Source organism: Cellulophaga baltica, from assembly GCF_018861125.1.
In the GTDB taxonomy this organism is placed as follows: Bacteria; Bacteroidota; Bacteroidia; order Flavobacteriales; family Flavobacteriaceae; genus Cellulophaga; species Cellulophaga baltica_A.
This window is the reverse complement of the sequence record NZ_JAHKQN010000013.1, coordinates 447,135-504,805: the sequence shown is the minus strand read 5'-3', so window position 1 is coordinate 504,805 and position 57,671 is coordinate 447,135. Positions and strand designations below refer to the sequence as shown.

The window sequence follows — 57,671 nt, the reverse complement described above, 5'->3', positions numbered from 1 at the left end:
TGCTGTAAGAAATAATGGTGGTGGTTTTTACAATCACTCTTTATTTTGGGAAGTAATGTCTCCAAATGGTGGGGGAACTCCTTCAGGAGAATTAGCTTCAGCAATTGATACTGCTTTTGGTTCTTTTGATGCTTTTAAAAATGCATTTACTACTGCTGCAGGTACTAGATTTGGTTCTGGTTGGGCATGGTTATGTGTTCATAAAGGTGGTAAGGTTGAAGTTTGTTCTACGCCTAACCAAGACAATCCATTAATGCCAGAAACTGGATGTGAAGGTTTTCCTATTTTAGGATTAGATGTATGGGAGCATGCATACTACTTAAACTACCAAAACAAAAGACCAGAATATATTAATGCTTTCTTTAGTGTTATAAACTGGGATAAAGTTTCTGAATTATATGCCGCTAACAAATAATTGTAGTAGTATTTAGATACTTATATAAATTTTAAAAAACCTCGTTAGTAAATTTACTAACGAGGTTTTTTGATTTTATTAAATAGAAAAGGGTAGAGAAATCTCTACCCTTTTCATCCCAAATCTTACCATAAACTTAACCTACTTATGCTATGGCAATGCTAAATTACTGGTATTGTGAGAAATATACAAGGTAAAAGACTCTTTTTATGAACTGTATAGAAAATAAAAGTGATGCAGTTTATCGATAATATTGTTTATTTAACGATAAAGTGTTGATTATCAGAAATGAAAAAGGCAGAGTACTACTCTGCCTTTTTCCCCCAAATCTTACCATGAACTTAACCTACTTATGCTATGGTCCTCCAAAAGTAGTATTCTTTAGTACTTTTTGGACAATGTTTTAGATAAAAGCGGATTTTAATAAGTTGAAATGCGCTATTTAATGTTTATAGATGATCTTGATATACTTAAAAATAAAAAGGCGGAGCATAAACTCCGCCTTTTTCCCCAAATCTTTACCATGAACTTAACCTACTTATGCTATGGTTTTTCAAAAGTAATATATGTACTTGTTCCGTAAACAAAGTTTTAGATGTACTATGTAATAAATAAGATTAATTGTATTGTGGTACTCCGTAAACTTTTCTGCTTTAAATACTTATAAAGAAAATCTATTTAATGTCAGAAAATAAAAAAGGCAGAGTAAAACTCTACCTTTTTCCCCAAATCTTACCATGAACTTAACCTACTTATGCTATGGCAGTACTAAAAGTACCTTGACTATCGGTGAAGCACTTATATAATCGGTATAGAACACATATTATCGATGAAATACATTAATTAATGTATTTCATCGAATGTAAATCTTAATAAGCTCTCTCGTTTTTACCTTCATAGAAATTAATAAAGGCACGGTTTACCACTCGGTTACCCCCAGCAGTTGGGTATTCACCAGTAAAATACCAATCACCTAAATTATGAGGACAAGCTTGGTGTAAGTTAGATATTGTTTGATAGATTATATCTACTTCAGCATTTAATTCAGGTGGACTTAAAAGTTCGCCAATTTTTTTAGAAATCTCAATTGCTGTGAATGGAGCGTAGAATTCTTTAACGTAATTTATAACGTCTTTGTCAATCGAGTTTACTTGTTTTAAACACTTTTGATAAATAGCCTCAACTAGGTGCATAGTATCATTGTCTTTGTGTAACGCTAATGCAGCTCTAAAAGCAATAAAATCTTCTAGTTTTGCCATGTCAATACCATAACAATCAGGGTACCTAATTTGTGGCGCCGATGATACTACTACAATTTTCTTAGGCGAGAGCCTATCAAGCATTTTAAGAATACTTTTCTTAAGTGTAGTTCCGCGTACAATACTATCATCAATAATAACAAGATTATCACCTTTTTTTACTGAACCGTAAGAGATATCATAAACGTGGGCAACTAAATCATCTCTACCACTATCTTGAGCAATAAACGTTCTGAGTTTTGCATCTTTAATAGCTACTTTTTCAATTCTAGGGCGTACCTCTAAAATTTCATGAAGCTCTTCTTTAGTAATTTTGGTACCTATAGATAGAATTTGCTCTTCTTTCTTTTTGTTCAAATAATTCTGAGCTTCTTTTACCATACCAAAAAATGAAGTTTCTGCGGTATTAGGAATGTATGAGAAGACTGAATTTTTTATATCATCATTAATAGACTCAAGAATTTGAGGGAATATTAATTTTCCTAGTTCTTTACGTTCTTGATATATTTCTTTGTCACTTCCTCTTGAAAAATAAATTCTTTCAAAAGAACAAGCTTTACGAACCGTAGGCTCAAGTATTTGTTTTATAGATGCTTTACCACTTTTTTTAACTAGAATTGCATGACCAGGGTCTAATTCTTTAACAGCATCAAAAGGTACATTAAATACTGTTTGTATAGCTGGCCTTTCTGAAGCTACAACTACAACTTCATCATCTTGATAATAGTATGTTGGGCGAATACCTGCAGGGTCACGCAAAACAAATGCATCACCATGACCTAATAAACCTGCCATAGCATAACCACCATCCCAGTTTTTAGCTGCTCTACGCAATATCTTCGCAACATTTAAACGGTCGGCAATTAAAGCTGAAGCTTCTTGCTTATTGAAGCCTTCTTTTTTTATCTGCTTGTATAATTTAGAAACTGCGTCATCTAAAAAGTGGCCAATTTTTTCCATTACCGTTACGGTATCAGCCATTTCTTTAGGGTGCTGCCCAATCTGTATTAAATTGTCAAATAACTCATCAACATTTGTCATGTTAAAGTTACCAGCAACAATAAGGTTACGGTGCATCCAGTTATTCTGTCTTAGAAAAGGGTGAACACTCTCAATGCTATTTTTACCAAAAGTTCCGTAACGTACGTGACCTAATAAAACCTCTCCTATATAAGGTATATGCCTTTTTTGTAGGGCAACATCGTTTTCATATTCTGGGTGCTCTTTAAGTGAAGTGCTAATACGATCATTAATTTGAGCAAAAATGTCTTGAATTGGCTGTTGTTGAATAGAGCGTACTCTACTCATGTACCTTTCGCCAGGATTCATGTCTAATTTGATACTTGCAAAACCAGCACCATCTTGTCCGCGGTTATGCTGTTTTTCCATTAAAAGGTACATTTTGTTTACACCATAAAATGCTGTACCATATTTTTTTTGATAATACTCTAACGGTTTTAGTAATCTTACTAAAGAGATACCGCACTCATGTTTAATTGCATCACTCATTGTTCGTGTCTTGCAGAAATTAAAAAAGCCCTGAAAATTTCAGGGCATAATGGGTTATTGTAATTCTATATCAAATTGGCTCAACTCTTTAAATTGAAGTAGCCTTTTATTTGTTTCGTCTTTATTAAGGTTTTCCATTCGCTCGGTCCCAAATTTCTCAACAGAGAACGAGGCTAAATTTGAACCATGAATAATTGCATTTTTCAAATTGTCAAACGATATATTTTCAGTTTCTGCTAAATACCCTGCAAAACCTCCTGCGAAAGTATCGCCAGCTCCTGTTGGATCAAAAACTTCTTCTAATGGTAATGCTGGTGCAAAAAAGATTTTAGTTTGGTGAAATAATAATGCACCATGCTCTCCTTTTTTAATAACAACATATTTAGGACCCATTTTTTCAATCTTAGCAGCGGCCTTTACTAAAGAGTATTCTCCCGTTAGTTGTCTTGCCTCTTCATCATTAATAGTAATAACATCAATGTGCTTTATTACTTCTAATAATTCAGGTAAACTATTGTCCATCCAAAAATTCATAGTATCAAGTACTATTAACTTAGGTTTTTTTGTCATCTGGTTAATAACGCTAAGTTGTACACTTGGGTGTAAGTTACCTAGCATTACCACATCAGCTTCTTTGTAATTTTCAGGAACTATAGGGTTGAAATCTGCAAGCGTATTTAGTTCAGTAACTAAAGTATCTCTTGAGTTGAGATCATTGTGGTATTTTCCTTTCCAGTAAAAAGTTTTTCCTCCTTTAACAATTTCTAATCCTGATAAATCTATTTTTCTGCTAGAAAGTAAATCTAAATACTTTTGTGGCATGTCTTCACCTACAACAGATACAATTGCACTTTCTACATTAAATTGAGATGCGGCTAAACCAATAAAAGTTGCCGCTCCTCCTAAAATTTTGTCGGTTTTTCCAAAAGGGGTTTCAATTTCATCAAAAGCAACCGTACCAACTATTAGTAACTTACTCATTATAGCTATAATTTTATGCAAATATAAGGGTAACTTTTGAGCTTTGTAAAGTACTTGTAAAAAAGTATGAACAACTATTTATTCTCTAACAAAGCCAGCGTCAGGTTTTAAATTACTTTCTTTTGATGCGGCAACAGCCAATGCATCACAACGTTCATTTTGTGGGTGGTTATTGTGGCCTTTAATCCATTTAAGTGAAACATGATGTTTTCGGTACTCAATTAAAAAAAGTTTCCATAAATCCGGATTCTTTTTTCCTTTAAAATTAGTTTTCTCCCACTTTACATACCATTTCTTTTCAATAGTATCAACTACATATTTAGAATCGGTAAAAACGGTAACATAAATACCTTCCTTTTTTAATTTTTTTAGTGCTTCAATTACTGCCAAAAGCTCCATCCTATTATTAGTGGTGTGTTTAAAGCCTTCTGAAAATTCTTTTCTATATGGTTTTCCTACCCATTCCATAACAATACCATAACCACCTGGGCCAGGATTACCACGTGCAGCGCCATCAGTGTATACGTGTACTTGTGAATTATCCATGTAGTAAACTGTCTATAACTTTAGGAAAATGTTTATACTCTAACTCATGAACTTTGTGAGCGATATCATCTGTTGTGTCAGTTGCTGAAACTGGAGTTTTTGCTTGTTTTATAATGGCACCTTCATCATAATTTTCGTTTACATAATGAATTGTAATGCCAGTTTCTTGTTCATTGTTGGTTTTTACAGCATTATGTACGTTCATTCCATACATTCCTTTTCCACCATACTTTGGTAGTAATGCAGGGTGAATATTTATAATCTTATTTGGAAAATTTTTAACTAACTTTTCAGGCACTTTTAATAAAAACCCAGCCAAGACAATTAAATCTGGGTTTATATTTTTTAAAATATCTAAAACACAATCAGAGGTGTAAAAAGCATGTCTGTTAAAGTATAATGCACTAATATTTAATTGGTTGCATCTTTCGATTACTTTAGCATTGTTTTTATTTGTTAAAACAGCAGCAATTGTAACTTCTGAATTATTTGAAAAATAATTTGAGATATTTTCAACATTAGATCCGGAACCAGAAGCAAAGAGAACAATACGTTTCATAAGGAGTTTTAGGGTTATTGAAGCGTCTAATTTTGGGCTAAATTACCACTCTAGAATTAATTTTGTTTAAAAAAATGATACATTTTGACGACAAATAGTGTTATTAAACCAAAGTTTTTTACTTTTGCCCCAGTTAAATTTTTAAAACAAGAATAATTATGTCAGATATTGCATCAAGAGTAAAAGCTATCATCGTTGATAAATTGGGTGTTGATGAGAATGAGGTTGTAACTGAAGCAAGCTTTACTAACGACCTAGGAGCAGATTCATTAGATACTGTTGAATTAATAATGGAATTCGAAAAAGAATTTGATATTCAAATTCCAGATGATCAAGCAGAAAACATTGCTACTGTTGGTCAGGCTATAAGTTATATAGAAGAAGCAAAATAATTTGCATGATATCTTCTTAAGATTATAAAATATCCATGCGGTAATTACTCCGCATGGATTTTTTTTTTTAATTTACACCCTACATAATAAGTTTACATACTTTAATAAATTAAATTCAATGCAATTAAAGCGAGTTGTGGTTACTGGAATAGGTGCTTTAACGCCCATAGGTAACACTGTTGAGGAATATTGGAATGGATTAGTTAACGGGAAAAGCGGTTCTGCACCTGTTACCTATTACGATAGTGAGAAGTTTAAAACAAAATTTGCTTGCGAGCTTAAAAATTTTAACGCTGCAGATTTTTTCGATAGAAAAGAAGCAAGAAAACTAGATAGATTTGCACAATATGCACTTGTGTCGTCAGATGAAGCTATAAAAGATTGCGGTATTGATTTTGATACTGTTGATAAATTTAGAGTTGGCGTTATATGGGGAGCAGGAATTGGTGGTTTAGAAACTTTCCAAAATGAGGTTTTAAATTATGCAGCTGGTGATGGTACCCCAAGATTTAATCCTTTTTTCATACCTAAAATGATAGCAGATATTGCTCCTGGTAATATTTCTATTAAGCATGGTTTCATGGGACCTAATTATACTACAGTATCTGCATGTGCATCTTCTGCAAATGCAATTTTTGATGCATTAAACTCTATACGTTTAGGGCATTGTGATGTTGTTGTTACTGGTGGTAGTGAAGCTGCAGTTACAATAGCAGGTATGGGAGGTTTTGGTGCAATGCATGCATTATCTACTAGAAATGACGAAATGGAATCTGCTTCAAGACCTTTTGATGCAACTAGAGATGGTTTTGTATTAGGGGAAGGTGCAGGAGCATTAATTCTTGAAGAATATGAACACGCAAAAGCAAGAGGAGCAAAAATATATGCTGAAGTTGCAGGTGGTGGTTTATCAAGTGATGCACACCATATGACAGCGCCACATCCTGAAGGTATTGGTGTAGTTAGAGTAATGGAAAATTGCTTAAATGATGCTGGTTTAAAACCTGAGGATGTTGATGCAATTAATACACATGGTACCTCTACACCCCTAGGTGATGTTGCAGAGTTAAAAGCAATTACCAAAGTGTTTGGTGATCATGCGCCAAGTATTAATATCAATTCAACAAAATCAATGACTGGGCACTTATTGGGTGCTGCTGGTGCTATTGAGGCTATTGCATCTATATTATCTATAGAGCATGGTATTGTGCCGCCAACGATAAATCATAAAGTTGTTGATGAAAATATTGACCCAAGTTTAAATTTAACTTTAAATAAAGCTCAAAAGAGAGATGTAAAAGTTGCTTTAAGTAACACCTTTGGTTTTGGTGGTCATAATGCTTGTATTATATTTAAAAAATTAGACGAATAATAAGAATGAATTTTCCCTCAAATATATTTAATTCCCATCCTAAAGAGGATGGGGATTTTTTTGCGGGAATGAGTAATATTCTTGGTTTTAAACCAAAAAAATTACCCATTTATAAAAAAGCCTTTTTACATAGATCTGCAAATGTAAAAGATGCTAAAGGCATGCCTATGAACTATGAACGCTTAGAGTTTTTAGGTGATTCTATGCTAGGCACAATTATTTCAAAATACTTATATACTGAAGTTCCAACAGGTGATGAGGGTTACTTAACTAAAATGCGATCTAAAATTGTGAGTAGAGAGCATTTAAATGAGTTGGGTAAAGATTTAGACCTTATTAAATATGTTGAAAGTAGAATCCCGAAGTCTAATTTCGGAGATAATATACATGGTAATGTGTTTGAAGCATTAGTTGGTGCTATATATTTAGATAGAGGCTATAAATACTGCGAGAAATTTATTAGTCAAAAAGTAATTGAACCTTATGTTGATATAGAACAACTTGAAGGTAAGGTTATTAGTTATAAAAGCTTGGTAATAGAGTGGTGCCAAAAGCAAAAAAAATCTTTCAAATATAATATCTACGAAGATTCAGGAAACGAAACTGTAAAACATTTTGCAGTAAAACTTCTTATTGATCATAAAGTAATAGCCAAAGCTCGTGCAACTTCCAAAAAAAAGGCAGAAGAAACAGCTTCAAAGAGGGCGTACTACGCACTACAAAATGAAATTGATAAGTAATAAGTTATTTTTTGTTAACCTATAACGTTTTCGCTATAAATCGTAGTTTAAAAAAATGTTATGTACTAGTTTTAGATTAGCAGAAACCATATATTTACAACTTGCTTTTACTTATTAACTCATGGTAGCACTGCATAAAATGTCATTGGATTTTTGCGAAGATTCTTTTGCATTAATTGCCATACACTGCAGTTTAGAAGACTATACCTTGGCTTATACAATTAATAAGCATTTAAAATGTGGCTTTAAAAGAAGAAAAAGTGATTTAATTTTTTCTGATACAATATCGCTTCCTGTTTTTGAATGGAAGGATGGTATTAATGATAGGTATTGGACTATTATTAATAATAGTATAGCATCAGAAGAAAATAGTACGGTTACAGGTCTATTTAAAGATGAACCATCTTTTACAAAGCAACATTTAGTACCGGAGTATAAAAATGTAGATTATTTTATGAAGCTAGAACAAGAAGATTTAGATTCAGAAGACGATATTCTAAAATCTATTTTAGCGATGCCTAAAATAATTACAGCTTATACGATTAATATAGATACCTTAAAATCAAAAAATAATTTAATATTTTAAACAATGTCAAGTAAAAAAAAGACAAAAGTTGTTGCTACGTTAGGACCGGCTACAAGTAAGAAAGAAGTACTAAAAAGTATGATTGAGGCCGGAGCAGATGTCTTTAGGATTAATTTTTCTCATGCCGATTATGCTGATGTTACAGAGAGAATAGAAATGATCCGTGAGCTTAACGCTGAAATGGGAACTAATGTATCTATCTTAGGAGATTTACAAGGGCCTAAACTAAGAGTTGGTGTAATGACAGATGAAGTTGTTGTTGAGCCAGGTGATGAAATTACTTTTGTTACTGGTGAGCCTTTTGAGGGTAACGCTGAACGTGTTTATATGAATTACGCTTCTTTTCCTAGAGATGTAAAAGCTGGTGAAAATATATTGTTAGATGACGGAAAACTTATGTTTGAAGTAATATCATCTAACGGTGAAAGTGAAGTTAAAGCAAAAGTTATACAAGGTGGTCCTTTACGTTCTAAAAAAGGGGTAAACTTACCTAACACAAACATTTCTTTACCTGCATTAACTGAGAAAGATATTAAAGATGCAATTTTTGCTATTTCGCAAAAAGTAGATTGGATTGCTTTATCGTTTGTACGTTTTAGTCAAGATTTGATTGATCTTCAGAACTTAATTAAAGAACACACAGATGAGAAAATTCCAATTATCGCTAAAATTGAAAAACCAGAAGCAGTAGAAAATATTGATAAAATTGTTGCGTATTGTGATGGTCTTATGGTTGCTCGTGGTGATTTAGGTGTTGAAGTTCCTGCACAAGAAGTTCCGTTAATTCAAAAGCAATTAGTATTACGTGCTAAAAAAGCAAGAATACCCGTTATTATTGCAACACAAATGATGGAAACAATGATCACAAGCCTTACGCCAACAAGAGCTGAGGTAAATGATGTTGCTAACTCTGTTATGGATGGTGCTGATGCAGTTATGTTATCAGGTGAAACATCAGTAGGTAATTATCCAGTACAAGTAATTGAGAAAATGGCTAGTATTTTAGGTACTGTAGAGAACTCTACATTAATTAAAGTACCACATGAACCACCACATGTAAGAACAAAAAGATTTATTACAAAATCTGTTTGTTATCATGCGGCAATTATGGCTAATGATATTCAAGCAAAAGCAATTTCTACGCTAACAAATAGTGGTTATACAGCTTTCCAAATTTCAGCTTGGAGACCAAGTTCTCATATTTTAGTTTTTACGTCTAATAGAAGAATATTAACACAATTAAACCTTTTATGGGGTGTTAAAGCTTTCTTTTATAATAAAGATGTTTCTACTGATGAAACTATCGAAGATGTAAACAAAATAGCTTGTGAAAAGGGTTATTTAGAGTTAGGTGATATGCTAATTAGTTTAGCGGCTATGCCAATGAAAGATAAAGGTATGGTAAACACTTTACGTGTATCTGAAATTGAAGCAAAGCACATGAGCTAAATTTAGTTTTTGTATTATATATAAAGTCTCAAAACTTATTTATAAGTTTTGAGACTTTTTTAGTTAAAATACCCGTAAGGATAATATAAATATTTGGACTAAATAATGACACTAAATATCTTTTATAATGAAATACGAGTTTTACGATAATAAATTGGGTTCTATATTTGGTTTGACTGATGATATTAAGAAGGATGAAAAAACCTTTAGATTAGAGAGTTCTACCATTAGTTTTTTATGGAATAGAAATGTTTTACCTGTTTCTATTGTAATCGACGATGCTACAGTCACTTTATTACCCAATCAAATTGTTACAACTACGTACTTAAATCATGTTTCTTTTGCTGAGACTAAGCTACCGGTAACGAGCTTTTTATTTAATAGAGAGTTTTATTGTATAGCTGATCATGATACAGAGGTATCATGTAATGGAATTTTATTTTTTGGAACACAAGCTTTACCAATTATAACAATACCTGAAGCACAAGAAAAAAAGTTTGAAACACTTTATGAAATTTTTCAAGATGAGTTCGATACTTCTGATAAAATTCAGGGTGATATGCTTCAAATGCTTTTAAAGCGTCTAATTATAATTTGTACTCGTTTAGCAAAAGACCAGTTAATACTTAAAGAGTTTGACAATGACCAAATAGAGGTAATCAGAAAATTTAATGTTTTGGTTGATACACATTATAAAACTAAACGTAAAGTAGCTGAATATGCAGCACTACTTTTTAAAAGTCCTAAGACATTGTCTAATCTATTTGCTAAGTACAATCAGAAATCACCACAGCAAATTATTTTAGAAAGATTAGCCTTAGAGGCAAAACGATTAATGCGGTTTACTAATAAACAAAACCAAGAAATAGCTTTTGAACTTGGTTTTAATGATGCGGCACATTTTAGTAGTTTTTTCAAAAAAATGACCAATACGTCACCTACAAAGTACAGAGAAAACAAGTCTTTTGTGGTCTAAAGGAAATTTTTACAAGTAGTCGGGAAATGCGTGATAATAAAAACCTTAATTGTTGTCGCACCTTTGTACTGTAATTATAAAACAGTAAAAAGATGAAACTAAAAAATAAATCAATTTTCAATCTAATTGAAATTTTCCGCAGCTCACCAAAACAAAATTTGGCTTTAAACAGTATTTCTCAAGATCACTGTTCACAAGAAAAGCATCACGATTTTTATTGTGATGTAGAAAAGCCACATGTATCATTTTAAAATATTAGTAAACAATAAGCAATAATTTAATTAAACAAAAATCATGAAAAATTTAGTAGTAGTATTAGCATTAGTAGTAGGTTCATTATTCTCAGTAAGCGCACAAGATAAGATGATGAAAGCTGAAAAAGTAATTTCATTAGAACAAACAAAAGGTGAGTTTACCCAAAAAGAAATTACAGTAGATGAAGGTACATATACTTTTGAGGTGTCAAATAACGCTGTAGGTCATGATGTAGGCTTTGTATTGGTAAAGAAAGGTGATGATATTTCAAAACCAGAAAACCATATTCAAACTGCATATGTAACTAAAGCTGTTGCGACAGGAGCAAAGCAAACTTCAAAACCAACAAAATTAACAAAAGGGGAATATGTATATTTTTGCCCATTAAACCCAACGTCAACAGATAATATTTTGACGGTAAAATAAGAATGTTTTTATTTAGTGTTTTCTCAAAATCCTATGAGTTTTATACTCGTAGGGTTTTCTTTTTTTAAAAGTCAAATTGTAATTGCACGGATACTGTTTTTTTGTCAGCTAATTTTTTTATTTTTTTTTCTGTGTTTAAGTTAGCTAATGAAATTCCTAATAATCGTACAGAATTTTCTAGTTTTTCTTGATACAATAGTTCTTTTGCAGTTTCAAGTATTAAATCTTTATCAGCTATGTAATAGGGCAAAGTTTTACTTCTGGTATTTAACGTAAAGTCGCTATATTTAATTTTTAGAGTAACTGTTTTACCAGATACACTGTTTCTCTTCAAACGTTTGTCAAGCTCATTAGCAATATGCTCTAAACGTTCTAACATAAATATTTCACTACTTAGGTTTTCACTAAATGTACGCTCTGCACCAACTGATTTTGGAGTACGGTGTGGTTTTACAGGACTGTTGTGGATACCACGTACTACATGGTAATAATGCGTACCACTTTTACCAAAATATTCTATTAAAAAATCTTCAGATTTTTGCTTTAAATCTTTGCCAGTAAAAATACCAAGCTTGTACATTTTCTGTGTGGTTACTTTACCCACACCATAAAATTTTCTAATTTCAAGTTCTTCTAAAAATTTTTCAACCTCTTCAGGATTAACTGTTTTTTGCCCATTAGGCTTATTAACATCACTAGCTACTTTAGCTATAAATTTATTTATTGATATTCCTGCTGATGCCACTAAGTTTAGTTCATCAAAAATACGTTGCCTAATTTCTTTAGCAATTAATGATGCTGATGGATTTCCTTTTTTATTAATGGTAACATCTAAGTAGGCTTCATCTAGTGATAAAGGTTCTACTAAATCTGTATAATCATAAAATATCTTTCTAATTTTCTGAGAGATTTCTTTGTAACGTTCAAATCTTGGTTTTACAAATATTAAATGCGGACAATTACGTTTTGCAATTGCACTACTCATAGCGCTTTTTACTCCAAATTTTCGTGCTTCATAACTTGCAGCGGATACAACACCTCTAATTTCACTACCACCAACAGCAATTGCTTTTCCTTTTAAATCCGGATTGTCTAATTCCTCTACAGAAGCGTAAAACGCATCCATATCAACATGAATTATTTTTCTTAATGGAAATTCAACAGGCATACTGCAAAATTAAACTATATTTATGTTGATGAAACAAAAAGAAAATACAGCTATAATTTTAGGGGCTACGGGTTTAAGTGGCGGATTACTTTTAAAGCTATTATTGGCTGACGAAAACTATAGTAAAGTAAAACTTTTTTCAAGAAGTTCAGTAGGTTTTAAACACCCAAAGCTTGAAGAATATCTTGTAGATTTATTTAATAGCAATGAGTATAAAACTGATTTTATAGGAGATGAGGTTTTTTGCTGTATAGGAACTACTAAAAGTAAAACTCCAGATAAAGAAACTTATAAAAAAATAGATTTTGGAATACCAGTTGCTACAGCCAAACTAGCAAAAGAAAATGGAATAAATACTTATATGGTTATTTCAGCTTTAGGAGCGGACGCTAAAAGTTCAGTTTTTTATAATCGGGTAAAAGGGAAAATGCAAGATGAGGTATTAAAATTGAAGATTCAAAACACGTATATTTTACAACCTTCATTAATTGGTGGTTCTAGATCAGAAAAGAGAACAGGAGAGTGGTTGTTTAAACAAGTGATGAAAGTTTTCGGGGTTTTACTAATAGGTTCATTAAAAAAATATAAAACTATTGAACCAGAAACTATTGCTAAAGCATTGGTGTGGTTGGCAAATAATGAATATGATAATGTGGTAATTGAGTCTGATCAAATAAAAAAATTAGTAGAATAATATGCTTGAAATAGAACGTAAGTTTCTTGTAGCTTCAGATCAATATAAAAAGCTAGCAAGTATTAAAAAAAGAATAGTACAAGGTTTTTTAAATACGGATCCAGAACGTACTGTTAGAGTTCGTATAAAAGGAGATCAAGGTTTTTTAACTGTAAAAGGTAGAGGAAACGCAACCGGTGTTTCTCGTTTTGAGTGGGAAAAAGAGATTTCGGTTACTGAGGCAGAAACCCTTTTGAAAATTGCTGAGCCTGGTACTATTGATAAGTTTAGATATGAAGTAAACGTAGGAAAACATGTTTTTGAAGTTGATGAGTTTTTTGGTGCTAATGAAGGTTTGGTAATTGCAGAAGTTGAGTTAGCTTCAGAAGATGAGGTTTATGAAAAACCACACTGGTTAGGAAAAGAAGTTTCTGGTAATGTAAAATATTACAATTCGCAATTGAGTAAAAACCCTTTTAAGAATTGGAAGAATTAAAAAATTATTTTAAATGAATGAATTCTACTTAAACTCTATTTTCACTGAAGAATTTAAAGGATTTTTAAATAAGTTAATAAATAATATTTCAGAATCAATAAAGGTATCAGATAAAGAAGCTTCTCTAGCAATTTTAGAATTGTTTAAACATGGTTGGTACATTAGTCTTGATTCAAATCCTAGTATGGTAGTAGAATTAGGTAGAGAATTATTGAGAGGTGATTTAGAAAAGGTTAATGATTTTTTGACTTTATATTACGAAGAACAATTAAATGAATTAGAAAATAGAATTATTACTCATAATAAAAATAGAATTGATTTAATTAAGGAAGCTTTTGATAATCATCGTTGTCAGAGATATTATTCATCAATTACATTATTTATAACACAAATTGATGGTTTGTGTTATGATGTTTATAAAAAATTTTATTTTAAAAATAATAGGGACTTGCAAAAGGCAAAAACAAAAATTTATAAACCAGAAGTAGAAGCTTTTATAAAGTATAACAATAAATTTAAAATACCTGATTTTGAAATTCCTCTAAATGAAATTAATGTTATTAACGATCATAGTATTAATGTTTCAAATTATTCTGTGAAATTAAATAGACATGAAATAATTCATGGAATGGATTATCAGTACGGAACAAAAATAAATTCGCTTAAAATTATTTCTTTGTTGAACTATATAAACTTTGCTTTACATTATAATTAAATCTTTATCATCGGATGTAATATTATTTAATTAAAAAAAATTCTTCTATTCTTCAACCTTTTATATATCAAAATAATTTTAAGTGTATTACTTAATGTAAATTCTTGTTGGTGAAAATTAACAATTTTTCTATACTTATTAAGTATTGTAGTCTCAATCAATTTTAAATTGATCGGTACAAACCCCTCTTAAACTATTAGTAATAAGCTGTTCTAAAATATTATCAACAGTATATAGTTCAAATAAATTATCAGTTCCAAAAAGAATATTATCTAGTCGCATAAAATAAAGGTTGCAGAAAAGTTGAATGTTTAGATTAGCTTTAATATATTTTTGTTCTTGAGCTATTTCTAGTAAGTTCTTTACATGGTTTTGTACCACTTTGACTTTAAATTCAGAATAAATTATATAAGATTTTGGATAATATTTTTTTAATCCCATAATGTAGGCAGGACTAAACGATTTTAGGTAATTTAACCCAATTTTGTAAATTTTTATAATTGACAAAATTGGGTTTTCTTCTTCTTTAATAATATTAATAAATTCAAGATCAATCTTGTTTAAAAGAAAATTCAAACTTTCAGAAACTATGGCTTCTTTGGTGCTGAAACTTTCATAGATTGTTTTTTTAGAAACACCCATTTCATGCGCTAAATCATCTAAGGTAAAACGTTTGCATCCAAATTTTGTAAATTTTGATATGGCTACCTCTAAAAACTGATCTTTATTAATCATCTTATTTTACATTAAATTATTGCCAACCGCCACCTAGTGAACGGTAAAGTTCTACAGCAGCTGTTAATTGATAATATTTATTGTCAACCAAGCTTAGCTCAGCTGTTAAAGCGCTTTCTCTAGCAGTTAACAAATCTAAATAGGTTAAGTAGCCATTATTTAAAAGTTCTTCTGAATTTTCCTCGGCTCTTTTTAAAGCATCAACTTGCTTTGCTAAATAAGCTTCTTTTTCAACATTAATATTGTAATCATATAAAGCATTAGAAACTTCTTGACCTGCAGTTAAAAGTGTTTTTTTAAACGTAATTAGCGATTGCTCTTGATCTGCTTGCGCAACCTCATAAGCTGTTCTTACAGCTCTACCATTAAAGATAGGTTGCGTTAGTCCGGCAAGTAAATTTGCGTATATAGAACCTGCATCAAACCAATTTTTAGCTTCTAAACTTGAAAAACCTCCTGTTGCTGATAATGTTATTGAAGGATAAAAATTACTTCTGGCAACATTAGTAAGTTCAAAAGTATTAATCAAACTATACTCAGCTTGTACAACATCAGGTCTATTTCTTAATAATAAAGCAGGGACACCTAATTTAAAATCATTGGTTAATGATTGTTCTTCAATAGTACTACGTGCATAAGACTGTGGCTCTTCACCTAATAAAATACTAAAAGCATTTTCATATTGAAATAAATAGTTTTTTAAATCTAATAATTGAGATTGAGCACTGTACAATTGTGCTGCAGTTTGGTCTACCGCTACTTGATTTTCTTGGCCAGCTTCTTTTAAAGCCTGAATAGTTTCTAAACTTTTTTCTCTATTTTTTATCGTCTCTTCGGTAATTTTAATTTGTTCATCTAAAGCTAAAAGTTGAAAGTATGTAGTAGCAATATTTGCAACTAGTGTAGTTTTTACAGCTTTATGAGCTTCAACGGTTTGTAAGTAACTTGCAACACTAGCTCTTTTATTACTTCTAATTTTTCCCCAGATATCGGCCTCCCATGATAGTGTTCCGTAAAGATCAAAGTCATTATAAGGTGTGGAGAAAATACTACCAAATTGACTATTCTCACTAATCTTAGCATTTCTTGTTCCAGATCCTGTAATATTTAAAGTTGGAACATTGCCTAATTTATCTTTTTTCAAATAAGCAGAAGCAATAGCTAAATTTTGGACAGCACTTCGTATATCTAAATTATTTTCTAAACCTTTTTCAATATATGTTTTTAAATTCGGATCAGTAAAAATATCTTTATATGAAACAGATGCAATAGATACACTGTCTTGTGGCAACTCATCAGTTCTAAATAAATTAGCAGTTTCTATCTCTGGTCTTTCGTATTTTTTTGCAACAAAGCATGATTGTAGCAATAGTGGTACTATTGCTACAATGATATACTTATTAATTACTATTTTTTTCATTTTTTTAGTTCTTTGATTGTTCTGTAATTTCTTGTTTTGGTGCACCCGTAAAACGTTCTTGTAATGTTTGGAATATTACATAGAAAGCAGGAATTAAAAAGACACCGAATATAGTACCAATTAACATACCACCTACAGCACTCATTCCAATTGATCGGTTACCAACAGCACCAATACCGCTCGATAATGCTAGTGGAAGTAAACCAAAAATAAAAGCAAATGAGGTCATTAAAATAGGTCGTAAACGTGCTTTTGCACCATCTATAGCAGACTCGAGTATTGACATTCCATGTTTTCTTCGTTGCAAAGCAAACTCGACAATTAAAATGGCATTTTTAGAAAGTAGGCCAATAAGCATTATCAATGCAATTTGGAAATAGATGTTATTTTCTAAGCCAGCTAAGTTGATAAAGCCAATTGCACCAGCAATACCTACAGGTAATGAGAGTAAAATAGAGAAAGGTAAAATATAAGATTCATATTGTGCACTTAATAAGAAATATACAAATATTAAACTCAGTGCGAATATAATAATCGTTTGACTACCTGCACTACTTTCTTCTCTTGTTAAACCAGAATATTCATATGTATATGTACTTGGTAAAAATTCTGTGGTAACTTCTTCAATAGCTTTAATAGCATCACCAGTACTATAACCAGGGTTTAATGCTCCGTTAATTTTTACTGAACTCAAAAGATTAAATCTGCTTACCACCTCAGGGCCATAAATTTTCTTTAATGATACAAATTGAGATATTGAAACAGATTCTCCCTGATTATTAGTAACAAAAATTGAATTTATAGATTCCTCATTAGCTCTATCTTCAGGTTTAGCCTGTATCATTACACGGTATTGCTTGCCAAATTTGTTAAAATCGGTTGTGTACAATCCGCCATAATAGCCTTGCATAGCATTAAAAATATCGGTCATTGCAAGTCCTGCAGATTTTGTTTTTTCAACATCAACTTCCAATTCATATTGAGGGAAATTTGGATTGAACTGTGTAATTGCATATTGAACTTCTGGTCGTGCATTTAATGCAGCTAAAAATTCATTGGTAGTATTACTAACCGTATGCCAATCATCAGCATTTTTACTTTGTAAGTGAACTTCAAAACCAGCAGAGTTACCAAAACCACGAATACTCGGTGGAGCAAAAAATAGAATTTTTGCATCTTTTATTGTTGCTGCTTTAGCAAATAAAGTTCCTATTGTTGCACCTACTGTTTCATTATCACCATTACGTTCATCAAAATCTTTAAGTTTTATAACAGAGAACCCATAAGAACCACCGTTAACATTGTTTAATAAACTTCTACCAGCAATATTCATTCTGGCTTTAACAATGTCCATAGACTCATAAATTGAATCCATTTTTTTAACAGTTTTCTGAGTTTGCTCTAAGGTTGTACCAGGAGGTAAGGTCATGTCGGCGAATATCATACCTTGATCTTCATTTGGTATAAACCCAGATGGTGTGCTTTTAAATAATACAGCAGCAATTACAGTAAATATTGCTAGTAGTAAAACAGCTAACCATTTTTTCTTTGCTAAGAATTTTACTGATCCAATATATTTATCTGTTACAGCATCAAAGCCTGTGTTAAATGCAGCAAAGAAACGTTGTGTTACACTTTTTTTCTTGTGTTCATCTGAATGCTGATGCGGTTTTAAAAATAATGCAGCTAAAGCAGGGCTCAGTGTAAGTGCATTTACTGCAGATATTAAAATTGCAATTGCTAAAGTAATACCAAATTGTTGGTAGAAAACACCTGATGATCCTTCAATAAATGATACAGGAATAAATACTGCTGACATTACTAATGTAATGGAAATAATTGCGCCCGAAATTTCAGACATAGCCGATTTTGTAGCTACTTTAGCATTATCAGCACCTTCTTCCATTTTGGCATGTACGGCTTCAACTACAACAATAGCATCATCCACCACAATACCAATGGCGAGAATCATCGCAAATAGCGTAAGCATGTTTATAGAGTAACCAAATAATTGCAGAAAGAAAAATGTACCAATAATTGCAACCGGTACTGCAATTGCAGGAATTAATGTTGATCTAAAATCTTGTAGAAATAAGAATACTACAATAAATACTAAAATAAAAGCTTCAATTAGCGTTTGAACAACATGCTCAATTGATGCATCTAAGAAATCTTTGGTGTTATAGGGTATAATATAGTCTAGCCCTTTTGGGAATTCCGCTTTACTTTCTTCTAAAATATCTTGAATTTGAATAATGATATCATTCGCATTAGAGCCTGACGTTTGAAATACTCCTACAACGGCACCAGGATTCCCCATACCTTCATTTTTTGTACCATAACTGAAAGCACCTAATTCAATTTCAGCTACATCTTTTAAGCGTAAATATTTTCCGTTACCTTGAGATTTTATAATGATATTTTCATATTCTGATACTTCAGAAAGTCTACCCTTATATTTAATAACATATTCATAAACACCTTTGGCATTTTCACCAAGTTTACCAGTTGCAGCTTCAACGTTTTGTTCATTTAACGCACTTTGTATATCTGACGGCATTAAATTAAATGCTGCCATTTTTTCTGGTTTTAACCAAATACGCATAGAGTAATCTCTAGCGCCAAATACACTTACATTTCCAACACCTTCAATACGTTGTAGTTTTGGTACAATATTTATGTTTGCATAGTTTTCTACAAAAGTTGCGTCGTAATTATCATTTTCAGAAAATATAGAAAAAAATAGTAGAGCACTTGTTTGTGTTTTTTCAGTAATAACACCCGTATTTACAACAGCTGCAGGTAAAACATTGTTAGCTCTTGCAACTCTGTTTTGTACGTTTACTGCAGCAATATCAGGGTCAGTACCCAGTTTAAAATATATACTTATAGTAGCAGCACCATCATTACTGGCACTCGATGTCATATAAGTCATACCTTCAACACCATTAATTTCCTCTTCAATCGGGACAATAACACTGTTTAAGATGGTTTCTGCATTTGCACCCGTATATGTGGCAGTAACTTGTACTGTTGGTGGTGCAATTTCAGGGTATTGTTCTATAGGTAATGATGACAAACCTAGAACTCCTAAAATGGTTATAATGATCGATATTACTGTAGAAAGTACAGGACGATCTATAAATTTTTGGAACATTTTTTACGTTTTAATAAGTTGTGAAAAATTTTTTTTAAAATTATTTAGATGGATTAATCTTCATTCCATCTTTAACTCTAATTACTCCTTCAACTAAAATTGTAGTGTTTGGTGCTATACCGTTTTTTACGATAAAACCATTTTGTGTATTCTCGATAATATCTAAAGGCATTGTATTAATAGTGCTATCACTATTTAAAACGTAAACTAGTTTTTTACCTTGTAGGTCTATCGTTGCAACTTGTGGTATTTCATAAATATCTTCGTACTTTTTTGGTATTTTAATTTTACCAGTACTTCCGCTACTTAATATATTATTAGGGTTTTTAAAATCTGCTCTTGCAGTTACACTTCCTGTTGTGCTATTAATAATGCTGTTAATCATGGCAATTTTACCAGATTCTGCATATTCTTCACCATTAATCATTATTAATTTTACTTCAGGTGCTTTACTTAAATCTAATAAATGATCTTTACCTGTTGGAATTGATGATTTAAAATTTAATGCTTGTCTTTCACTCATTGAAAAATATGCACGTACTGTACTCACATCAGATACTGTTGTAAGTGGCTGTGTCATAGTAGGGCTAACCAATGCTCCAATTTGATAAGGTATTTCACCTATATAACCATCAACTGGACTTGTAATATTTGCATAATTTATATTAGAAGTAACACTTTGGTAATTACTTTTTGCCTGCATTAATTGTGCTTTAGCAGTTTCTAATTGTACATTACTAATAATGTTTTTTTCTACTAACGGAATTAGTTTGTCTACTTCTACTTGAGCAACGTTTACTGAAGCTTTTGCAGCATTAGCATCTTGATTTAAAGTTTGTGTTTCTAGTTTAAATAGTAATTGACCTTTTTTAATTTTTTGGCCTTCTTCTACATATATATTCTGTACAAAACCAGATACTTTAGGCCATATTTCTACATTTTGAATTCCTTCTAAAGTTGTTGAGAATTCGTTATAAACTGTAATGTCTTTTTTCTTTAATGTTTCTACCTTTAATGTTGGAGCAGGTGGGGCAGCTACAGTTGATTTTTCTTTTGATCCGCATGAGCTTAAAATTAAGGCCATTGCTGAGATAGTTTTTATTACTGTCTTTTTCATTTTTTTTGGAATAGAATTTTTATTAAGGTTTTGTTAACTCAAATTAGTTCGATTAAAAACGAACCATATAATAAAAAAAATTAGTCAATTTCTTTTTTTAATTTTTTAATTGCATTGTCATAGCACTCCTTACTATCGGCTATGCATTGTAAATAAGCATCATAGTTAATTTTTCTAGCATTATATTTTTCAGGATTATACTTTTTAGTATAGGCAATTACCTTATTCATCATGTAGGTTTCATTATCCACTTTTTTAATAGCTTGATCAAGTTTTTGAACAAAAAACTTATCATGATCAGTGACTTTAAAATATCTTTTTCGATCACCAGATTTTGTAAAATAGGTAATCATACCAAGTTGCAATAATAAATTTAGTGATGTGGAAATAGAGCTTTTACTTGCGCCTCTTTTGGTAAGGCAGTCTTCAAACGTTAAGCCGTTTTCATCTGTTATTACTAAATTGGCGAAAATACGTGCTGGTAAAGGTGCTAATGAATATTCATCTTCCATGTGAATACCAAGTTCTTCAATGAGCTCTTTTTTGTATGTTTCTTTATCCAAAACTTTTTGTGCTAAAAATTAAAGCACAAATATATGATTAGTTCTGTTGCAAACAAACCAAAAGAACTTAACGTGAATTGTTTTGTGATAATATTAGCATTATTTAACTAATACACCATCTTTTTCTAGTAGAGGGATAATTGTAAGGGAGTTTTTATTGATAGTATTCTCTTCAAAAAGATATTTTTTATCATACAACTTATTATCAAAGAAAAAAGTAACCGAAAAGATGTTTTTTAAAGCAAAAATTTCTTCTTGTAAAGGTTCAAATTTTTTAAATGATTTTGCTTCTAAGGTTCCTAATCCATGACGAATAGTTGAGGTTTTTTTAGTGTCATTAAAACCGTTTGAAACTACAATAGCCATTTCTATAGGAGTGTCTTTATCGTTAATTAAATAGGCATTCCAGACTTTATTCAGCATATCATCATCCCATTCATTGACAATAGCAATATATACATTTTCAACAACAGGAATATCTATATCTTTTTTCATACCAGATATGAGTTTATGAGAATAATAAGTTTTATAAAGCAGATTTAAATTGCTCTAAGAAACGAATATCATTCTCACTTAGCAATCTAATATCTGTAATTTGATGCAATAACATGGCGATTCTATCGATACCAACGCCAAAAGCAAAACCAGAATATTCATTAGGATCAATACCACAATTGGTTAGAACATTTGGGTCTACCATACCGCAACCACCAATTTCTAACCAACCAGTACCTTTGGTAATACGGTAATCTGCCTCAGTCTCTAGTCCCCAATATACATCAACCTCAGCACTGGGCTCTGTAAAAGGAAAGTATGATGGGCGTAATCTAATTTTAGATTTCCCAAAAAGTTCTGTAGTAAAAAATTGTAAGGTTTGCTTTAAATCGGCAAATGAAACATCTTTATCAATATATAAACCTTCAATTTGATGGAAAAAACAGTGTGAACGAGCTGAAATAGCTTCGTTTCTATACACTCTGCCAGGAGAAATTGTTCTAATAGGCGGTTTGTTATTTTCCATGTAACGTACTTGTACCGATGAGGTATGTGTACGTAAAAGAATATCAGGGTTTGTTTGAATAAAGAAAGTATCTTGCATATCACGTGCTGGGTGATATTCAGGCAAGTTTAATGCTGTAAAATTATGCCAATCATCTTCAATTTCAGGACCTTCTGAAACATTAAAGCCAATTCTTGAAAAGATGTCTATAATTCGATTCTTTACAATTGATATTGGATGACGTGAACCTAGTTCAATAGCTTCACTTGGTCGAGTTAAATCACCATAAATACTGTCTTCTTTAGTATTATCTTCAAGTGCTTCTTTTAACTCGTTTACTTTATTTGTTGCTGTTGTTTTTAATAGATTGATGGTTTGACCAAATTCTTTTTTCTGCTCATTAGGAACATTTTTGAATTCGGCAAAAAAATCATTTAATAAGCCTTTTTTTCCTAAATATTTAATTCTTAGGCTTTCAATAGCTTCTTTAGAATCTGAAGAAAAATTCTCGATTTCCCCAATATGTTCTTTTATCTTATCAATCATAACAATAAACTATCTTACAAATTTAAAACTTTTATATCAGTAGTAGGGCTTACTGCTTTAACTTTTTTGCTTGATGTGAATAACAATTTTAATTGTTAAACTATATGGTGTTGTAGTGCTTTATATTTTTAGTAAATCACGACTGTTTTTAAACAGTTGATTAATCTAAATGATAGATTTCCATTATTTTATTTAAAATACCTTCAAAGTCAATTTTTAGATCTTTTAAATTACCAGTATGAATATCAAAAACCCAGCCGTGCACTATTAAACCATGATGACGATATGCCTTTTGTACTGAAGCCATTTTTATGAGATTCACACATTGTTCTTGTACATTTAGTTCAACCAAACGTTCATACTTTATTTGCTCGTCTTCAATAGAATTCAGTTCTTTTTTATGAATACGATATACGTCTCTAATATTACGTAGCCATGGGTTTAGAATTCCTAAATCTTCTGATTGCATTGCAGCCTTAACTCCACCACACCCATAATGACCACATACTACAATATGATTTACGTCTAAATGGTTAACAGCATACTCTACAACTGAAGTAGCATTTAGGTCTGTTCCAATGACCATATTTGCAATATTTCTATGTACAAATACTTCACCTTGCCCCATGCCCATTAAATCTTCTGCAGTGACTCTACTGTCTGAGCAACCAATATATAAAAGTTCAGGTTTTTGGCCTTTACCCATATCCTCAAAATAATTCGCATTATCGTTGAGTTTTTCGTTAACCCATTTTTTATTGTTTTCAAAAACAAAATCTAAATTCATAGCTACCTTATTTCTATGTTGTAAGATACAGTAATAAATAAAATGGCTTACCATTTTTGGTAAGCCATTTTATTATAAAAAAATTAAAAGTTTTGTGTTAGTAAAATACAACTTCACCTGTTGATACATTATACATTGCACCAACTATTTTGATTTCACCCTCATTTTCCATTTCAGCTAAAATTTTGCTTCGCTCTCTAATATTTTCAATGGTGATATGAACGTTTTTCTCAGAAACTGCATCTACAAATTCTAAGTTTTTAGAGTTTCTTAAGTCTTCATCTTTTGGCTCAGTAACCGCAGCAACTGCTGGTTCAATCTTGTTGATTAATGCAGTTAGGTTACCCATTCTTGCATGATCACAAGCACCTTTTACTGCTCCACAGCTCGTATGACCTAAAACTACAATTAGTTTCGTTCCTGCAAGTTTACTTGCAAATTCCATACTTCCTAAAATATCTTCATTAACAAAGTTACCAGCAATTCTAATGCTGAAAATGTCACCAAGACCTTGATCAAAAACTAATTCTGCTGAAACGCGAGAATCAATGCAACTTAAAATTGTAGCAAAGGGGAATTGACCTTCACTAGTATCGTTTACTTGTTCAAGTAAATTTCTGTTTGCTTTTAAATTATTTACAAACCTTCCATTGCCTTCTTTTAAAAAGTCTAATGCCTTTTCAGGATTCATGGTAGCTTGCGTTTCTTTTGTATGTGCTTTCATAATATTTTTAAATATTTTGTTTTAAATTTATGATGTTGACTTATTAGTACAAAATCAGTTTAGCTAACACTCATATCTGATTTTTGAGGTTGATTAAAAAAATCAAAATAACTACTAGGGTTTTCAACAACACCTCTTTTTGAAATAATTTTTATATCAATATTTCTTTCTTTCGCTTTTATTGAAAAGTCATCTAAAATTTCAATAATATCATTATCTAAATAACGTGTATTCAATACATTTAATTCTAAATACGTATCATTAGGTAAACGATCTAATTCTTTTAAAATGGCACCTTTGTTAAAGAAAGTTACCTCTTCAGCTAAAGTCATTTTAATTCTGTGTTTACCGTCACTTTTATCTTCGATATGTAAAAAGTGTGAGTTTTGGTAGTTCTTTAGTAATATAATTATTATACCTACTGCTAAACCTAATGCAATACCTACTAATAAATCTGTAAATACAATTCCTAAAACGGTTACTATAAAGGGTACAAATTGTTTCCAACCTAGTTTAAACATTTTAAGAAATAAAGCAGGTTTTGCCAATTTAAAACCTACAATAAATAAAATTGCAGCTAATACAGATAAAGGTATTTTATTTAGTAAAGTTGGGATTAAAATTACTGAAATTAATAGTAAAAAACCGTGAATGATTGCAGCTAATTTAGTTTTACCACCCGATTGTATATTTGCCGAACTACGAACGATAACTTGAGTAATTGGTAAGCCACCAATCAATCCAGAAATGATATTACCTGTACCCTGTGCTAATAACTCTCGATTGGTTGGCGTAACATTTTTTTCAGGGTCTAACTTGTCAGTAGCCTCAACGCATAATAGCGTTTCTAAACTTGCCACTAAAGCAATTGTAAAACCAGTAACCCAAACTTGAGGATTTGTAATTGCACTAAAATTTGGAAAAGAAAACTGTGCTAAAAATGAGGAGACATCTTCAGGAATAGGTACGCTAACTAAATGTTTGGCTGAAATTCCTAAAACATCATCCCCTTTTGTTGTCATAAAGTAGACGATACCCAAAACAACAGCTACTAATGGGCCTTGTATAATTTGAAAAAATTTCCCTTTTTTAGATAATACTTTATCCCATAAAAGTAATACTGCTAAACCAATAATGGCAATTAGTGTAGCGCCTGGACTAATATTATTTACAGTATCTAATATTTCTGTAAAAGTATTTTTTCCGTCTACTTGGAAGAAAGCAAAGTCACCTTCTGGATCAGGATCGTAACCGAAAAAGTGTGGTATTTGCTTTAAGATTATAATGATACCAATACCTGTAAGCATACCTTTAATTACAGATGATGGAAAATAATAACCTATAACTCCAGCTTTTAAAATTCCGAAAACTATTTGTATGATACCACCTAATACTACAGCAACAAGAAAGTTTTCATAACCGCCAAGTGTACCAATTGCAGTTAATACAATTGCAGCCAAACCTGCAGCGGGACCACTTACACCAATTTTTGAACCGGATAATGCACCTACTACTATACCACCAATAATCCCTGCAATTAAACCAGAGAATAAAGGAGCGCCACTCGCTAATGCGATACCTAAACAAAGTGGTAAAGCAACGAAAAATACAACAACACTTGCAGGTAAATCGTTTTTAATGTTTTTAAACATAATATGTATAATAATTTATGCTCTATTAATAAATAGAAGCAAATATGAATAAGAAATGAATTTAAATTTATTTAACTAAAATTAAATTATTTCTTTGGGTGGTGGTACCTGAATGTCTTGTGTGTGTGAAGAGATTCCTCCAAAATAATAATTTGAAGGTATGCTAATATTTAATGCTGTTACATCTGTAGCTAAAAATAAATAGTCAGTAAAAATTTTTTCTAAATCTTTTTCCTTTTTGTTGTGCTCATGCTCTTGATGTTCTTCTTCAGATAGATTGGTAACAACAACTTTTGAATCTTTATCTAAATACGCGCTAATTGTTGGCCCTGTTATGGCAAATAACCATAACACAAGAAACAACGCTTGTAATGTATTTTTATAAAAATTCTTCATAGTAATTGCAAATATATATGCAATTTGATAAAAACTTTCAATATTTCGTTAAATATCTTTAAGTAATTTGATACTTTCTGAAGTTAACCAACCAGTTTTTCCGTCGGCAATTTTAATTTTTTGCCAATCATTTAAGTTTTCAATCACATTAACTTTAGTTCCTTGATGTAATCTAAACGTTTCTTGGCTACTATTATTAGGTTCAGATTTAATAATAACCTCTTTGTCAAAAACTATAGCAGGTTGGTCTGATTTAAAAGTGTTATACTCAATATAAGCAATAAGAATGGTTGCAATACTTAATAGTAAACAGATAATACTACCTACAAAAGCAATTCTTTTTTGAGTAGCATAATTTAAAAAGTAATACAATAAATAACCTATAATAAATAAAAACATTAGACCAATACTGGTGTAAGCCCATTGATCAAAAGTGAAATATGAAGTAAGACTTCTGTAAATTCTTGATAAACCAGTTTTTGGCAATACCTCAATAGCATCTAAAGCCATATTTTGAGCATATGCTAAATTGTTTTTTATATCCTTATCATTTGGCTTTAATAATAATGCTTTTTCAAAATAGTAAATACTAGGTGCAATTTGATTTTGTTTATAATAAACGTTTCCTAAATTAAAATATAACTCTGCTGAATGTTCGCCGTTCTCTATTATTTTTAAATAATTCTTAGCAGCTACATCATAATCTCCGGTATTGTAAGCTTTATTAGCTTTTTTAAATAGTGCTTCATTTTGAGAAAAACCAAAGCAACCAATGAATAATATAAATATGAATAGTATTTTTTTCATTTTTATTCTTTTTATAATTGCTTGTCCATAGCGTTAATCACTTCACTTGCTTTTGTATAATCGTGTTGCATTTGAACATTTGAAAACGGGCTATAACGTGCCATTTCACAATTTTTCAATAATGAAATAAAACCTTCAGAAGTAACAGTATCTACCTTTTTTTCTTCTAATAATTCAGAAATTTTATCTTTACTAAATTCTGATGTTTCAATTTTAAGCTTAGCTTTTAAATAATTGTGTAAAGCTTTTTCTAAAGCAATATAAAACAACTCTTTGTTCCCTAATGATTTTTTAGCGGCAGATAAATATTTTCTTGATAATTTATTAGCTCTTCTAATTTTGTTGCCAGTTACATCATTACGTATAGCTTCTCTCTTTTTACCGAAAATAATTGCTATTGGAATTAATAATAATGGTAGTAATAACCACAAGAAATATGAAGTTGTATTAAAAAAGAAATTAGAATTTTTAGATTGTAAATTAGTTTTCAGCTTAATAAATTGAAACTGATCACCAGTTGTAATTACGGACTGTTTATCTTCTTTAGTGCTTGTGCTAGAAGCACTATTTAAAGGCCCATTTATTACATTAATTAAAATTTCATCAGATTTTAAGCTAACATACTTTCCTGTTTTAGGGTTAAAGTATGTGAATGAAATAGTAGGTATTGGGTATTTACCTTTGTATGATGGTACGATTGTATAGTTGTTTCTAACACTACCCGTCATACCGCTAATAGTAGTTCTTACATCTTCTTCAAATTCAGGTTCGTAAACCTCTAAAGAACTTGGTAAACTTGGTTCAGGTAATTGAAAAAGTTTTAAGTTTCCAGACCCACTTACTTCAACAGTTGCCTGTAATGACTCTGATGCATTTAAAGCTGTTTTGTTTGTTGTAACTGAAAATGTATATTCGCCAACGGCACCACTAAAGTTTTCAGGTTTATCTTTCGTAGGTAACGGCTTTACATTAATTGTTCTACTACCAGCAGATACATTTTTATTTGTTGATGTATATAATGGTCTACCAAAAAAGTCTCTTCTGCCTGATGGTACATCAACCGAAACTTCTAAGGATAATGGTTCAATATCTAACTTACCTGTTTTTTGAGGATATAAAACAACTCGTTTTAGAGTTACAAACTTGTATGGTTTTCCTTCGTATGTACCTTCTTCAATATTATATTGCTTTACAGGCATATCTTGACTCCAAAAATTATTGTATTTAGGGTTGTCAAGAGGTCTAAAATTACTAACGTTTATTGAGTTACTCACATATAGTTTGTAAACAACAGATACAGCTTCATTTAAATAAGGGTTTGCTTTTGATACTTCAGCAACTAAATGTAAATTATCGCCTGCAATTGATGAAGCGGAAGGTGGAGCGTTAGGGTCTTTTACTGCTGCAGTTACTAAAATATCTTTAGCTATAGATTTATATTCTTTTCCTTTTATAATTATGGAAGCTTGACCAATCGTATGTTTCCCTTGAGATGTTGGTACTAGAGTATAAGAATACGTTTTTGAGTAAGACCTAACACCGTTTACCCAAGAGTTTCTAATTGATTGAGCAGGACCCATAACAACATTAAATCCATTAAAATCAGGAGGTGTGAAATTATCGCCATCATAATTCATAGCAAAATCAACTCTCAGACGTTCGTTTAAACCTAATTTTGATTTACTTACAGACATGTCAAAGCTTACTTCATCGTCTTGCGCTTGTATTTGAAAAGCGAAAAACAATAAACATAGAAGTGCAATATTATTTTTTAATGTGAATTGCATTACCAATCTTTTTCGTTTTTGGTTTTTACTCCTTTTACTTTTTTAGCATCCATTTTTTCTTGTACTTTTTTCTCTTCGTTTTGCATTGCTTCTAAGAGATTTTGTACTTGCTGTGGGGATAATTGACTAGGTCTTTGTTCAGGTTTCCCTTCTCCTTTACCATCTTCAGGTTTGTCACCTTTATCTTTTTTGTCTTCCTTTTTATCTCCTTCTCCGTCTTTTTTATCTTCTTCTTTTTCGTCGCCTTTATCGCCTTCGTCTCCTTTATCTTTTTTATCTTCTTCTTTTTCGTCGCCCTTATCGCCTTCTTTGTCTTCTCCTTCTCCGTCTTTATTTTCTTCGTTTTCGTCTTTTTGGTCGTCCTTATTTTCCTGATCTTTGTTATCTTGATTCTGATCTTGATTTTTTTGGTCTTCCTCTTGCTGTTTTTTAAGCATTTCTTGTGCTAAAGCTAAATTGTAGCGAGTTTCTTCGTCTTTTGGGTCATTTCTTAAAGCTTGTTTATATGCTTCAACTGCTTTTTCGTATTGTTTTTCTTTCATAAAAACATTACCCATGTTGTGATAAGCTTTATGTTTTTCAACTTTGCTTGTTGCCAATTCTCCCGCTTGTTTGTATCGAGAAAAAGCTTCATTGTATGTTTCGTTTAAATAATATGCGTTTCCTAAATTGTAAGGTGCTACAGCGTTTTCGTTGCTTAAAGAAATAGCTTTTCTATAATCGGCTTCGGCATTTACAAAATCTTTTTCTGATAATGCCTTATTACCATCCCAGGTATAATTTTTAGATTCTTGTAATTCTTTTAAACGTTGCTCTTCTTGTTCTTCTTTAGTTTGTTGAGCGTTCGTAAAACTTGCAACAAGAAGTAGTAGTACTGATACAATATTTTTCATGTTACTTATTTTTCTTTTCGTTAAATAAATTAAGTTTTCTAAGCCATTTTGTTTTTCTGTCTAAAACAAAAACATCAATAAATAGTATTAAAAATCCGAAAGCTACAAACCATTGAAATTGGTCTTTATATTCAGCAAATTGCTTAGCTTCAAACTCTTTTTTATCCATTTGATTTAGCTTGTCTTTTATATAATTAACGGCTTCTTTTGTATTATCACCATTAACATATTCTCCATTACCTTCTTGAGCAATTTCTTTTAGTATAGCTTCATTTAACTTGGTAATTACGACATCACCATTCATATCTTTCTTTAGGCTTTCAACAACGCCATTTCTTTTTAGCGGTATTGGAGCACCTTTAGTTTTTCCAACACCTATTGTATAAACTCGAATACCTTCTTCAACAGCTTTTTCAATTGCTGCATCTGTAGTCCCTTCCGCATGATCTTCGCCATCAGAAATTATAAAAAGAACTCGGTTGGTTTGTTGGTCATCATCAAAATATGTTGAAGCTAAATTTACAGCTTCATTAATTGCTGTGCCTTGTGATGAAAGCATGTCAGTATTCATACTTTGCAAAAACATTTTTGCAGCACCATAATCTGTAGTAATTGGTAATTGCGGGTATGCTTGTGCGGCATATGCAATAATACCAATACGGTCACTTCCTAGTTGATTGATAATTTCAGAAACTAAACGTTTTCCTTTTTCCAATCTATTTGGCGCAATATCTTCAGCAAGCATACTTTTTGAAACATCGACAGCAAAAACTATATCAACACCTTCTCTTTTTACTGTTTCAAGTTTTGTGCCAATTTTAGGGTTTACAAGACCAATTATTAATAATGATAAACCTATTAGGAATAGAATAAGCTTAAGTGTAGATTTAAATATAGATTTGTTTGGTGTTAGCCTTTTTAGAAGTGCTAAATCACCAAATTTTTTCTGTGTGCTACGCTTCCATAATTGTAATAGTACAAAAAGCACCACAACAACAGGGATGATGAACAACAAATAAAAATATATTTTTTCTTCTAATTGAATCATTTTACTTCTTCGTCTTTTCCTAAATAAAACTTCTAAAAATAGTGTTACGCAATACCCATTCAATAACTAATAACAACCCTGCTATTAATAACCACACACGGTATTTTTCTTCGTATTTAGTATACTTAAACTCTTCTATTTCAGTTTTTTCTAACTTATTAATTTCGTCGTAAATATCTTGTAAGCTTTCATTATCGGTAGCTCTAAAGTACGTTCCTCCAGTAGCTTCTGCTATAGTTTCAAGAAGTTCTTCGTCTATTTCTACGGGGCGCATTCCGTACCTAAATGAACCATCATTATTATAAGCTATTGGCGATAATGCATTGCCGTTTGTACCCAAACCAATAGTATATGTTTTTATGCCATATTCTACAGCCAGTTCTGCAGCAGTCTGTGGTTCTATAAAACCAGAATTGTTTACACCATCAGTAAGTAGAATTATAACTTTACTTATCGCTTTACTTTCTTTTAATCTGTTAACTGATGTAGCCAGTCCCATACCAATTGCAGTACCATCTTCAAGAGTACCATATGTAATTTCACTTAATGAATTTAATACGATAGACTTATCACTTGTAATTGGAGTTTTGGTATAGCTTTCACCTGCATACGCAACTAAACCTATTCTGTCACTTGGGCGTTCTTTAATAAAATTACCGGCTACTTTTTTTAGCGCAGCTAATCGGTTTGGTTTTAAGTCACGGGCGAGCATACTTGATGATACATCTATTGAAATAACAATATCAATACCACTAGTTGTTTTTGTTTGTGTTGAAACATCTTCAGTTTGTGGCCTTGCTAAAGCTACTATTATTGAGGCCAATGCCAATATGCGTAGTGCAAATAATAATGGTTTTAACTTAGGCAAAAGACTATCTGTTGAAAACCCTTTTATTGAGGCAATTTTTAAAGATGACGTTTCATTTTTTCGCTTAAATATATACCAAACCACAGCCAATGGAAGTAGTAAAAACAACCAAAAAAATTCTGGATTAGCAAATTCTATATTATTCAGCATTTTTTATTCTGTTTTAACTTCTACACTAGTTATTATGCGATTTACAATTTCTTCGGCATAGGTGTCGCCATCTAACCAAGTTAATAATACTTGTTGTTGAAAACCTTTGCCTGCAAAAGTTAATATGGTGTACTTTCCATTTACTAGTTCATCAGAACCAGGTACTTTAAACATTCCTGAGCCGTAAGATTTTAATCCTTTAACGCCTGATTTTGTAATAAATTCTTCAGATTTAGTGGTGATATTTTTAGCACCTTTGCTTTCTAAATCTTTTAAGAATAAATCTACAGACTGCTCAATATTAGGTTCAATTTCTTGTTTTAAAGTAGTTGATGTAACGCCAATACTAAAAAGATCTAAAGCACTGTTGTAAAAGAACATTTGATATTCTTTAATACTCGCTTTTGCTTCAGCAGGTAATTCTATTTTCTGACGTAGTAATACTTTAGGTGTTTCAATACTTATTGGTGGATAACCGTAAGAACTCGCTACCCAATCACTCTCTAATAGTTCTTTAGTTGGGTGACCAAATACTGTGTCTTTTATATAATTAAAACCAAAATATTTAATACATACACCTAATGCTATAACCACTATTGAGGCTATCGTAATAATAGTAATATTAACTTTTCTACGTTGCTTTTTGCGTTCTAATTCTTCAAGGTATTCTTCACGCTGTAACAACTCTTCTTCTGTTGGTGGAGGAATAGCATCTTTAGTTTTAGTGACAATATTTTCTATAGATTTTCTGTCTTGTTCAGCAATAGACGTGTCTGGTTTTGATTTAGCGAACTTCACTAAATCAGATGTTTGTAATATTCTCTTAAATTGATTTAAAGTATCATCATCAATTTTTAAGTTTCCAGCATCTTTAAGCATTTCTAACTTTTCAATAAGCTGGTCTGTTGTACTTTCTAATGCCGAAATATGAACATCTTCCTCTAAATAAGAACGAACAATATCAGTTAATTCAGAATAATACTGTTTGTATTCATCTTGAATTAAATATTTAGAATTCTCTAATTTTTTAAGTTCAAGCATTGCACGATCGTACGGTGGTAATAAAGCAACTTTTTCTTCTTCAGTAAGGGTCTTTTTTCGCCAAACGAACCAATAAAGTAATCCACCAATTATAGCAAGTGCTATAATAACACCTAAAACCCATGCCCATGGAAATGTACTCGTTTTTTCAACATTAGTAATGTCTTTTATATCGTACATTTTTTGAGCCAATGTATCAACAACTAGAGTATTTACATCTATTCGAAGGGAGTCTGTAAAAAACGGTTTTTCGTTAATTGTAATTTGTTGTCGTGGTAAAGTATATGAACCCGAATCAAATTGTGTTAAAGCGTACTTTTTAATTAAAGTAAATTTTGCATCTTCTTTAATGGTGTCGGTGGCAAAAGATTCCACCATTTCTAATGGTGCAAATGTCTGTCCTTCAGGGAAAATAACATTATCAGTTTCGCTTGCCTCAACATTTACGATAAAGTTTATTTGTTCACCTATTTTTATTGAACTAACATCTACTTCTGATTTTACGGTTTGTGAAAAACCGAAAGTTGTAGTGAAAATTAGGCATAGAAAAGTTAATCGTTTAAATAACGATTTTATATTTCTCAGCTTTAATTTTTCATAATTACTATTCATTATCCTCTTCGCTTAAAATAGCCTAATAATTTTTTTACGTAGCTCTCGTCAACACGACAGCTTAAAGTACCACAACCAGATTTTGAAAATGTACTTTGAAAATAGTTTACACGTTCTTGGTAATATTTACTATAGTTCTGTCGTACTGTTTTTGATTGTGTGTTTACTAATTGAAGTTCTCCAGTTTCTGTATCTTCCATTTGTACCATTCCAATATTAGGTATGGTTTCTTCACGTTCATCATAAATACGAATACCTGTAACATCGTGTTTTTTACCAGTAATTCTTAAGGTTTGTAAATAATCATCTGTTATAAAATCAGACAATACAAATACAATTGCTTTTTTCTTAAGTATATTGGTTAAATACTTTAATGCTACTGCTAAATCAGTTTTTTTACTTTTAGGTTTGAACTCTATGAGTTCTCTAATAATGCGTAATACATGACTTTTTCCTTTTTTAGGAGGAATAAAAAGTTCTACTTGATCAGAGAATAAGAGTACTCCAATTTTATCATTATTCTGTAATGCAGAAAAAGCTAAAGTTGCAGCAATTTCAGTAATAATTTCATTTTTAAATTGGTTGCTACTACCAAATATTTCAGAGCCACTAACATCTACCATAAGCATCATGGTAAGTTCGCGTTCTTCTTCAAAAACTTTAATATAAGGTTCGTTGTAACGTGCAGTAACGTTCCAATCAATCGCACGAACATCATCACCAAATTGGTATTGGCGTACTTCGCTAAACGTCATACCACGACCTTTAAAGGTAGAGTGATATTCCCCACCAAAAACATGGTCGGAAAGACGACGTGTCTTTATCTCAATTTTGCGAACTTTTTTTAATAAATCTTTGGTATCCATTTTGGTCTCTCTCGACCCTCTTTCAAAATACTAAGAAAAAGGACTTTTATAAACTTTAGTTTTAGCACCCAGTTGATCAAACACTTTTCTGATTATTGAAAAGTGTTTTTTTTAAATATTTATGGTACTTCAATTTCGTTTACAATCTTACTAATGATTTCTTCTGAAGTTATGTTTTCAGCTTCAGCTTCATAAGTAATACCAATTCTATGTCTTAAAACATCATAAACCACAGCTCTCACATCTTCAGGAACTACATAACCTCTTCTTTTAATAAAGGCATAACATTTAGCGGCATTTGCTAAGTTAATACTACCTCTAGGAGAAGCACCGAAGCTAATAAGTGGTTTTAAATCTTCTAATTTATATTTTTCAGGGTAACGTGTAGCAAAAATAATATCAAGAATATACTTCTCAATTTTCTCATCCATGTAAACTTGTTTAACTGCTTTTTGAGCACTTAAAATTTGTTCTACACTTACTACAGGTTTTACTTGCTCATAACTTCCAGTCAAGTTTTGACGCATAATTAATTGTTCCTCTGTTAATTTAGGATAATCAATTACTGTTTTTAACATAAAACGGTCAACCTGAGCTTCAGGTAATGGGTAAGTACCTTCTTGTTCAACAGGGTTTTGTGTTGCCATTACTAAAAATGGCTTATCAAGTACAAAAGTTTTTTCACCAATAGTCACTTGTTTTTCTTGCATTGCTTCTAAAAGTGCTGACTGTACCTTTGCTGGTGCTCTGTTTATCTCATCTGCAAGAACGAAGTTTGCAAAAATTGGACCTTTTTTAATAGAAAAATCATTGTCTTTCATATTATATATCATGGTACCAACAACATCGGCAGGCAATAAATCTGGTGTAAATTGTATTCTGCTAAAACTACCTTTAACAGCTTTAGATAATGTATTAATGGCAAGTGTTTTTGCTAAACCAGGCACACCTTCTAATAAAATATGACCTTGACCGAGTAAACCAATTAATAAACGTTCAACCATATGTTTTTGACCAACAATTACTTTGTTCATCTCTAACATTAATAAATCAATAAACGCACTTTCTTGAGCAATTTTCTCGTTAATAGCACTAATATCGATTGAAGTATTTTCTTCCATATGTTTTATTTATTTGGACAAGCTAACAATTTGTATCGCAAATTGAAAATTTATTTAGATATCAGCTGTTAACAATTGGTTAAAACTTAGCTTAATCAATTCGTTTTGTGACTGTTTTAAGGGATTAATTTTATAATTTCACAAATATGTAACAATATGTACAACTTTTTTTGAAATCTTCTAGAAGATTGTTAGTATTACATAATATGAAGAACAAAAATAAAACAGCCTTTATCACTGGTGCTACTAGTGGTATTGGCGAAGCAACTGCAAAATTATTCGCGTCAAATGGTATTAACCTTATTTTATGCGGAAGAAGAAAAGAAAAACTTGAAGTTTTACAAAAAGAATTAAGTGATAAAACTGAAGTTTATATTTTAAGTTTTGATATAAAAAATAAAAAAGCTGTTTTTGAAGCTGTTGAATCATTACCAAAAGAATTTTCTGAGATTGATATTTTAATTAACAATGCGGGTAATGCACACGGGTTAGAACCAATTAATGAAGGTGATACAGATGATTGGGATGCCATGATAGATATCAACGTAAAAGGGTTACTGTATGTTTCTAAGGCAATTGCACCTAAAATGGTTGAAAAAAAATCAGGACATATTATAAATATCGGTTCTACTGCTGCTAAAGAGGTGTACCCGAATGGTGGAGTTTATTGTGCTACAAAACATGCTGTTGATGCACTTAATCAAGCAATGCGAATAGATTTGCATAAACATGGAATTAGAGTTGGTGCTGTTCACCCAGGTTTGGTTGAAACTGAATTTAGTAAAGTTCGTTTTAAAGGTGATGAGTCTCGTGCCGATAATGTGTATAAAGGTTTTGACCCGCTAACACCAGAAGATATTGCTGATGTTGTACATTTTGTTGTCACACGGCCATACTATGTGAATATTACCGATTTAGTAATCGTACCGAATGCACAAGCAACTGCTACTATTTTGACCAAAGAATAATGATAAATAAGCGCCTTCTTGTAAAAAGCCTTTTAGCACATAATGACGAGAATAGTTTTTATGATAAAAAAAGGTTTATCTCTATTGGTGAAAAAGAGGGGAAGGCGAAATTTTTAAAGCATGTATGTGCTTTAGCAAATAGCAACCCTAAAAACAATTCATTTATTGTTATTGGTGTAGAAGATGAGGATAATAAAATTGTTGGGGTTGATTTTTTTGATGATAGTAAAATACAAAATTTAGTAAATGCCTATTTAGATCACCCTCCCATAATTTCTTATGAAAACATACCTTTTCCTGATCTTTCGGAAGGTAAAGTTGTGGGTTTGGTAACTATAAAATCAACTGGTAAAATTTGTTCACTTCGTAAGAATATTTGGAAATATTATGGAGGATCTGTTTTTTTTAGAGAAGGCAGTATAAGCCTACCGAAGGTTTTTGATATTGAGTTGAAAGATATAAATTCTGATGCTGTTGCAACAATTGAATTACACGCTCGTAATAATATAGAGTTAACCCTTGATGGTGTTGTAGATTTTATAAATAACAGACATAAAAACTTAACGAGTGAATACAGGGTTTTTAAAGAACAGTTTGTCGTTTGTTGGGCAGGAAAAAGAAAAAAAGTTAAAAATGAATATTACTACTCAAGGGTTGATATTGAGTTGATTAACGAACAGGTAAAACTTTTTTATTCCGCCTTAGATGAAATTACAATAACATACGATGATCACTCATTTACTACAGTAGAATATGTGCAATTAGGTTTAGGGAAGCGTCAAAAATATTATCCTTTAGAAAAGGTCGTAATTACTTTTCAAAGCAATGGAACGTACCAAATACAAAGTAATTTAATTTTTGAAGCGCCAGAATATGATAAGAAATCGTTGTATCATATTTATAATTCTAATGGGTTTTTAATTGAAAAAATTAAGAAAGAAGCACCCCTTACTGATAATGAAAAATTAGATTTTCAAAATTTACCAGCAACCTATTTAATTTGCTTTTTAAATGGTTTTGAAGAAGCTAAAGATAGGTTAGAGGAGTCTCGTTTTTTAATTAAGGCATATGATGAAAAAGTGTATCATTCTCTAAAAGAATCTCTGCGAATTCTGCGTAAAGTCAAATACAATTAAGATCGGTTTTCTATAGTCATTAATCGCAGTTAAAGTTAATTCTACTTTAAAATATTGCCCTTTATATTGTCGTATTTTAAGATAATAGGTATCTTGAAGAAAAATATTAAAACACAAACCAAAATGGGAATATTTGACGAAATTAAAAAGAAATTAAGCCATGAGTTTATTGATATTATTGAATGGCTTGATAATACTGATGATACTATTGTTTATAGGTTTGAAAGATTTCAGAATGAAATCAAAAATAATGCAAAATTAATTGTTCGTGAAGGGCAAACTGCTGTGTTTATTAATGAAGGCCAATTAGCAGATGTTTTTACACCAGGTACATATACTTTGAATACACAAAATTTACCAATTTTAACAACCTTAAAAGGTTGGAAATATGGTTTTAACAGTCCGTTTAAAGCAGAGGTGTATTTTGTAAATACAACCTTATTTACTGATGAAAAATGGGGAACTAAAAATGCGGTTATTTTAAATGATGAACGCTTCGGGCTTACTGAAATTAGAGCTTTTGGTACTTATAGTTTTAAAATCCAAGATGCAGGTAAATTTGTAGTTGATGTTGTTGGTACAGATGGTAATTTTACAAACTACGAAGTAAATGAGCATTTAAAAAGCTTAATTGTAACTCGTTTTACTGATACTGTTGGTGAAGCAAATTTGCCCATTGAATTATACGCAGCAAATACAACCGAATTATCAGAAACTTGCCAAGAGGTGATGCAACCAGAATTTGGAAGAGTTGGTATTTTGTTAGAGCGTTTTTATATTGAAAACGTATCAATGCCTGAAGAACTCAAAAAAGAAATTTTTGAATACAGTAGGCTTGATAAATTAGATTTAAATAAGCTTACCCAATTTAAAACAGCAAAGGCTATTGAGCAGGCTGCTCAAAATGAAGGAGGTACAGCTGGCGCAGGAATGGGCATGGGAATGGGTTTTGCCTTAGCGCAACAAATGGGAGGTATGATGAGCCCGCAAGCGGCACAACAACCTATTCATAATGTGCAACAATCCACAGTACCACCACCAATTCCCACACAAGTAATGTATCATTATGCTTCTAACGGCACTCAAATGGGACCTGTAACTTTTGATAAGTTGAAGGAGCTTTTTGCTAATCGTACCATAAATAAAGATTCGTTAATCTGGAAACAAGGTATGGCAAATTGGGGAGCTTTAAAAGATGTTGAAGAGCTTAAGGTGTTTTTAGGCGGTAATACACCACCACCTTTACCTGTATAATCATTTAAATATAAAATTGTAAACATAACCACACTTGTGTAGTTATAAAAACTGGTGTTATACCAAAAATGGAAAAAACTTTTTCATCTGAAAATAAAAAATCATGCTCAAATTGTGGTGCAGAACTAAAATTTAAACCTGGTTCTGATCAATTAAAATGTGAGTATTGTGGTTATGAAGAGTTTATAGAACAAGCTAAAACTAGTTTTGAAGAGTTAGAGCTTGACCACTATTTAAAAGTTGTTGGTGAAAATGCGTATACTGAAACTATAGATTTGCTTCATTGTAAAAACTGTGGGGCAAATCAACACGTTGAAGAAAACTATAAATCGCTGGCCTGTATTTATTGTAGCGAACCTCTGATTAGAGAAGATGTTGAAAAAGAGGGTTGGATATTACCCGGCGCCTTAGTTCCGTTTCAATTAGATGCTAAAAGGGCAAAATCAATTTTTAAAACTTGGGTAAATGGTTTGTGGTTTGCACCTAATAAACTTAAAAAAGCAGCTTTAGATGCTGAAGGGTTGCATGGTGTTTATATTCCGCATTGGACTTTTGATGCTAATTTATTTGCAACATATCAAGGTCAAAGAGGTGATTATTATTATGAAAATCAACGTTATAAAACGAAAAACGGAACACAAACTAGACAGGTTAGAAAAACGAGATGGTCAAGTGCTTCGGGTTCTGTTGATGGTTTTATTGACGATATTTTAATTAATGCATCAGAAAAGAAGCAAAGAGATTTGCCTGCTAAAATTGCTAAATGGAATTTGAGTGATTTGGTTGTTTTTAATTCTAACTACCTTTCTGGTTTTGTGACTGAAAAATATACAATTTCATTAAAAGATGGACATCACCAATCATTTCAAGAAGCAAAAAATATTGCTTATAGTTGGATTAAAAGAGATATTGGTGGTGACACACAACGCGTTTCAAATGCAAATATCAAATTATCTGATGAAACATTTAAACACATTTTAGTGCCTGCTTATATAAGTTCATACAGGTATTCAGGTAAAGAATATCGTTTTTATATTAACGGTCAAACAGGAGTAATTAGTGGTGTTAGGCCATATTCTTTCTGGAAAATATTCTTTTTAATAGTATTTTTAGTAATAATAATCGGAGTTATTAGCATTTTTGCACAATCATGAGAACATTAGCAATAGGAGATATCCATTCAGGATTAAGGGCATTACAACAAGTATTAGAAAAGGCCAATGTAACAACCGAAGATCATCTGATTTTTTTAGGAGATTATGTTGATGGCTGGAGTGATGCTTCTGAAACAATAAGTTTTTTAATAGCATTAAATACTACTCATAATTGTACTTTTATTAGGGGTAATCACGATGAGTTGTGCAGGGCTTGGTTAGAAGAAGGTAAAGATAATCCCCAATGGTTTCAGCACGGAGGTGAAGCTACAATGAATTCATATTTAAAATTAGACGATAAAACAAAACAATTACATATTGGTTTTTATACTAGTTTAGAAAATTATTTTTTAGATGATAAAAACCGTTTGTTTCTTCATGCAGGTTTTACTAACTTAAAGGGAGTAGAATTTGAATATTTTAAAAAGACTTTTTATTGGGATAGAACTTTATGGGAAATGGTATTGTGTTTAAATTCAAAATTAGCTACTGAAGACCCTTTCTACCCAAAAAGATTATTAAACTATTCAGAAATTTATATTGGACACACGCCAGTAACAAGAATAGGAAAAACGACACCTCAGAACGCAGGTAATGTTTGGAATATAGATACGGGTGCGGCTTTTAAAGGACCATTATCAATTATTAATGTGGATACTAAAGAAGTGTGGCAAAGTGATCCTGTTTATACTTTTTATTCAGATGAGAAGGGTAGAAATTAGTACAATTTAAAAAGTAAGCCAATTTTTAGAGGAATTGGGCTATTATAACGAACTTTGAAAAAAAATAATTATGTCAGCAAAAAATATTAGAATAGAAGTTATGCGGGCAATTGAGCATAAAGTTTCTGATTTTATTGATCAGTTTCTTATTCCAATTGAAGACATTTGGCAACCAACAGATTTTTTGCCAGATTCGCAAAGCGACGGATTTTTAGATGCTGTAAAGCAAATACAAGAAGAATCAAAAGAGCTCGGTTACGATTTTTGGGTAACTATGGTTGCAGATACTATTACTGAAGAAGCATTGCCTACATACGAGTCTTGGTTAATGGATGTTGAAGGTGTAGATCAGCATGGAGAAAATAAACGTAACGGTTGGGCAAAATGGGTTCGTAATTGGACAGCTGAAGAAAACCGTCATGGCGATGTTTTAAATAAATACTTATACCTTTCTGGTAGAGTAAATATGAAAGAAGTTGAAATTACAACGCAGCATTTAATTGCTGATGGTTTTGATATTGGTACCGATAGAGACCCGTACAAAAACTTTGTTTATACTTCTTTTCAAGAATTAGCAACAAACATATCGCACAAGCGTGTAGGGCAAATGGCTAAAAAGAAAGGGAATGTTCTATTAGGTAAAATGTGTACTATTATTGCTGGAGATGAAATGCGTCACCACTTAGCGTATAGAGAGTTTGTAAAATCTATTTTTGAGCATGACCCTAATCAAATGATGTTAGCTTTTGCTGATATGATGAAAAAGAAAATAGTTATGCCTGCACATTTTTTACGTGAATCTGGAGGAACAATAGGTACAGCTTTTGAAAACTTTTCAAATTGTGCACAACGCTTAGGTGTTTATACTGCGATGGATTATATAGACATTTTGAAAAAGTTAAATGCGTATTGGCAATTAGATAATATTAGAAGTTTAAATGACGATGGCGAACGTGCTAGAGATTATTTAATGAAACTTCCATCTCGTTTAGAGCGTATTGCTACACGTATGAAACATCCAGAAGATGATTATCAATTTAAATGGGTTGATGCAAACGGAAGGTTGTAAAACTAAAACTTAAGTATACAAAAAAGGTTCGCTATTATGGCGAACCTTTTTGTTTTTAATCTTATTGGTACAGTTTATAATTTACCATGATCGTGTTCATCTTGCCATTTTACTAATTCGGTCCATTTACCTTCATAACACATCTTAGATTGTAGTGGCCATGACGCAGGATTGTGAATTTTGTATCTAGGTCCGCCAGTATCAAGTATGGCTTGGCATTCGGCTACAGTTGCTTCTGAAAGTTTTTTCCAGGTTTTAATGCCATTTTCCTTGAACATGCCTTCGATTTTAGGACCAATACCCTCAACAAGTTTTAGATCATCTTCTTTAATGGTTTTTCCAAAGGCTAATTTTGCCGCAGAACCATCAAAAGGAATAGCAATTACAGGAGCAGCAAAAGATGTTACAGGAGTTTCAGCAACTGGTGGAGGTGTGGCCAATTTTAGTTTACAAGCAGCTAAATCACTCTCAAGGCCTAAACTTTTGTCTTTGCAAAGTTTTAAATCAGCTTCGAGCTTAGCATTTTTGTCATTACATATTTTAAGGTCTTCAGAATTATCAATTGTTGTACTTCCCGAAAGGCGGCCTATTAAGTACCCAAGAATTCCACAGATTATACCTACTAAAGCAGGAATGATCCAGCACCAAATGTTTAAATTTTCAAAGTTCATTATTTATAGTTTATTAGGGTTTATTATTTTAGTGTTACGATAGTTCTTCTATTTTGGCTACGACCTTCAGGAGTATCATTTGTAGCAATAGGGCTATCAGGTCCTTCTGAAGATGTTGTAATTTTAGCTTCAGAAATCCCATTATTTATTAAGTATGATTTTGTAAAATCTGCTCTATCTAACCCTAGTTTTATATTATTTGCACGTACTCCTTGATTATCAGTATGACCGATAATTGAACATGAGGCATCATCAACTTTATCAAGGTACCTTGATATGTTTGCAATTTTTTGACGTTGTTCTGTAGATAGGTTTATAGAAGCTTCTCCTGTTTGAAAATGAAGAACTAGAGGATCAGCAACAATTTGATCATGTAGTGCTTTTAATTCGTCTTTAAGGTCTTCAGTCTCTCCTGATATACTATAAGCAACTGGACCAAAGAAAACATTTTCTGCGGAAGGTATAAAACTATCCTTTAATTCTTCATTGATATTTATAGAGTGAGAAGGAATCCCTTTATTAACAATATAATTTTTAACGGCATTTGCTCTAGCAAAACCTAAATTTGGGAAAACAGATTTATTTTCCTCACTACTGGTATAATACCCTGTAATGTTAAATGCTTTATTAGTATTCTCATTCAAGTATTTTTTTAGATTATTAATTTCATTTTCTACATTTTCAGCAAGTGGTAATAAAATTGCTGAAGATGATGCTTTAAAGTTAAAATTGTCATTAACATTTACATTGTAATCACCATCTTTAAAGGCAAATGGATATGAAGTGGCTTTTGGTTCGTCTTCAATAGCTGTTTCCTCAATTAAAACCTCTTCTTCTATTTTCGAGCCATTGCATGAGCTACAACATGTCCAATAAAAATAGGTTCCTACTAGAATGGTAAGTATAATACCTAGTAGATACTGTGCTTTTTTAGTCATTGATATTTATGATTTAGTGTTAGTTATAGCAAAGTATTAAAAAAACTTTAAAATGTTAAAGTTTTTCACATTAAATCTTCATTATCAATTGAATAAGATGTTAAAATTTAAGAAATACTGATTTTTTCATCAAATTCTTTCCATTTATACAGTATTTGCTACCATCGGTACTAAATATTTACAAACCAGACTTTTATTTATAATATTTGAGAAAGAATAATGAAAAGACCTTTTTTTCTCCCTACAAAGTTATGGCATTGAATGAGGGTTTTATTCTGGCAAAAGTAATATTTGCTTAGTTTTTATTATACCCACAATGCGTATATAACTGTACACCTGTGGGTATTTTAGCTTTTATAAGTCAAACTTTATACCTTGGGCAAGTGGTAAATCAGCTGTATAGTTAATTGTATTTGTCTGTCTTCTCATATAAACTTTCCAAGCATCAGAGCCAGATTCTCTTCCGCCACCAGTTTCTTTTTCTCCACCAAATGCGCCTCCAATCTCAGCACCCGATGTTCCAATATTTACATTCGCAATACCACAATCACTACCATTTGTAGATAAAAATAATTCAGCCTCACGTAAATTATTTGTCATAATTGCTGATGATAAACCTTGAGCGACTCCATTTTGTAATTTAATAGCATCAGTTACATCACCATTGTATTTTATAAGATATAATATTGGTGCAAAAGTTTCGTGTTGAACAATACTAAAATTGTTTTCTGCTTCAGCAATTGCAGGTTTTACATAACAACCACTTTCAAATCCATTACCCTCTAAAACACCACCTTCAACAATAATTTTACCACCTTGTTCTACAACGGCATCTAAAGCTTTTTGATACATGGTTACGGCTTTAGTATCTATAATTGGCCCTACATGGTTATTTTCATCTAAAGGATTACCAATTTTTAATTGCTTGTAAGCATCAACCACCGCATTTTTTACTTGATTGTAAATACTTTCATGTATAATTAATCTTCTTGTTGAGGTACAACGTTGACCTGCTGTACCAACTGCCCCAAATACAGCACCGATAACAGTCATTTTAATATCAGCATCTGGTGTAACAATAATGGCATTATTACCGCCAAGTTCTAATAAAGACTTCCCTAATCTTCCAGCTACTGTTTGTGCAACAGCTTTTCCCATTCTAGTAGAACCTGTAGCAGATATTAAAGGTATACGATTATCATTTGTTATAAATTCGCCAACGGTTGAATCGCCATTTATTAAACAAGAAATACCTTCAGGTAAATTATTCTCTTTTAAAACTTCTGCTATAATATTTTGGCAAGCAATACCACATAAAGGTGTTTTTTCTGAAGGTTTCCAAATACAAACATCACCACAAATCCATGCTAAAGCAGTATTCCAAGCCCAAACTGCAACTGGAAAGTTAAAAGCAGAAATAATACCGACAACACCTAAGGAGTGATATTGTTCATACATTCTATGTCCAGGTCTCTCCGAATGCATGGTTAAACCATGTAATTGTCTTGATAATCCAACAGCAAAATCACAGATATCAATCATTTCTTGAACTTCGCCTAAACCTTCTTGGTATGATTTTCCCATTTCATAGGAAACAAGTTTACCTAAAGACTCTTTATAAATTCTTAGTTTTTCACCAAACTGTCGTACAATTTCTCCACGTAATGGGGCTGGTTTAGTTCTCCACTCTTTATAAGCTATTGTTGCAGTTTGTATTACATTTTCATAATCAGCTTTAGTGGTTGTAGTTACTTTTCCAATTTTAGCACCATCTACTGGTGAATTAGAAGTTATTTCATATCCTCCGCCAAAACTTTTTAAACCTGTAGAGGTTCCATTATTTATATCTTTAATTCCTAATGCAGATAAAGCATTATTTATACCAAATTCGGTAGCTGTTTTTGACATTTTAAAACTCTTTAATCGTTAAAGGTTGTATTTTGAGTAAAGTTATGGATAAACTATTTACGTAATAATTATTAGAGTAATAGTAAAATTATACCAAGTGAAGCGGGTATAGTTTGCACAAATAGTATTTTCTTTTCTATTGTAAGAGCTCCGTAAATTCCAGCAATAGCAACGCAACATAAAAAAAAGAGAGCAATATTATGTTGCCATTCTAGATTAGTAATAAAAAAAGTCCAAATTAAACCTGCAGCTAAAAAACCGTTGTATAAACCTTGGTTTGCGGCCATTGCTTTTGTAGGTTCAAACAAGTCTTTTGGGAAACTACTAAACACTTTTTTACCTTTAGTTGTCCAGGCAAACATTTCAAAATACAAGATATAAGTATGCAACAAAGCTATAAAGCCAATTATTATTTTGAGAGCTATATTCATAATTTAATTTTTAGCAATAAATCGTTCGTCAACAGGCATAACAGTGCCGCAGTTTGAGCAGGTTCTTAATTCTTCTGATGAATAAAAGTGCTTAAAATGTGCTAAAAAATCTTTTTCTATGTCGTTAAGTGTAAAATAGGCTTCATACAATTTGTGATTACAATTGTCACAAAACCAAAGTAAACCATCATCAATTTTCATATGGTTTCTCTTTCTTTCAATAACTAAACCCATGCTATTTTCATGTCTAACGGGTGAGTGGGGTACTTTAGCAGGGTGTAAATACATATCACCAGGACCAAGTTTCATCGTTTTTTTCTCTCCATCTTCTTGTATATGAACTTCAATATTACCCTCTAGTTGGTAGAATAATTCTTCAGTTTCGTTATAATGATAATCTTTGCGAGCATTAGGCCCGGCAACAATCATAACAATATAATCACCAGATTCTTTATAAAGGTTTTTATTTCCAACAGGGGGCTTTAGTAAATCTCTATTTTCGGATATCCATTTTGTAAGATTAAAAGGAGGAGCAGTTGCCATAATTAACATTTTTACGAAAGTTAAAAAATATCAATCTATTTTACGAAGAAAATAACAGAAAGTATTTAAATAGCTTATTTGTTATTTTGTACTAATGGCTGAATGTGTAAAATTACTTTCTATACTTTTTGTATGTGTTGAGCTTTCTAGCCAAGAATTTAAAGTTTCTTTATATGCTTTGTTATTTTTTGTAAAATATTTGGGTGAAATATAACTTTCCTAATTCATCTTTTTTCACACTTACTGCCGTATGGGTAAAATCGCCATCTATTGCATTTCTATGTTCTTCACTACTATACCATCTTTCAAAAGCAATTTTTGCAGTTTCATAATTTTTAGCCACATTTTCAGATACAGCTAAAGCATTATCTTCATTTGATACATTTGAAGCTCTTGAACTAAAATTGTCGTGGTTTATGTCACCCATTGCTATCATATAATCAGTATGCTCATTAGCATATTTATAGGCTATATCGCTGTATGATAAAGTGTCAAAACCTTCGTCTGATCTATGTTGATTAATAATAATTAGTAACTCTTCTTCTACTGTAATAGCATTCTCAGATTCTATTATTACTGTATCTTCTATTCCCTCTTTGCCACAAGAGCTAATTATCAATACAAATAAAACCAAGAGTGCATAATGCATCCTCATTTTCATAATGTTCTATTTGTAAGTAGGATAAGAATTGAAAAATAGGGGTTTTTCGGGATCTTTTCGATTACTATCGATGTTCTAAATTTAGAAATTTTATGATAAAAAACTGTTAAAAGAAGTTTTATTTTAGATTAACTACATATTTAATAGATTAAGAGAGAAAATACTTGGTAATTAAATAAGAAAAATACTACTTACTAAAATATTTATTTCTTACTTCAATTAAATCAATGTTATGTTTTATTTTTAGTATAATAAATATCCCTGTTTTCAGTTACAAATAAGAATAACAAACCAACTAGCTTTACAATTTTAAAAACCATTACATGAAAATTAGAACACTTTTATCAATTTTTGCATTTCTTTTAATAAATATAGGTTGTAAAGATAAATCTACTTCTGTTGAAAATCAAACAGATAACCTCAATCAATATCAAGAATATATAGTTGAAGCTACACATGGTATTATATCTTCAAAAAGTGATGTTCGAGTAGTTTTTAAAAACCCTATTGAATTTTGGAGTAAAGGTGATGAGTTATCAAGTGATTTATTTGAAATATCACCAAATGTATCAGGTAAAGTTGTCGCTCTTAATAATAGAACTATTGCATTTGTACCCAACGATAAGTTTAAACAAAATACAACTTATGAATTTACTTTAGATTTAGAAGCCATTATTGAAAATGTACCTGATGAATTTGAAACCTTGGTGTTTGTAGTTAAAACTTTAGAACAACAATTTAGTGTAAATACAAATGCATTACAGTCGTACTCAAAAGAATATCAATATATAGACGGACAAATACGCAGTGCAGATGTACTTGATTTAGAAGTTGTGAAAAAACTTCTAACCATAGAACAAAAAGGGAAAAATATTCCTGTAAAATTTGACAACTCAGTACAAGAAGGAAATCTTTTTCAGTTTAAAATAGATAGTATTACACGTTATGAGGAAGATAGTAAATTAAATCTTACTTGGGACGGGAGTGGACATGATATTAATAGTAAAGGAGAAAATAGTATAGTTATCCCTGGTAAAAACAATTTTACCGTTCTTGATGCTGTGGTTGAAAATGGCACAAAACCGGTATTGCTTATTAATTTTTCAGACCCTATTAAAAAAGGTCAAAATCTTAAAGGATTGGTAGTTTTAGAAGGTGATAGTAGATTAAAATTTTCAGTTGACGGTAACACTCTAAAAGCTTACCCTTCTACTGAGATTAATGGTACTGTTCTTTTAGAAGTTTTTGATGGTATACAAAGTGTAGACGGTTACAAACTTAAAAGTAAGTTTGAAGAACGTATTGCTTTTGAACAAATAAAACCAGAGGTAAGGTTACTATCTAACGGTACCATATTACCATCGTCTAATAATTTAAAAATTAATTTTGAAGCCGTAAATCTTAAATATGTTGATGTTTCAGTACTACGTATTTATGAGAATAATGTGTTACAATTTCTCCAAGATAATAACTTAAATGGGAATACATATATTAAAAAAGTTGGTCGACCGGTTGCTACTAAAAGACTAGAATTACAAAATAATTTGTCAGTTAATAACGGTAAATGGCAATCTCATGCTTTAGATTTAAAATCGTTAATCACACCTGAAAAAGGTGCTATTTATCGAGTTGAATTCTCGTATAAACCTTCATATAGTTCTTATAAGTGTGAAGAGACTAATTTTGAAACAGAAGTAGCTACCTCTGAAAATTATGACGAGGAAACAGAAGATAGCTCTTGGGATAATGCTGAAGATTATTATGATGAATATGGTTATTATGATTATAGCTGGAGTGAAAGAGAAAACCCATGTAACACCTCATATTACTATGACAAAAAAGTAAGTATAAATGTCTTAGCTTCTGATTTAGGCTTAACTATAAAAAAAGGCTTAAATAAAAGTTATTTTGTCGCAGTAAGTGATATAGTTAGTACTGCTCCTGTTGAAGGCGCAAATGTTACATTTTACAATTACCAACAACAATCTTTGGGTACAGTAACTACTGATACTAACGGAACCTCTTTTTTTGATGCAGAAAATAACCAAGCCTATTTTGCTGTTGCAGAAAATAACGGACAAAAAACATATGTGAAATTAAATGATGGTAATGTATTATCAGTAAGTAAATTTGATGTTTCTGGTGTACGTTTACAAAAAGGAATAAAAGGTTTTATTTATGCTGAGCGGGGAGTTTGGAGGCCAGGAGATCAAATATTTTTATCATTTATGTTGAATGATAATGCTAACAAATTACCTGCAAATCATCCCGTAAAACTTGAGTTGATGGATCCGTATAATAAAGTGGTGCATCAAGAAGTAAAAACTATAGGAGTAAATAATGTATACAATTTTAATTTAAAAACTGGCGAAAATGATCCAACTGGTAATTGGTTGGTAAAAATTTCTGTAGGTGGCGCTTCATTTACAAAAACCTTAAAAATAGAAACAATAAAGCCTAACAGGTTAAAAATAAAATCTGATTTTGGAACATCAATTTTAAGTGGTTCAAAACCCATAAAAGGAGCCATGGAAGTGAAATGGTTACATGGTGCTATTGCTAAGAATTTAAAGGCAGATATAGCAGCTAAGTTTAACCCTAAAATAACAACTTTTAAAACATTTCCTGGTTATATATTTGATGATCCCACACGTAAATTTTCAACTGAAGAGCAAGTTGTTTTTGATGGTGAAATAAACGAAGAGGGTAAAGCTAATTTTAGTATAAACCCAGAATTAGATGGTAATGCACCAGGCATGCTAACAGCTGCATTTGTAACTAAGGTTTACGAAAATGGAGGTGATTTTAGTACTGATGTATTTACAAAACCGTATTCGCCGTACACTACTTATGTTGGTTTAAATGCACCAAAAGGAGATAAGACGAGAGGAATGTTACTTACTGATGTAAAACACAAGTTTGAAGTAGTAACTGTTGATAAATATGGGAACCCGAGAGCTAATGAAAACCTAAAAGTTTCTATTTACAAGGTGAACTGGAGATGGTGGTGGGACACTTCTGAAGATAATTTATCATCATACAATAGTAGTGAATATCGTGAAGCTGTATTTGAGAAAAATATAATTACAGGTTCAAACGGAAAGGGAACTTTTGAGTTTGAGTTGAAGTATCCTGACTGGGGAAGATACCTTGTTCGAGTTGAAGATAAAAATGGCGGCCACGCAACAGGTAAAGCTGTTTATATAGATTGGCCAGGATGGGCAGGAAAATCTCGTAAAAATGATCCTTCTGCAGCTACAATGTTATTGTTTTCTACAGATAAAGAAAAGTATAATGTTGGTGAAAAAGCTACGATAACTTTTCCAAGTTCAGAAGGTGGTAGAGCTTTGGTTACTGTTGAAAATGGTAGTGAGGTTTTAGAATCACTTTGGATAGAAACTACAAAAGGTGAAACCAAGTTTGAATTGCCAATTAGTGAGTTGTACACACCAAATGTATATATTAACATAGCATTGTTGCAACCTCATGCATCTACATTAAACGATTCGCCAATACGTATGTATGGTGTAGTTGGTATAGGTGTTGAAAACCCAAGTACAAGGTTAGACCCTCAAATTAAAATGCCTGATGTTTTACGTCCTGAACAAAGCATAACTGTTAAAGTTAGTGAGAAAAATAAAAAAGCAATGACCTACACAATCGCAATAGTTGATGAGGGACTTTTAGATTTAACTCGCTTTAAAACACCAAATGCTTGGTCAACATTTTATGCTCGCGAAGCACTAGGTGTAAAAACATGGGATATATACGATGATATAATTGGAGCATATGGGGGCAAAATAAATCAAGTATTTGCCATTGGTGGTGATGATGATTTAGCAGGAGCTAAAAATAAAAAAGCAAATAGGTTTGAACCAATGGTGGTGCATTTAGGTCCTTTTTCATTGGAAAAAGGGGAGTCTAAATCACATAAAATCAATATACCTAAATATGTAGGTTCAGTTAGAACAATGGTTATTGCAGGTGATGCAACAAATGAGGCATATGGTAAAGCGGAAAAAACAACACCGGTTCGTAAACCTTTAATGATATTAGCATCATTACCACGTAAAATTACTCCGGGTGAAAAAGTAACCTTGCCTGTAACTGTTTTTGCAATGGAGAAAAAAGTGAAAAATGTCACTATAAAAATTAAAAATGATAAAGCATTTACTGTTTCTGGTGATGCAATAAAGACGTTAAGATTTGATCAACCAGATGAAAAAATGGTATATTTTAATTTAAATGTTAGCGATTTTAAAGGTATAGGTAAAGTAATTGTTGAAGCTTCTGGTGGCGGTGAAAAAGCATCATTTGAGATTCCTATTGATGTAGTGAATCCGAATGTAAAAACATCAGAAATTCAAGATTTTGTCTTAGATGCAAACTCTAGTCAAATGGTAAACTTAGAAACGTTTGGTATTTCAGGTAGTAATACCGCAAGTATTGAGTTTTCTACGTTACCACCTATGAGTTTTAATGGTAGAATGCAATATCTAATTCGTTACCCTCATGGTTGTGTTGAGCAAACCACTTCTGCTGCTTTTCCTCAATTATATTTAAGTGATATTTTTGATTTAACTGCAAAAAAGAAAAAAGAAGTTCAAAATAATATTGAAAATGCGATAAAACGTTTAGGAAGTTTCCAAAGGCCAAATGGTGGGTTATCATATTGGCCAGGCCAAAGTTCTACTAATGACTGGGGAACAACTTATGCTGGGCATTTTTTATTAGAGGCGGAGAAAAAAGGTTTTGTAATGCCAATTTCTTTTAAAGCCAATTGGGTTAAATTTCAACAGAATGTATCTAAGCAATGGCGCTCAGGGCAAACACCAGATTTAGCTCAAGCATATCGTTTATATACGCTAGCACTTTCTGGTAATGCCGATGTTGCTTCTATGAACCGCTTGAGAGAAACGAGTAATATTTCAGATGAAGCTAAATTTAGATTAGCAGCAGCCTATGGATTAATTGGTCAGGCGAGTGTTGCAAAAGAAGTGTTAAGCACAGCTAAGGTTGATGGTGATTCTTATAAATACAACTATTACACCTACGGTTCTTCAGAAAGAAATAGTGCTATGGCTTTAGAAACGCATATTTTATTAAACAATAAAATAAAAGCTCAAGAAGTAGCTAAAAGTGTTGCTTCTAACTTAAAAGCAGAAAAATGGATGAGTACCCAAAGTACTGCCTATAGTTTATTAGCCATTGGTAAGTTTGCCAAAATGGTTGGAGGAAAAGGAATAAAAGCATCTGTAGTTGTCAATGGGGGAAAAGTAAGTGTAAATACTTCAAAAACATTAGCTAATAGAGAACTGAAAATTAAAAAAGGTTCTAATGTCATTGAGATTAAAAATTTAGAAGATAATATGCTCTATACTAGTGTAATTAATAATGGAATACTTCCGGTAGGCCAAGAAAAGCCAAGTGTCTTAAACCTATCGGTTATGTCTAATTTTATAAATAGAAACGGTAATCGTATAAATATAACAAGTTTAAATCAAGGAACCGACTTTGTTGCTGAAGTTACTATTAAGAACTCAACAAATAGTCCGATAAAGAATATCGCGCTAACGGAAATTTTCCCAAGTGGTTGGGAAATTGTAAATACTCGCTTTACAGACTTCGGTAATTTTGCACAAAATGATGTGACGTATACAGATTTGCGTGATGACCGAGTGAACTTCTATTTTGATTTAGGAAAATACGAATCTAAAACATTCAGAATACTATTAAATGCTTCATATTTAGGGGAATATTATTTACCTGGTATACAAGCAGAAGCCATGTATGATAATGATTATAGAATAAGAACTAAAGGACAATGGGTTAAAGTTGTTCAGTAAACAATAAAGAGGAATGATTGTAAAGCACTAAATTTAATTTAGTGCTTTTTTTATGCTAATTTTTGGTGAGTAATTTCACTTGCAGCCCATTCAATAGCACTATTTATACAGGTAAATCTTTTCATTTTAGAGTTCATAAACAAGCGTTCTAATAATGAATTTTTCTTACCTTTTTCAGAATAGCTTACAATAGCGTAACCTTTTAAATTGAAATTATTTTTATAAAATTTTAACCAATCAGATGGTTTTACAGAATAATTGTAAATTCTATTGGTAATGTATATAATGCCATCACCATTATTCTCGTATAAGTTTGAAATTTCTTGTGTTATTTGTTTTCCATGGTGTTCCCAAGAATAAATTACGTCTTCATTAATTTCAGCAACAACAAACCCATCAAACAAATAATAGCTACCAAAAGGGTAGACTAACTCATTAAAGGCTTCTTTGTAATAGGGAGAATTTTTAAGGCTTCGTATCATTCTTATTTGTATTGAATAATAACACAAATTTAATGTAGGAATTTTCTACTTTACAAAAATTACGATAAAAAGCGATTAAATTCTTTAAAATTAAGTATTTAGTAAATTTCAGTGTCGGATTTTACACTATTTTCAAAATCGATTGATTCGTTTATGACGAGTACTTTACTGAAAATGAAACGGCCAATTTCTTTAATTGGCTCATAAAGTTTAGATTGTTCTTTAGTTTCTTTATCAACAATGGAAATGGTATTATTTACACTATCAAAAAATATTATAATAGCACCAACAATAACAGCAATTTTGAGAGCACCAAAAATTGCTCCTGCAATTTTGTTTAAAAACCCTAGCATTGCAAAATCGGCAACTTTAGTTAAAAGTTTTCCGGAATAATGTATTGCGATAACAATAAGAATAAAAGTGACTACAAATGAGGCTATATTCATGTTTTGTTCATTCCAATCCATATGTAGTGCTAAGTAATTTCCTGTAATATAAGAAAAGTGAATGGCGCCATAAATACCTGCAATTAATGCGATTAAAGATGCAATTTCAATAAAAAGGCCATTTTTGAAACCTTTATAAAGTCCTATTAATAATAATATTCCTAAAACAATATCTAAAAAATTCATAATGCGCACTTTACAACAAATATAGAACTTTGATTTGTACCTTTGAAAATATTTGAAATTTCAGATAACAATACTTCTTTATAAAATAGATAGCATGATAATGGAAAACAGAAGTATTTATAAAATTTAAAACGAATGGCAAGAGATATACAGTTAAAAGAGCGTTGGGATATTTTAGTTGAAAAATTATCAGCTCAGTTTGCAGATGGAGATACCTTAGAGTTAGACGCTATAATTTATTTAGTTGGAGTTCAAGAATTGGGTAAATACCATAGAAGTTATAAAAAGAATGAAAAGCTAGATTTAATGCATATTGCAATTTGCAGGTTATTGGAGCCTTACGGATTTTATGCTTTTGACTATTTTGATGAAGATGGTTGGCCACATTACACTATAAAAGAAGAGTTGCCATCATTAAAGGCTGGTGAACAATCTGTTTTAATGAAAGAGGCTATTGTTACTTATTTTGTTGATAATGAATATATAAGTTAAAAATTTACTAATGATACTAAACCCACCATATTATGCTGTAATTTTTACTTCTACTAGAACAGATGAAGATAATGGTTATGGTTTTATGGGGCAAAAAATGGAAGATTTAGCAAGAGAGCAAGAAGGGTTTTTGGGTGTTGAAAGTGCGCGTGAAGAGATAGGTATTACGGTTAGTTACTGGAAAAATTTAGAAGCCATTGCAAATTGGAAACAACAAGCTTATCATGTTTTTGCGCAACAAAAAGGGAGAAAAGATTGGTATTCTTCTTACAGAGTTCGTATTTGCTTAGTAGAAAGAGCGTATGAGTTTGAAAAGTAAATCCATTCGTTTTATAAAAAAACACCCTAAAAAACTGTTATTCCTAACAGTACTTTTAATTGCCTATTATTTCTGTCTTCCTAAAATACTTTTTAAAGCACCAACGGCAACAGTTGTAGAGAGTAAATCAGGAATATTACTAGGTGCTAAAATTGCTGATGATGGTCAATGGCGATTTCCAGTAGTTGATAGCGTTCCTCACAAATTTGAAACCTGTTTATTAAATTTCGAAGATGCTTATTTTTATAAGCATGTAGGTTTTAATCCTGTTTCAATGGGTAAAGCTATTTTAACAAACATTAGAGCCGGGCATACAGTTCGTGGCGGAAGTACAATTACGCAACAAGTAATTAGATTGTCAAGAGATAATCAAGCAAGGTCATATTTTGAAAAGTTTAAAGAGCTTATTCTGGCAACTAGATTAGAACTTAGATATTCAAAAAAAGAGATACTTAAATTGTATGCAAGTCATGCACCTTTTGGTGGCAATGTGGTTGGCTTAGAAGTAGCGTCATGGCGATATTTTGGTTTATTACCACACCAACTTTCTTGGGCAGAAACAGCTACTTTGGCAGTATTACCAAATGCACCAAGTTTGATTTATCCGGGTAAAAATCAATCTAAATTATTAGCAAAGAGAAATAGGTTACTCAAAAAGTTATTTGATAAAAAAATCATAGATAGAACAACATATGATTTAGCGCTCCTTGAACAATTGCCTCAAAAACCCTATGCTTTGCCTAATAGCGCGCCACATTTTGTACAACACATTTCAAAAACATATAAAGGGGAACGCATACAAAGTACTTTAGATAAAAATTTACAAGAAAATGCAAATGCAATTGTAGCTAAACACTACCGTTTACTTAAACAAAATTTAGTTTTTAATGCTTCGGTTTTAGTTTTAGATGTTAAAACTAGAGGGGTTTTAGCATATGTTGGCAATACCTCAACCGATAATTTACATGAAAAAGATGTAAATATGGTGCAAGCCAATAGAAGTACAGGTAGTGTTTTAAAACCTTTATTATATACTGCTATGTTAGATGCTGGTGAATTGTTACCAGATATGCTAGTACCAGATATTCCTACCCAAATAGCTGGGTATAGTCCTGAAAATTTTAACGAAACTTACAGCGGTGCTATTGAAGCAAAAAAAGCATTGGCACGCTCATTAAACATTCCTGCAGTTCGACTTTTACAGTCGTATGGTTTGCATAAATTTAGAGATCAGTTAAAAAGTTTTAATCTCAAAGGGTTGAACAAGTCAGCTGATCATTATGGCTTAACTTTAATATTGGGTGGTGCAGAGAGTAATTTATGGGATTTATGTAAGTCGTATGCAAACTTAGCTTCAACGGTAAATCATTTTAACAGTTCATCAAGCGAATATTTTAAGAACGAATTTGTCGAACCAATTTGGAGGCAAAATTCTACTATAGACTTTGGTGAAAAATCAACAGAAAAAACACTTTTTGATGCAGGAAGTATTTATTTGACTTTTGATGCGATGAAGGAGGTGAATAGACCACAAGGTAGTGAATCGTGGGAGTTTTACGATTCAAGTAAAGAGATAGCATGGAAAACAGGAACTAGTTTTGGTAATAAAGATGCTTGGGCAATAGGTGTAACTAGCGATTATGTTGTGGGTGTTTGGGTTGGTAATGCTGATGGTGAAGGAAGGCCAAACACAACAGGGGTTACTAGTGCTGCGCCAATTTTATTTGATGTGTTTGATATATTGCCAAAAACAGATTGGTTTTTAAAGCCTTTAGATGAATTCACAAATGTAGAGGTATGTGTAAAAAGTGGCTATCTAGCATCTGTAAATTGCCCCAAAAAAACAATTAGTATTCCTAATAAACAGAATCATGTTGAGGTTTGTAAATATCATCAAGTGATACAGTTAGATAGTGATAAGCAATTTAGAGTAAATTCTTCATGTGAAGATTTGTCACAAGCAATTACACAGTCGTGGTTTGTGTTACCACCCATCATAGAATACTATTATAAAAAGTCACACCCTACGTACAGAGTTTTACCACCTTTTAGGGGTGATTGTGTGCGTACCAATACATCTCCAATGGAAATTATTTATCCAAAAAATGGAAGTAAAATAGTGTTGGCTAAAAACTTTGAGGGGAAAACTAATGAAGTTGTTGTAAAACTAGCTCATGCAAAACCAGAGACTAAAGTTTTTTGGTATTTAGATGAGGTTTTTATTAAAGAAACTGAGAATTTTCATGAAATAGGAATAATACCTAGTGAAGGCGTACACAAAATTTTAGCAATTGATGCATTTGGTAATGAAACAAGCGTAATTATAACAATAGATTAATATTGCAACTTTGCAAAAAACTTATCTTTGAGTAACCAGACTATAAAAAATCAATTATGAGTTTAAAAGAGTTTTCAAATTTAAATAGGAATAAAACCATCTTAAATTTGTGTAAAGACACTTTCGATTTGGTCGTAATTGGTGGCGGAATCACAGGTGCTGGTATAGCTTTAGATGCTTCTTCTCGTGGTTTAAAAGTAGCTTTAATAGAAAAAAATGATTTTGCTTCAGGTACCAGTAGTAAATCAACAAAACTTATTCATGGCGGACTCAGATACCTAAAACAATTTGATTTTTGGT

The 57,671-nt window shown here is 31.6% G+C and carries 54 protein-coding genes (2 of these 54 cut by a window edge); 22 read left to right on the top strand and 32 right to left on the bottom strand.

What is annotated here, in order from left to right:
* A protein-coding gene (locus tag KO500_RS04960) for a superoxide dismutase (protein ID WP_215955394.1) crosses the window boundary here: on the top strand, positions 1-415 show its 3' portion. Its footprint begins 194 nt before the window's first position; the window shows 415 of its 609 coding nt (coding positions 195-609); its start codon lies off the left edge, out of view; its stop codon occupies positions 413-415.
* A gap of 869 nt (positions 416-1,284) precedes the next feature.
* Here KO500_RS04960 and KO500_RS04955 read toward each other — a convergent pair.
* The 4 genes from KO500_RS04955 to purN all read right to left on the bottom strand — a co-directional run bounded on the left by KO500_RS04955 (position 1,285) and on the right by purN (position 5,269).
* Entirely contained in the window at positions 1,285-3,183 is a 1,899-nt protein-coding gene (locus tag KO500_RS04955) for an amidophosphoribosyltransferase (RefSeq protein ID WP_215955393.1), read from the bottom strand.
* A 54-nt stretch (positions 3,184-3,237) separates the two neighbouring features.
* Positions 3,238-4,164 carry a PfkB family carbohydrate kinase gene (locus KO500_RS04950; protein WP_215955392.1) on the bottom strand — a complete coding sequence of 309 codons (927 nt, stop codon included), beginning with the start codon at positions 4,162-4,164 and terminating at the stop codon, positions 3,238-3,240.
* Positions 4,165-4,242: 78 nt separating this feature from the next.
* Positions 4,243-4,710 (bottom strand): ribonuclease HI, encoded by a 468-nt coding sequence (rnhA, locus tag KO500_RS04945; protein ID WP_215955391.1) that lies wholly within the window; start codon positions 4,708-4,710, stop codon positions 4,243-4,245.
* Positions 4,703-5,269 carry a phosphoribosylglycinamide formyltransferase gene (gene purN, locus KO500_RS04940; protein WP_215955390.1) on the bottom strand — a complete coding sequence of 189 codons (567 nt, stop codon included), beginning with the start codon at positions 5,267-5,269 and terminating at the stop codon, positions 4,703-4,705. The genes rnhA and purN overlap by 8 nt, the downstream gene beginning before the upstream one ends.
* 158 nt (positions 5,270-5,427) lie before the next feature.
* Here purN and KO500_RS04935 point away from each other — a divergent pair, with 158 nt between their 5' ends.
* From KO500_RS04935 to KO500_RS04905, 7 genes are all read left to right on the top strand, one after another.
* On the top strand, positions 5,428-5,661 hold the full coding sequence (locus tag KO500_RS04935) for an acyl carrier protein (RefSeq protein WP_008269813.1): 234 nt from the start codon (positions 5,428-5,430) through the stop codon (positions 5,659-5,661).
* Between the two features lie 118 nt (positions 5,662-5,779).
* Positions 5,780-7,033: a beta-ketoacyl-ACP synthase II gene (gene fabF / locus KO500_RS04930; protein WP_215955389.1), complete on the top strand. Its 1,254-nt coding sequence runs from the start codon at positions 5,780-5,782 to the stop codon at positions 7,031-7,033.
* A gap of 5 nt (positions 7,034-7,038) precedes the next feature.
* Positions 7,039-7,773, top strand: coding sequence for a ribonuclease III (rnc, locus tag KO500_RS04925; RefSeq protein WP_215955388.1), 735 nt, complete (start codon positions 7,039-7,041; stop codon positions 7,771-7,773).
* A 139-nt stretch (positions 7,774-7,912) separates the two neighbouring features.
* Complete coding sequence (locus KO500_RS04920) at positions 7,913-8,359, top strand: IPExxxVDY family protein (protein ID WP_252732424.1); 447 nt, start codon at positions 7,913-7,915, stop codon at positions 8,357-8,359.
* 3 nt (positions 8,360-8,362) lie between these two features.
* On the top strand, positions 8,363-9,808 hold the full coding sequence (pyk, locus tag KO500_RS04915) for a pyruvate kinase (RefSeq protein ID WP_215955386.1): 1,446 nt from the start codon (positions 8,363-8,365) through the stop codon (positions 9,806-9,808).
* 127 nt (positions 9,809-9,935) lie between these two features.
* A complete protein-coding gene (locus tag KO500_RS04910; RefSeq protein WP_215955385.1) occupies positions 9,936-10,784 on the top strand; it encodes a helix-turn-helix domain-containing protein in 849 nt (282 codons plus the stop codon).
* A 294-nt stretch (positions 10,785-11,078) separates the two neighbouring features.
* Entirely contained in the window at positions 11,079-11,465 is a 387-nt protein-coding gene (locus tag KO500_RS04905; protein ID WP_215955384.1) for a cupredoxin domain-containing protein, read from the top strand.
* 64 nt (positions 11,466-11,529) lie between these two features.
* Here KO500_RS04905 and dinB read toward each other — a convergent pair whose 3' ends face one another.
* A complete protein-coding gene (gene dinB / locus KO500_RS04900; RefSeq protein WP_215955383.1) occupies positions 11,530-12,633 on the bottom strand; it encodes a DNA polymerase IV in 1,104 nt (367 codons plus the stop codon).
* 28 nt (positions 12,634-12,661) lie between these two features.
* On the opposite strand from dinB, the gene KO500_RS04895 reads away from it, so the two are divergent.
* The 3 genes from KO500_RS04895 to KO500_RS04885 are packed head-to-tail and all read left to right on the top strand — an operon-like array spanning position 12,662 to position 14,517.
* Positions 12,662-13,327, top strand: a complete 666-nt coding sequence (locus tag KO500_RS04895; RefSeq protein ID WP_215955382.1) for an NAD(P)H-binding protein — start codon at positions 12,662-12,664, stop codon at positions 13,325-13,327.
* A gap of 1 nt (position 13,328) precedes the next feature.
* Positions 13,329-13,802 (top strand): CYTH domain-containing protein, encoded by a 474-nt coding sequence (locus KO500_RS04890; protein WP_215955381.1) that lies wholly within the window; start codon positions 13,329-13,331, stop codon positions 13,800-13,802.
* 13 nt (positions 13,803-13,815) lie between these two features.
* Positions 13,816-14,517, top strand: a complete 702-nt coding sequence (locus KO500_RS04885; RefSeq protein WP_215955380.1) for a hypothetical protein — start codon at positions 13,816-13,818, stop codon at positions 14,515-14,517.
* A gap of 153 nt (positions 14,518-14,670) precedes the next feature.
* Here KO500_RS04885 and KO500_RS04880 read toward each other — a convergent pair whose 3' ends face one another.
* The 19 genes from KO500_RS04880 to KO500_RS04790 form a co-directional block, all read right to left on the bottom strand.
* Positions 14,671-15,252, bottom strand: coding sequence for a TetR/AcrR family transcriptional regulator (locus KO500_RS04880; protein ID WP_215955379.1), 582 nt, complete (start codon positions 15,250-15,252; stop codon positions 14,671-14,673).
* Positions 15,253-15,268: 16 nt separating this feature from the next.
* Positions 15,269-16,672 (bottom strand): TolC family protein, encoded by a 1,404-nt coding sequence (locus KO500_RS04875; RefSeq protein WP_215955378.1) that lies wholly within the window; start codon positions 16,670-16,672, stop codon positions 15,269-15,271.
* A 4-nt stretch (positions 16,673-16,676) separates the two neighbouring features.
* The gene (locus KO500_RS04870) at positions 16,677-19,829 is read right to left on the bottom strand and encodes an efflux RND transporter permease subunit (protein WP_215955377.1); all 3,153 of its coding nucleotides are present in this window, start codon (positions 19,827-19,829) and stop codon (positions 16,677-16,679) included.
* A gap of 40 nt (positions 19,830-19,869) precedes the next feature.
* On the bottom strand, positions 19,870-20,946 hold the full coding sequence (locus KO500_RS04865) for an efflux RND transporter periplasmic adaptor subunit (RefSeq protein ID WP_215955376.1): 1,077 nt from the start codon (positions 20,944-20,946) through the stop codon (positions 19,870-19,872).
* An 80-nt stretch (positions 20,947-21,026) separates the two neighbouring features.
* Positions 21,027-21,509, bottom strand: coding sequence for a GbsR/MarR family transcriptional regulator (locus KO500_RS04860; RefSeq protein WP_215955375.1), 483 nt, complete (start codon positions 21,507-21,509; stop codon positions 21,027-21,029).
* A gap of 99 nt (positions 21,510-21,608) precedes the next feature.
* Positions 21,609-22,004 (bottom strand): hypothetical protein, encoded by a 396-nt coding sequence (locus KO500_RS04855; protein ID WP_215955374.1) that lies wholly within the window; start codon positions 22,002-22,004, stop codon positions 21,609-21,611.
* A gap of 31 nt (positions 22,005-22,035) precedes the next feature.
* Complete coding sequence (gene pheS, locus KO500_RS04850; RefSeq protein WP_215955373.1) at positions 22,036-23,055, bottom strand: phenylalanine--tRNA ligase subunit alpha; 1,020 nt, start codon at positions 23,053-23,055, stop codon at positions 22,036-22,038.
* Positions 23,056-23,215: 160 nt separating this feature from the next.
* Entirely contained in the window at positions 23,216-23,842 is a 627-nt protein-coding gene (locus KO500_RS04845) for a carbonic anhydrase (protein ID WP_215955372.1), read from the bottom strand.
* A gap of 97 nt (positions 23,843-23,939) precedes the next feature.
* Positions 23,940-24,566 carry a carbonic anhydrase family protein gene (locus KO500_RS04840; RefSeq protein ID WP_215955371.1) on the bottom strand — a complete coding sequence of 209 codons (627 nt, stop codon included), beginning with the start codon at positions 24,564-24,566 and terminating at the stop codon, positions 23,940-23,942.
* A 59-nt stretch (positions 24,567-24,625) separates the two neighbouring features.
* Positions 24,626-26,218 carry a SulP family inorganic anion transporter gene (locus KO500_RS04835; protein WP_215955370.1) on the bottom strand — a complete coding sequence of 531 codons (1,593 nt, stop codon included), beginning with the start codon at positions 26,216-26,218 and terminating at the stop codon, positions 24,626-24,628.
* Positions 26,219-26,299: 81 nt separating this feature from the next.
* A complete protein-coding gene (locus KO500_RS04830; RefSeq protein WP_215955369.1) occupies positions 26,300-26,614 on the bottom strand; it encodes a hypothetical protein in 315 nt (104 codons plus the stop codon).
* 48 nt (positions 26,615-26,662) lie between these two features.
* Positions 26,663-27,421, bottom strand: coding sequence for a tetratricopeptide repeat protein (locus tag KO500_RS04825; protein WP_215955368.1), 759 nt, complete (start codon positions 27,419-27,421; stop codon positions 26,663-26,665).
* A gap of 11 nt (positions 27,422-27,432) precedes the next feature.
* Complete coding sequence (locus tag KO500_RS04820) at positions 27,433-29,208, bottom strand: BatD family protein (RefSeq protein ID WP_215955367.1); 1,776 nt, start codon at positions 29,206-29,208, stop codon at positions 27,433-27,435.
* Complete coding sequence (locus tag KO500_RS04815; protein WP_215955366.1) at positions 29,208-30,101, bottom strand: tetratricopeptide repeat protein; 894 nt, start codon at positions 30,099-30,101, stop codon at positions 29,208-29,210. The genes KO500_RS04820 and KO500_RS04815 overlap by 1 nt, the downstream gene beginning before the upstream one ends.
* A gap of 1 nt (position 30,102) precedes the next feature.
* A complete protein-coding gene (locus KO500_RS04810; protein WP_215955365.1) occupies positions 30,103-31,149 on the bottom strand; it encodes a VWA domain-containing protein in 1,047 nt (348 codons plus the stop codon).
* Between the two features lie 19 nt (positions 31,150-31,168).
* The gene (locus KO500_RS04805) at positions 31,169-32,167 is read right to left on the bottom strand and encodes a vWA domain-containing protein (RefSeq protein WP_215955364.1); all 999 of its coding nucleotides are present in this window, start codon (positions 32,165-32,167) and stop codon (positions 31,169-31,171) included.
* A 3-nt stretch (positions 32,168-32,170) separates the two neighbouring features.
* Positions 32,171-33,820, bottom strand: coding sequence for a BatD family protein (locus tag KO500_RS04800; RefSeq protein ID WP_252732423.1), 1,650 nt, complete (start codon positions 33,818-33,820; stop codon positions 32,171-32,173).
* Positions 33,820-34,686: a DUF58 domain-containing protein gene (locus KO500_RS04795; RefSeq protein WP_215955363.1), complete on the bottom strand. Its 867-nt coding sequence runs from the start codon at positions 34,684-34,686 to the stop codon at positions 33,820-33,822. The genes KO500_RS04800 and KO500_RS04795 overlap by 1 nt, the downstream gene beginning before the upstream one ends.
* Positions 34,687-34,805: 119 nt before the next feature.
* Positions 34,806-35,807 (bottom strand): AAA family ATPase, encoded by a 1,002-nt coding sequence (locus tag KO500_RS04790; protein ID WP_215955362.1) that lies wholly within the window; start codon positions 35,805-35,807, stop codon positions 34,806-34,808.
* Positions 35,808-36,013: 206 nt separating this feature from the next.
* On the opposite strand from KO500_RS04790, the gene KO500_RS04785 reads away from it, so the two are divergent.
* The 6 genes from KO500_RS04785 to KO500_RS04760 all read left to right on the top strand — a co-directional run bounded on the left by KO500_RS04785 (position 36,014) and on the right by KO500_RS04760 (position 42,110).
* On the top strand, positions 36,014-36,775 hold the full coding sequence (locus KO500_RS04785; protein ID WP_215955361.1) for an SDR family NAD(P)-dependent oxidoreductase: 762 nt from the start codon (positions 36,014-36,016) through the stop codon (positions 36,773-36,775).
* The gene (locus KO500_RS04780) at positions 36,775-37,911 is read left to right on the top strand and encodes an ATP-binding protein (RefSeq protein ID WP_215955360.1); all 1,137 of its coding nucleotides are present in this window, start codon (positions 36,775-36,777) and stop codon (positions 37,909-37,911) included. The genes KO500_RS04785 and KO500_RS04780 overlap by 1 nt, the downstream gene beginning before the upstream one ends.
* Positions 37,912-38,034: 123 nt before the next feature.
* Positions 38,035-39,165 carry an SPFH domain-containing protein gene (locus KO500_RS04775; protein WP_215955359.1) on the top strand — a complete coding sequence of 377 codons (1,131 nt, stop codon included), beginning with the start codon at positions 38,035-38,037 and terminating at the stop codon, positions 39,163-39,165.
* A gap of 68 nt (positions 39,166-39,233) precedes the next feature.
* Positions 39,234-40,319, top strand: coding sequence for a DNA helicase PriA (locus KO500_RS04770; RefSeq protein ID WP_215955358.1), 1,086 nt, complete (start codon positions 39,234-39,236; stop codon positions 40,317-40,319).
* On the top strand, positions 40,316-41,041 hold the full coding sequence (locus KO500_RS04765) for a metallophosphoesterase (RefSeq protein WP_215955357.1): 726 nt from the start codon (positions 40,316-40,318) through the stop codon (positions 41,039-41,041). Before KO500_RS04770 ends, KO500_RS04765 begins: the two co-directional genes overlap by 4 nt.
* A 70-nt stretch (positions 41,042-41,111) precedes the next feature.
* The gene (locus KO500_RS04760; protein ID WP_215955356.1) at positions 41,112-42,110 is read left to right on the top strand and encodes an acyl-ACP desaturase; all 999 of its coding nucleotides are present in this window, start codon (positions 41,112-41,114) and stop codon (positions 42,108-42,110) included.
* Between the two features lie 74 nt (positions 42,111-42,184).
* Here KO500_RS04760 and KO500_RS04755 read toward each other — a convergent pair whose 3' ends face one another.
* The 6 genes from KO500_RS04755 to KO500_RS04730 all read right to left on the bottom strand — a co-directional run bounded on the left by KO500_RS04755 (position 42,185) and on the right by KO500_RS04730 (position 47,262).
* Complete coding sequence (locus KO500_RS04755; RefSeq protein ID WP_215955355.1) at positions 42,185-42,781, bottom strand: hypothetical protein; 597 nt, start codon at positions 42,779-42,781, stop codon at positions 42,185-42,187.
* A 23-nt stretch (positions 42,782-42,804) separates the two neighbouring features.
* On the bottom strand, positions 42,805-43,719 hold the full coding sequence (locus KO500_RS04750) for an OmpA family protein (RefSeq protein ID WP_215955354.1): 915 nt from the start codon (positions 43,717-43,719) through the stop codon (positions 42,805-42,807).
* 354 nt (positions 43,720-44,073) lie between these two features.
* On the bottom strand, positions 44,074-45,627 hold the full coding sequence (gene amaB, locus KO500_RS04745; protein WP_215955353.1) for an L-piperidine-6-carboxylate dehydrogenase: 1,554 nt from the start codon (positions 45,625-45,627) through the stop codon (positions 44,074-44,076).
* 71 nt (positions 45,628-45,698) lie between these two features.
* Complete coding sequence (locus KO500_RS04740) at positions 45,699-46,058, bottom strand: DUF1304 domain-containing protein (protein ID WP_215955352.1); 360 nt, start codon at positions 46,056-46,058, stop codon at positions 45,699-45,701.
* 3 nt (positions 46,059-46,061) lie between these two features.
* Positions 46,062-46,601: a 3-hydroxyanthranilate 3,4-dioxygenase gene (locus tag KO500_RS04735; RefSeq protein WP_215955351.1), complete on the bottom strand. Its 540-nt coding sequence runs from the start codon at positions 46,599-46,601 to the stop codon at positions 46,062-46,064.
* Positions 46,602-46,782: 181 nt separating this feature from the next.
* Complete coding sequence (locus KO500_RS04730) at positions 46,783-47,262, bottom strand: CAP domain-containing protein (protein WP_215955350.1); 480 nt, start codon at positions 47,260-47,262, stop codon at positions 46,783-46,785.
* Positions 47,263-47,585: 323 nt separating this feature from the next.
* Here KO500_RS04730 and KO500_RS04725 point away from each other — a divergent pair, with 323 nt between their 5' ends.
* A complete protein-coding gene (locus tag KO500_RS04725) occupies positions 47,586-53,108 on the top strand; it encodes an alpha-2-macroglobulin family protein (protein WP_215955349.1) in 5,523 nt (1,840 codons plus the stop codon).
* Between the two features lie 50 nt (positions 53,109-53,158).
* Here KO500_RS04725 and KO500_RS04720 read toward each other — a convergent pair whose 3' ends face one another.
* Positions 53,159-53,590 (bottom strand): hypothetical protein, encoded by a 432-nt coding sequence (locus tag KO500_RS04720; protein ID WP_215955348.1) that lies wholly within the window; start codon positions 53,588-53,590, stop codon positions 53,159-53,161.
* Positions 53,591-53,688: 98 nt separating this feature from the next.
* Positions 53,689-54,222, bottom strand: coding sequence for a CvpA family protein (locus KO500_RS04715; protein WP_215955347.1), 534 nt, complete (start codon positions 54,220-54,222; stop codon positions 53,689-53,691).
* Between the two features lie 135 nt (positions 54,223-54,357).
* Here KO500_RS04715 and KO500_RS04710 point away from each other — a divergent pair, with 135 nt between their 5' ends.
* The 4 genes in view from KO500_RS04710 to KO500_RS04695 are tightly spaced (at most 56 nt apart) and all read left to right on the top strand, a layout consistent with a single transcriptional unit that may run on beyond the window.
* Positions 54,358-54,714: a hypothetical protein gene (locus KO500_RS04710; RefSeq protein WP_215955346.1), complete on the top strand. Its 357-nt coding sequence runs from the start codon at positions 54,358-54,360 to the stop codon at positions 54,712-54,714.
* A 10-nt stretch (positions 54,715-54,724) separates the two neighbouring features.
* Complete coding sequence (locus tag KO500_RS04705) at positions 54,725-55,033, top strand: antibiotic biosynthesis monooxygenase family protein (RefSeq protein ID WP_215955345.1); 309 nt, start codon at positions 54,725-54,727, stop codon at positions 55,031-55,033.
* A complete protein-coding gene (gene pbpC / locus KO500_RS04700; RefSeq protein WP_436835709.1) occupies positions 55,023-57,371 on the top strand; it encodes a penicillin-binding protein 1C in 2,349 nt (782 codons plus the stop codon). Before KO500_RS04705 ends, pbpC begins: the two co-directional genes overlap by 11 nt.
* 56 nt (positions 57,372-57,427) lie before the next feature.
* On the top strand, positions 57,428-57,671 hold the 5' portion of the coding sequence (locus tag KO500_RS04695; RefSeq protein WP_215955343.1) for a glycerol-3-phosphate dehydrogenase/oxidase. The gene runs 1,424 nt beyond the window's last position; only the first 244 of its 1,668 coding nucleotides appear in the window; the start codon lies at positions 57,428-57,430; its stop codon lies off the right edge, out of view.

Coding starts and splice junctions, on each gene's coding strand:
- amaB (WP_215955353.1), bottom strand. CDS start 45,627: ATGTCAAAAACAGCTACCGAATTTGGTATAAATAATGCTTTATCTGCA.
- KO500_RS04880 (WP_215955379.1), bottom strand. CDS start 15,252: ATGATTAATAAAGATCAGTTTTTAGAGGTAGCCATATCAAAATTTACA.
- KO500_RS04755 (WP_215955355.1), bottom strand. CDS start 42,781: ATGAACTTTGAAAATTTAAACATTTGGTGCTGGATCATTCCTGCTTTA.
- KO500_RS04705 (WP_215955345.1), top strand. CDS start 54,725: ATGATACTAAACCCACCATATTATGCTGTAATTTTTACTTCTACTAGA.
- pyk (WP_215955386.1), top strand. CDS start 8,363: ATGTCAAGTAAAAAAAAGACAAAAGTTGTTGCTACGTTAGGACCGGCT.
- rnc (WP_215955388.1), top strand. CDS start 7,039: ATGAATTTTCCCTCAAATATATTTAATTCCCATCCTAAAGAGGATGGG.
- KO500_RS04790 (WP_215955362.1), bottom strand. CDS start 35,807: ATGGAAGAAAATACTTCAATCGATATTAGTGCTATTAACGAGAAAATT.
- KO500_RS04730 (WP_215955350.1), bottom strand. CDS start 47,262: ATGAAAATGAGGATGCATTATGCACTCTTGGTTTTATTTGTATTGATA.
- KO500_RS04725 (WP_215955349.1), top strand. CDS start 47,586: ATGAAAATTAGAACACTTTTATCAATTTTTGCATTTCTTTTAATAAAT.
- rnhA (WP_215955391.1), bottom strand. CDS start 4,710: ATGGATAATTCACAAGTACACGTATACACTGATGGCGCTGCACGTGGT.
- KO500_RS04815 (WP_215955366.1), bottom strand. CDS start 30,101: ATGAAAAATATTGTATCAGTACTACTACTTCTTGTTGCAAGTTTTACG.
- KO500_RS04885 (WP_215955380.1), top strand. CDS start 13,816: ATGAATGAATTCTACTTAAACTCTATTTTCACTGAAGAATTTAAAGGA.
- KO500_RS04720 (WP_215955348.1), bottom strand. CDS start 53,590: ATGATACGAAGCCTTAAAAATTCTCCCTATTACAAAGAAGCCTTTAAT.
- KO500_RS04890 (WP_215955381.1), top strand. CDS start 13,329: ATGCTTGAAATAGAACGTAAGTTTCTTGTAGCTTCAGATCAATATAAA.
- dinB (WP_215955383.1), bottom strand. CDS start 12,633: ATGCCTGTTGAATTTCCATTAAGAAAAATAATTCATGTTGATATGGAT.
- KO500_RS04910 (WP_215955385.1), top strand. CDS start 9,936: ATGAAATACGAGTTTTACGATAATAAATTGGGTTCTATATTTGGTTTG.
- KO500_RS04805 (WP_215955364.1), bottom strand. CDS start 32,167: ATGCTGAATAATATAGAATTTGCTAATCCAGAATTTTTTTGGTTGTTT.
- KO500_RS04845 (WP_215955372.1), bottom strand. CDS start 23,842: ATGAATTTAGATTTTGTTTTTGAAAACAATAAAAAATGGGTTAACGAA.
- KO500_RS04825 (WP_215955368.1), bottom strand. CDS start 27,421: ATGAAAAAAATACTATTCATATTTATATTATTCATTGGTTGCTTTGGT.
- KO500_RS04780 (WP_215955360.1), top strand. CDS start 36,775: ATGATAAATAAGCGCCTTCTTGTAAAAAGCCTTTTAGCACATAATGAC.
- KO500_RS04875 (WP_215955378.1), bottom strand. CDS start 16,672: ATGAAAAAAATAGTAATTAATAAGTATATCATTGTAGCAATAGTACCA.
- KO500_RS04955 (WP_215955393.1), bottom strand. CDS start 3,183: ATGAGTGATGCAATTAAACATGAGTGCGGTATCTCTTTAGTAAGATTA.
- KO500_RS04905 (WP_215955384.1), top strand. CDS start 11,079: ATGAAAAATTTAGTAGTAGTATTAGCATTAGTAGTAGGTTCATTATTC.
- KO500_RS04710 (WP_215955346.1), top strand. CDS start 54,358: ATGGCAAGAGATATACAGTTAAAAGAGCGTTGGGATATTTTAGTTGAA.
- KO500_RS04865 (WP_215955376.1), bottom strand. CDS start 20,946: ATGAAAAAGACAGTAATAAAAACTATCTCAGCAATGGCCTTAATTTTA.
- KO500_RS04820 (WP_215955367.1), bottom strand. CDS start 29,208: ATGCAATTCACATTAAAAAATAATATTGCACTTCTATGTTTATTGTTT.
- KO500_RS04795 (WP_215955363.1), bottom strand. CDS start 34,686: ATGGATACCAAAGATTTATTAAAAAAAGTTCGCAAAATTGAGATAAAG.
- KO500_RS04855 (WP_215955374.1), bottom strand. CDS start 22,004: ATGAAAAAAGATATAGATATTCCTGTTGTTGAAAATGTATATATTGCT.
- KO500_RS04775 (WP_215955359.1), top strand. CDS start 38,035: ATGGGAATATTTGACGAAATTAAAAAGAAATTAAGCCATGAGTTTATT.
- KO500_RS04920 (WP_252732424.1), top strand. CDS start 7,913: ATGTCATTGGATTTTTGCGAAGATTCTTTTGCATTAATTGCCATACAC.
- KO500_RS04715 (WP_215955347.1), bottom strand. CDS start 54,222: ATGAATTTTTTAGATATTGTTTTAGGAATATTATTATTAATAGGACTT.
- KO500_RS04800 (WP_252732423.1), bottom strand. CDS start 33,820: ATGAATAGTAATTATGAAAAATTAAAGCTGAGAAATATAAAATCGTTA.
- KO500_RS04840 (WP_215955371.1), bottom strand. CDS start 24,566: ATGAAAGCACATACAAAAGAAACGCAAGCTACCATGAATCCTGAAAAG.
- fabF (WP_215955389.1), top strand. CDS start 5,780: ATGCAATTAAAGCGAGTTGTGGTTACTGGAATAGGTGCTTTAACGCCC.
- KO500_RS04750 (WP_215955354.1), bottom strand. CDS start 43,719: ATGACTAAAAAAGCACAGTATCTACTAGGTATTATACTTACCATTCTA.
- KO500_RS04770 (WP_215955358.1), top strand. CDS start 39,234: ATGGAAAAAACTTTTTCATCTGAAAATAAAAAATCATGCTCAAATTGT.
- KO500_RS04810 (WP_215955365.1), bottom strand. CDS start 31,149: ATGATTCAATTAGAAGAAAAAATATATTTTTATTTGTTGTTCATCATC.
- KO500_RS04765 (WP_215955357.1), top strand. CDS start 40,316: ATGAGAACATTAGCAATAGGAGATATCCATTCAGGATTAAGGGCATTA.
- KO500_RS04870 (WP_215955377.1), bottom strand. CDS start 19,829: ATGTTCCAAAAATTTATAGATCGTCCTGTACTTTCTACAGTAATATCG.
- pheS (WP_215955373.1), bottom strand. CDS start 23,055: ATGATTGATAAGATAAAAGAACATATTGGGGAAATCGAGAATTTTTCT.
- KO500_RS04895 (WP_215955382.1), top strand. CDS start 12,662: ATGAAACAAAAAGAAAATACAGCTATAATTTTAGGGGCTACGGGTTTA.
- KO500_RS04735 (WP_215955351.1), bottom strand. CDS start 46,601: ATGGCAACTGCTCCTCCTTTTAATCTTACAAAATGGATATCCGAAAAT.
- KO500_RS04785 (WP_215955361.1), top strand. CDS start 36,014: ATGAAGAACAAAAATAAAACAGCCTTTATCACTGGTGCTACTAGTGGT.
- KO500_RS04760 (WP_215955356.1), top strand. CDS start 41,112: ATGTCAGCAAAAAATATTAGAATAGAAGTTATGCGGGCAATTGAGCAT.
- KO500_RS04935 (WP_008269813.1), top strand. CDS start 5,428: ATGTCAGATATTGCATCAAGAGTAAAAGCTATCATCGTTGATAAATTG.
- KO500_RS04835 (WP_215955370.1), bottom strand. CDS start 26,218: ATGTTTAAAAACATTAAAAACGATTTACCTGCAAGTGTTGTTGTATTT.
- KO500_RS04950 (WP_215955392.1), bottom strand. CDS start 4,164: ATGAGTAAGTTACTAATAGTTGGTACGGTTGCTTTTGATGAAATTGAA.
- KO500_RS04830 (WP_215955369.1), bottom strand. CDS start 26,614: ATGAAGAATTTTTATAAAAATACATTACAAGCGTTGTTTCTTGTGTTA.
- KO500_RS04740 (WP_215955352.1), bottom strand. CDS start 46,058: ATGAATATAGCTCTCAAAATAATAATTGGCTTTATAGCTTTGTTGCAT.
- purN (WP_215955390.1), bottom strand. CDS start 5,269: ATGAAACGTATTGTTCTCTTTGCTTCTGGTTCCGGATCTAATGTTGAA.